This window comes from Dyella humi (assembly GCF_044904605.1).
Taxonomy (GTDB): domain Bacteria; phylum Pseudomonadota; class Gammaproteobacteria; order Xanthomonadales; family Rhodanobacteraceae; genus Dyella_B; species Dyella_B humi.
In genome coordinates this window covers 227,824-282,918 of the sequence record NZ_JADIKI010000023.1, presented here as the reverse complement: position 1 = coordinate 282,918, position 55,095 = coordinate 227,824, and the positions used below count along the sequence as shown (strand labels likewise).

The window sequence follows — 55,095 nt, the reverse complement described above, 5'->3', positions numbered from 1 at the left end:
TGCGATGCACGATCGTGCACAGTTCCTTATTTCACTAGACGCGGGCGCCGATTCCGGAATCGAATCGAGTGGTAATTTTTGTCATTCGATATGCAGGAATCACACGTGATTCTTGGCAATCTTCGGAAAATTCATGGGCTGAAATTTGTCGCGTTGCGATACCGATCTCATGCGCAGACGTTGAGCTGCAACGGCCCTGTTCACACGCCTGACCGATCCGACTTTTCGACTAGATTGTTCTATTGGGCCCTCGCCGGGCGCTGCGCATCCCTCGCAGAAGGCAGAAGAATACGGTCAAATTACGGTGGTAGAGAAAGCGAATACACCTCGCCTAATATTTGAAAGGGGGGTTGACCTTGAAATATTCCGCAGCTGTCATACGAAATGACGGCATATCCTTCGTTGCCCCAGAGTAATCCAAAACTGTTCTTGATGATCCATCCATCGGCGTTAAAACCAATTAAGCAGACAGAGTGTTTAAAGAAGTCGCCTACCTGCGATGGCTCATACGCTGATGGTTCTCCCCGATAAGTGTAGAAGTCCTGCCATGCATATATCTCGGCAACGACAGGGGCAATCATTAAGGCGTTCTTCACAGCATTGGGGCCGCCCAGCTGCTTATATGAAGTTATTGGCGCCATGGCTTTAGCGTTACATAGATTGGATGGATAGGGGTAAGGGGAGTCGGGGGCGGCAACGGCATAGCCCTGGGAACAGACGCAATCCAGCGCAGGCTGAAGATCAGCTTTAGTCTTGCAGTCTGGATTTTGCATTCCACCAAGCACTGTGCAGGCGTGCATGAACCCAGCATCTATCTCCGTCTTGTCTGTGGGATTGCGTATTCGAAGTAATGATTCTATGACTGCACTAATGGCGAAAGATGCGCACGAGTTACAGCTACCTTGGTCCTTGATGGATGTAACAACGCCCGCGTCTCGCCAATCCTTGGCGAGGCATTGCGGAGGGTTCGGATCGTCTAGGATGATGTCAAATAGGTTCGTATGTCTGCGCAGCAAACGCGAGGGTGAAATGGGTCTATTTGCCTCGGTGGCGCGTAGGCGTGCAACCATGGCAATAAATGCGCGATCATCTTGTGGCGTGTTCATGGTGGCTTTCAATCCTCCGCGCCCATGGCTTGCCTCGCAGCGACCAATGCTTTCGCCGCTGCAAGTTGTGCGGTCTGAGCCTGTGCGAGATTCGTTTCTGCCTGTATAGGAGCCAATTGCGCAGCATCAGCGTCGGTGGCTTTGGCAGTGATGAGTGTGTTTTGGGCGGTAATTTGTGCGGCTTGTGCTTGCAAAAGCAGCGTATCGGCTTGATTCGACGCAAGTTGAGAGACGGTTGTGGCGTTAGCTTCGTTGGTTGCAAGTAAGTTCTTTTCGTTAACGATGTTTGCCTCGGCTGTGACCTTGGCCAGTTTGGCGCTATTGATGGCTGAGGGGATTCCAGCTAGTTGCGTCGCGGCGGTGCTTGCAGATGTTGCGGCTGATGCGGCGACAGAAGTTTGATTGGCGACCTCGACAGATGTGGGGATCCCATTTTGGTCAAGCTGCAATGCGAAAGTCGTTGACGCAAATATGCCGCCTTTTGCGGGAACTTCGTAGATGAGTCCGAACTGTAAGACGGGTGCCGGAAACTTTGCTATCTCATTCGAGTAAGTGGAGTTGCATGCGCTAACCCTGCAAACATGCAAGATGGCTTGGACTGGAAAACGAACCGGTATGCCATCTTTGGTATCTACCTGGGCCAATAGGTCGCCAGGCTTTGCGGCTTGTCCGGTTGATCCTTGACGTTCTAGTTTCAAGTAAATCTGAAACAGATTTTCATCGTTCGGGTCGTATTTGCCGTTCGCTCCATCTGTCCAGCGCTTCCATGTTGTTTCAGAGAGTTTGAGTGTTTGATCGTCGCCGCTCTCCCAGTGTTGTCCATCAGCCGGCCACTGGACTGTTTGCGTGTCGGTGATGACCGCTAGATACTTATTCAAGTCGCTCTGTTCAGCACTTAATTGATCCTGATATTTTTTTTGATCCTCTAGAAGATCTACTAGGCGCTTTCTGAGAGAGGGTGTGGCATCTTTACCAAGGGTCGATATTTCCGTTGAGAGAAGCGTAATGTCGGCGTTCGTATTATTGAGAATGGTGGTGTCTGCGGCGACTTTGTCTTTCAGTTTTCCCGGGTTTGCTTCGTGAGTGGCGTCGCCATCGTTTCCAATTTTATCGAGCGCCGTGATGACTGGTTTCGAGCATACGGTTGATGGGGCAGGTGATGGAGCGCCTTTGCCAGATCCTTCGGGATTCGAGCTGCCTCCTATCGCGATCGGAAGGATGGAGGCAACAGTTGTTGCTGCTTGGGTGATCAACGGTCCCGTTTGATCGGCAGTGGATGTGTTTATTGCTGATGTGGTGCCACTGCTGTTATATGCGACTTTGATGTCACTCGTGTCGAAAAAACCATCCGAAGTGAGTGTGAATCGCGCTGCCGGGTCCGGAACGGTTTGCGATGTAATTGCAACTTGGATGTCGGGAGTCAATCCACCCTTCTTCGGATTACAATCCACTACTCGGCGTGTAATCGTTAGTGTGAAGGATGTCATGGGTAAAACATATGGAACTCCTTTGACATCTGCTTTGCCCTGGCTGTATGGCGATACCTCTATCCCTGCGCATCCAGAGCATGTCACTGTCAGCGCGGCAGCAATCAAGTGCTTACACTTCATGCGGATTCCCCTTATTTTGCGCGTGCGGTTTTTTCGACGAGCAAGCATTGCTCATCGATTTACTTAGGTCATGCCAATGACCTTGAACCAACAGTTGATTTCCCCCTATCTTCTACGATGGCTCCAAAACTAAAGGCTCACCGTTTTGCAGTGCGGTGTGACGCAATGCGCTGTAGAAATTATATGGAGAGAGAGGATTAAGCCTTTGCGAAGATTCGGTTTAGCGGAATAAAGTATCAGGTCGGGGGCGTGGCGCGGCCATGCTCTTAGGCAGTGGCGAATGTTTCTGTTGGGGGTGTTTGCCAAAAACTGTAGGTAGTTCCGAGTCTTTAGCCCGCACAGTCGGTCCGGGGGCGCTGATGGAATTATTTAATGTGCCAACCAAAAGGCGGCACGCTGGCCGATAACCGTGTCTTTGCAATCCAGTTCACGAGGATGTCACTGGGTGAGGTCTTGGGCTTTCCTGCGACGTAATCCCAAGCAAAGTCCACGTGCTGCAATCGGCCGGCTTTGCTGGGAGCTCTGAGGGCGCCAAACCAATGCATGTCCCAGCCGCCAGAGGGACCGAATGGAAGCCCGACCAGGAGTTGGCTGGCATGATTGCCCGGTGAATAGTCGAGCCGGGCATCGGGGCCAAGAGTCAAAACGTCCGCCAGGGTAAGTTGACCCAACGTCATGGGCTGATCCCTTGTTTCGATGTCGAACCGCCAAGTTTCCCCGTCCACAAGCAGAACGATCACTTCTGCGACGGTCTCATTTTCAAACCCGATCTCCACTTGTGTGTCCTTGTAGCGATAGAAAACACGGTCGTAGTTCATTGTGGGCACGTGTTGAACGCGATCGGGTGTGCCCAAAGTTTCCAGAATTTTTGCTTTCGGCGTCTCTAAATCAAGGAACTTGATGAGGTTGCGTGGCGTCTTCTTCGTGGGGACGATCAGCACATCGTCGCTGTCCCCCGACGCAGTGTCAGTGATCGGTGGAGGGGCGAAATAAAGATCGGCACCTTGAAGGTCGTCAACTTCTAGCAGCGCATCACCACGGTGATGGCCGGTGATGCACGGCCAAACTTTCCCAGTGACATAGACATCACCGTTGAGCTTGCCCCTGTGCGTTGCATATTGGTCGGGCGTCAAGATCAAATGGAGCACTCGCACGTCGGGCTTGACGATGGATTCCGCTTGCGTCGGCTCAGCAGACCGGTAGGTGAACCGGAACGGCTGGGGCAAGGTGAGGAGCCAATAAGTTTCGAGCCTGTCGGTTCGGAAATCTTCGTAGTTCGGCGCCCCTGCGAAGGTTTGACTGGACAAGTAGCCTTTGAACTGCAAACTCTGCCCGTCGTAAATTTCATCGGGAAGGGCCGGTGTTTGATCCTGCGGTGCGTGCCTTAACCGCTCCGCACCGGCCACGGCCAGGAACGACCTATCCCGATGCTGGCGGAGTTCACCAGGTCGGTATTTGGTTCCTTTGGGATGCCTGTCGTTGTAATGGCCCACGTCGGCATGGCAGTCGAAGCAAAGAGGGATGCAATTCTCCAATGTCGAGGCGCCGCCATCGGCTTCGGGCTCGATGTGGTGCAGTTCGATGTTGGTCCCGCAGAACCGATGGCAGATACAGCAGCATCGACCGCAGGCGGATAACGCTTGTTCTTTGACGTCCGCTGGCCACATCGCGTTTTCCTTCCTGCGTGGTTTCTGGGGGGCGCTTGCCCCGATCCAGCTTAGGCGATCTTGCAAAGCCACGGACGATGCCTTCGGCACCGCGGGGATAGCCGGATGGATCGCCCGTGGACAACGCAAGCGTTGCCCACCGCCGCCCCACACGCCTCTCCCCACTTCGTCCCCTCAGGGCGAGATCAAAGGCCCCACCACCACAGCCACGACAGTTGGAGCTGTCCTGGCTTGAACCCCAAGCCAGATCAAAAGCAGCACGTCGGGCTTCTTCTTCGGTCAAGGGCCGTTCGGGCCCGTGTCCTCGCAAAAAGCGCTGCGGGCCGCGCCAGCCCTCTCTGTTCGCCGCACGCAGCGAACCCTCCTTGACCGCGCCTCCCGTCGTGCGACGGCGGCTGCCATCGGCAGCGAGCGAACCGCTCGCTGCCCATCACGAGATGGGCCAGCAACCAAGAAGGAAGCAACCCCATGAGCAACAAATACCCTGAGTTGTTTGGCGACCTGATTTATTCGTATACCCGTGCCGATGCTTTGCGGGATGGGGTGTTGGTGGAACTGCCCTATGCCGTGGCCATGGGCTTTCGGGTGCCGGTGGCGATCACGAGTGCGGCTTACGCTGATTGCATCGCATGGCCAGACCCCGACCCGAAGTTGCCGGACATCCTCCGCTTGCGTGAAGAAGTCGTGCTTCTGTCTGCCCTTGCGGCTGCCAAGGCTCTGCGTCGTCGGCAACAGTTGGGTTCCGAGGAAAGGGCGGACCGGATCAACTTCGTGGTGGATGCGGTCAAGTTGGAGGAGCGCCGCGCCGAGGTGGTGAAGGTGCCGGTTTACATGGTGATCGGCCCTGGGGACAACGGAGAACCGGTGGGGACGATCATGCTGATCGGGGAAGACTGAGGACACCGGGGTGGACGGTTAGCCGCTCACCCCCATCATCTTCCGAGGCTCGTTACTGTGGAGCGCCGATGTAGTGGTTGACGATCCAGATGAACCAACTGCACGCGTGCGTCCGATCACAATAAGCCGCAACCGGTTGGCTCAACCAAATGAAGCACAGGTAGCCATAGCCGAGCAAAGCCGGCACGGTGCCCGCCCAAAACTTCCAGCGCTTCGACCAAGGACGATGATCCGGGGTGCCGCCACGACTTTCCGGAAGAAAATGCTTGGGGACCTGGTGTCGCCCTCGGGCCCACAGTGCCGTGATCACAAGGATGGCCAAGAAAGCGTTGACCGACGGTGTTTTGGTTGTCAGGCAACCGATCCCGAACGGGAAGCCAAGGACACCCCAGTTGTTGTTGAGAAAATCTTGCCAGCGATGCTCCGACTGTTCCTGGCGCTGCTCTTCGGTGTGGTCCACGGCGTTGGCGTGACCATGCGCGGTGTGGTTTTTTGACATGGGTTGGGTCCAGGTGTGGGGAAGTCGCCCCGCCCATCCGGCAGCGAGGCCGGTGATGAATATTGACCGTTAGGGGGACGGACTTGATGGGTTGCCAGGATCACTTTGGTCCCATGTCAGAATCAACTCATGACCGCGAAGCCTTCCCGAGCGATCCGCCCTGACTTTGCCGAACCATGGCATCGTGATGACCTCCGCGCCCGCTATGACTACCACACGGAAATCACCGGGCCTGAGGCGGCAGTCATCTTGGGTTGGTCCACCGACCAACTCAAAACGCATCACAAGAACCATCCCAACCGACCACCCCGCAAGCTGGCCAAGGAAAACGCGAAGGGGTGGAATCATTACTTTCTGGGTGAGGTGCTCGACGCGCTCGAAGAGCGGACCCTCTGGTTACTAAAACAGCGGGGCGATCAGCGCCCGTTGACCGAGGTGCAAAAGGCGAACCGGGAGGCCACCCGAGAGCGTCGCCGGCAACTGGATCGGGCTAAGGCAGCCGCCGATGCTTGGTTCAAGACCTCGACGTTCTCGAAATGGTTGGCGCACGGGAGGGGCGACGATGAATGGCCGGTGGTCGTCCGTTCCGACGGGAAGATCGAGGACTTGATGGCGGTGCTGGGCACTACTGGTCCGGACGACGAGGTGCGCTGGCTCAGTTTGAGCGATTACGTCGAACACCTGGCGCGTCGGGTTGAACAGGTGAGCCAGGAAGGCGCAAACAAGTAACCGTTGGGCCTGGTGTGCTCAGCCTCCGTTTAAAAATCCACCCATCTCGCGCCTTCTCCCGCCACCTCGGTAACCCGAAGAATCTCGCCGCCCACCACCTCGGTTGAAGGACGGGCGGGTGAGATCGTTCTCACCATCACTCCGCGACCCTCTGCATTCCGCAGATGGCGTGCGGGTGGCGGAGAACAATCGTGAAACAGACAAAGAAAGTTGCAACGACGCAGCCGCTCGACCTCAACCAACAGCTTGTTGATGCTGTCAACCACGGCGACATGCGCGAAGTTTGTCGGTGCTTGGACGCAGGCGCTGACCCCAACACGCGTGGGAGGCATAACGAACCCCTGCTTTTCGAACTGGGGCCCTGGCCGCATGAATCGTGGCCGATCTGGCGCGAGCTCATCAAAGCCGGCGCGGATGTCAGTGTCCGCGACAAACACGGGAGCACCATCCTTCATTGGGCGGCGGGGGCCGATCAGGTGGCTTTCATGGCGCTCATCCTGGATCACGGCATGGACATCGAGGCGCTTGATCAGTTTGGTAATACCGCGTTGCAAGAAGCCGTCCTTTCTGGGGCATACGACGCCGTGAAAGAACTGATCGAACGTGAGGCCAATCTCTTGGCGAAGAACCTTAAAGGTGAAACACCCATGGACTTGGTCAGCTACGCCCATTCCTATGGCTTTCACATCGAATTCGCGCTTGAAGAAGCAATTGCCGAAAGGGAAGACGACGAAGGACAGGACGACGAAGAGGAAGAGGTGACCGAATGAGCACCTCCGCAGTGGATAGACTGATCAACCGTGGAAGGAACGAAGCCATTGAGCGATTGCGTCAGCTGCTCCCGGTAGGGACTACGGTGTTCACCATCCTTCGTTCGATCAGCCGGTCAGGGATGACGCGAGAGATCGACGTGTTGTTCTGGGACGACACATCGAAGGCGCCCGTGATTTTTAGCTGGCTCGCCGGGAAGGCGCTCGACCGTGATCTGGGTAAGCATAATGCCGTCGTCGTTCGTGGCGCAGGCATGGACATAGAGTTTTACCTTGTCTCCCAAATCGCGGCCCTGTTGCATGGGGACGACCATGCATTCGCGCACGGCTCGCTTTGATCTATCGGTTCTGTCGCGACCGCTGCCTCACAAGGTCGGCAACTGTTGGAAACATCATGGTCCAATCGGACGCAGAATCCGGTTGGGCTTCTCCGGTGGATGACGACGCGGCCCCAAGATCAGCGTGGCGCACCAAGCCGTTCTGTCCGATCACATCCCACAACGCGTCCACTGCACCGTCGCGGGTGGGAAACCAAAAGATCGCGGAGGTGTTGTTGCGCCGGTTCGTGCGCTTCAACGATTGCCTCAGCCGCCAGCCATCGTGTTCGAAGACCAAGCGCAGTTGGATCGCCGATGGCACTTGGGTCACATCGCGCCAGCCGATGAAGCCACCCATCGGCAGCAGTGCGCCATGACAATGGAAGCGGGGGTGCCGCCAACGCTCGGTGACCACTTCGGTCGCTTTCATGGGTGTCCGCATGGCAGCCGGATCACGTGACAGGTGGTTCCACGAGTCGAGTGCCAAGGTCGCTCGCATGGCTCGCAGCTTGGCGGACGCATCGGGTTTCCAAAGCAACACATCCCGGCGGCGCCGTTCCTGCTTGCACGCCTTGCAACACAACACGGCAGCATCCGGGCGTTGCGGTCCACCCGCGATCACAGGAATCACCGCATCCACGTCGGGGGTGCTTCCGGTATCTCTGCCGCAGTAGGCACAGAGCCCGTCAAACTTCTTGATCGCGGAGACCAACCACCATGCAGGTGGTCTTGGCGATGGATAGCGTGCGTTCTCGATGAGCTTGACAAAAGTGGAAAGCGCCTCAGTTGGGGGCTGGGTGGGGGCGGCGTCCGATGACTCGGCCGCCATCGCTTCGTCGATGCCGGAGGCCTCCATGGCGTGCAACGGCACAACGTGCTCCGTCGCATCACTGTCCCGCATGGCCTCCGCGCGCGCTGCCGGCTCGTCGTCATTGATCTCCTGTGCTTGCTCTTCCATCGCCGCCCCCTGTGTCGCTTCGATCCGCGTTCCTATGACCCGCGAAGCGCTCATCGGCATCTAAGCACAGGTGGCCGCGCTGGCAAGGGCGTTACCGCGTGACGTCTGCGCTTCGACCGGACATGGCAGTAAGCGGGTCGTTCGTCGTTCTGGGAAAGGTCAAGTATTGGCGATACACGTCACGCACCGTGGTGTATGACAAAAATCAACGCAACAGCAGCAAAACCCCCAAGAAATCCTGGCGTTTTCGGGTCATACCGATTTGTCATACAGCCAGTGATGTTTTTGCGTGCAAGGCCTGATGACATCAGGGGATGTGCGGTGTGATTTCTTAGATGGACGTCACGTTAAGGGGGCTTCTGGCCACCCCGCATCGCTGCTTCATTGAAGTCATGAAACGACGCACCTACCACTTGCCACCCAACATCGACGAAGCCCTCGCTCGGCGCGCGAACACGTTGGGCACGACGCCATCGGTGATCGTCCGTGATGCGTTGGCCACATACCTGGCTATGGATGACGAACAACAGCGCATGAAGATCGGACTTGATGTCCTTCACCAAGAGCAACACGCCTGCCTTCTTCTGTTGAAGGAGTTGTTGGCGCGTGTTACGCCGCCGAGTGCACGAGTAGGAGTCATCCCCACCAGCGACCGTGTGCGTGCGCGGTTCGACCAAATCATGAACAAGGAGGAGCAGTATGGAAATGGAAACCGTTGACCGCATTGAGCATCTGGCGCGCGGGTTTGCTGTCGTGCTCGTGGCACTCGTCGGCCTGCAAACATTGAGTGGCGAGATCGAAGGGCAGATGGGCCCCTTTGCAACCTTTGCCGCGCTCGCGTGCATCGGCCTGTCTTGGCATGCGCGCCTCATTCGCGGATGCCTGGGCCACCAGCCCAAGCTCTTTGTCATCGTGGTGGCCACCTGCGTGGCAGCCATGACCGCGGCCTTCCTGGCGGCGATGCCCGGTCACGCGCAGGCGACTGTTGCCCCGTTCGGTTGAGGTCGCCCAGCAATCAAATTTCACCCAGCACGTGCAGCGCGCAGGTGCTTCATCCACCACCCATACCTTCACGGAGGAAGGACATGCAGATCATTCAAAGTTTTGGCGCCCCAGTGGTGCCTCCCTCACCCTCGCAATCGGTTCGCCGTTTAGACCATGGCGTCTTGGCATCCTTGACAGGATTTGCCATCGGCACGGCTTCGGTGGCTTACGCTCTGTGGCGACCGCTGCCGTGGTCGCCCTTGCCTGATGGTGGCCTATGGCATCACTTGGCCACGTATCCATCGTTGCTCGCCAATACCCTTTCGTTTGGGCGCGTTTGCCCAGACGCCTGGGTTGATGATCCCGCGGCTGATCAAGTCGGGTCTGTGGCGGTGCACCTTCGTTTGTTGCCCGCGTGCCTCACGGGTGCATGGATCGCCTTTCGGTGGGGCAAGCGTGCGCTTCATCCGCAACCGGTGTTGAAACATCTGTCGGGGCCACGGCTGCTGGAAGGGCGGGAAGCCCAAGCAGCGGCCGAGCGGTATTCGGTCACGGAGCGGGGTGGGTCGAACGTCCACGGTTTCGCACGATTGCATCCGTCACTGCCGCTCAGCAAACGAACCTGGTGCCGCCATGTTCTGATCTCAGGAAGTGTCGGCTCCGGCAAAACGCAGATCCTTTACCCCATCGTCCGGTCTGTCATTCGGCGCAAGAAGAAGTTGTTTGTGCTGGACATCAAGGGGGATTACACCTCGGCGCTTCGGCGCGCGCTAATCCTCAGCCCGTTCGATGCCCGCAGCGTCTACTGGGACATCGCAGCCGATTTGCGCGATTTGGCGGCGGCCTCGACGTTTGCCTCGGCGATGATTCCCACGGAGCAAGGCAGCAACAGTTTTTTCGCCACCGCAGCGGACCTGCTGTTGACGGGGTGCATTCGAACGTTGCAACAGCGCGCGGGCGTTCGGTGGACCTGGGCGGACTTGGACTTCTTGTTGAATCTGTCGGTCGTTGAGCTCGCGCCCTTGCTGGAAGAGCACTATGCGAAAGCTCATCCGCTTCTGACCGCTGGCGACAGCACCGCCGCCAACATCCTGGCCACGTTGTCGGCTTATACCCGGACGATCGCGCAACTCGCCGAAAGCTTTGGAGCCGGCGTAGACGCCCAGGGTCGTCCGCGCAAACGGCTGTCCTTAGTCGCATGGGCGCAAGACACCTACGAAGGGTGTCCCACCATCGTGGCCCAGGCGGGAACCGATCCCGGTTTGACCCAACGGTTCCTGGCAGCCGTGCTCGACACGCTGGTGCCGCAAATCATGGCGCTCCCGGACGATGTGTCCGAAGACGGCCGAGCGATTGTGGTGGCGCTCGATGAGATCAGTGCGGTGGGACGCCTTAAAAATCTGGTGCCACTGGTGGACAAAGGGCGCAGCAAGGCGTGCTCGGTGATCCTGGGGGTGCAGGACTTGGCGATGCTCGCGGCCAGCCAAGGTGAGGCGTTTGCCAAGGCGCTGCCCGGGATGGTGGGCACGCATATCTACACGCAAACGCAAATTGGCCCCACCCGAGATCAGTGGGCCAAGATGTTGGGCGAGCGCCGGGTCACGTGGACGACTCGCGGCGCAGGACCGGGACACCCACCGGTCGTGCACGAAGAAATGCGTGCGGTCGTGGCCCCCACGGATCTCACGACGAAGCTGGGCTACCGCAAAGACAAGAAAGCGCCCCACGGCTTTTCGATCCGCGCGATGGCGTGTCTCGGTGAAGACTATTGGGTGCTGGATTGGCCCGGTGTGGTGATGCCCAAGAAGCGACGGTCCCATGTGCCGGTGGTGCGGATCGAAGCGCCTTCCTCGGTGACGGCACTCGGCCGCGAAGCGTTTGCGTTCGCAGGCACCGGCAACGGAAAAACGCTGGCGGCCCATGAACAAGGACGACCGCCACACGATGACGGGGATGAAGAAAGCGAAAGCGGTCAGCCGACGATCGCAACCCCCGACCTACTCAACCTCATGAGCCCCTTTGTCGCAGATGTGACTCGTCACGTGAAAAGCGGGCTGACCAACATGGAGATCGCCGCATGATGCGCCCCACTCGAATTGATGCCCGCGGACAATCCCGCGATGGAACAGCCGTGCTCGCTTATCTGAAAGAGACGGAGTTTCAATTGACGGCCGCGCCCGCGGTGGATTACTACGCCACCGATCCGAAGGCCGCCACGGTGATCCGACAAACGTCCCGATGGCTGGGGAAGGGCGCCGCGATCTTGGATTTGAAGGGCGCCGTTGACACTGAGTCGATGGACCGGCTCGCGCATGGTTTCGATCCCAACACTTTTGACCCGCTTTCTCAAACTGCCGGTCGTGCGGCGCAGTGGGTTCCGAAGCTTGATGCATCAGGGCAACCCATGCTCACCAAGCAAGGGCTGCCCAAAGGAACATGGCGGGGCGGGCACCGGGTAGGGTTTGATTGCACTTTTTCAATCGCCCCGAAATCCGTTTCGCTCGCCTTTGCGGCGGCCACACCAGAGGAGCGTGTGGCCATCCTGGACGCCATGCGAGATGCGATCACCCAGACGTTCGCCATCATGGAGGGCGAGGTCGAGACGGGACGTGATCACGGCGGTGTTAGGAAGATTGGTGTGCGTGGTTTGGTCGCTTCGGGCTTTACCCATTTTTCGAGCCGTGAACTGGAACCGCAGTTGCACGAACACATACTGGTGTATGCGGTCGGGCAAGGTGAGGACGGTCAGTGGGGCGGCTATGAAGCGTTGAGTTTCTTCGAGCACCAGGCCATGTATGGCGCATTGGCCCGAGCAGCGTTTGCGAAAAATTTGGAAGCGTTGGGCTACGGCATTGTCAAGAAAACGGAACTGGACCTGTTTGGGCGGCCCACCGGTGAAACGTCTTTCGAATTGGCTGGGGTGAGTGAATCCACATGTGAACGGTTCTCCACACGCCGCCGCCAAATCCTGGAACACGTGGAGAAGCACGGGACGACCAAGCAACAGGCCGCCTTGGCAACCCGCAAACAGAAAGAGGAGCCCTCTTTCGAGGAAGTGGACCAGCTATGGCAACAGACGTTGAACCGTGCCCGTGCTGATGATCCCACCATGTTCAAGCTGGCGGCTGATCTGAAAGGGCTGGACAGCCAACTTGCGCCCGTCTCGGATCATGAGGTGTTGGATCGACTGCAAGCCAAGGACACGGTGTGGACGAAGCAACAATTGATCGCACAACTGGCGCGCGAACAGGTCGGCTTGATGGATGTATCGGAAATCGTCAAGGAGGCCGACGCTTTCCTCGATCGAATGGAGGCTCACTTGGTGCGCATCAATCCGGAGCGTCCACCCGAAACGCTGCACAGCGGTCGGCGCACCGTAAGGAAGTTTGAAGCACCGCGGTATTGTTCCCGCGCCTGGTTCGTGGATGTTGAGACCAAGATGGTGGCCCGTGCACAGCAGCGTGCTTACGAGCCTCACCAAGCTGTGTCCAAGACGGCACTGGCCCATGCCATCGAACAGTTCCAAACCGAACGTGGCTTTACCCTGAGTGCAGAGCAGCGACAGGCGGTGGAACACGTGACAAGTGGTGCGGGCGTGGTCGTCATGACAGGACGCGCCGGCACCGGTAAAACCACCGTCGCCGATGTTTACACGCGCGCGTTTCGAGCCGAGGGAAGGGAAGTGATCGGCGTGTCCCTAAGTTGGAACGCGGCGTTAAAGTTGGGCGAGGAAACGGGTCTGGATCGTGTGTATTCGGCGGCCAAGCTGCTGTCCGAACTTGACCACGGCAAGTTGGTGTTATCGGAACGGCATGTGGTGATCCTGGATGAAGCGGCGATGGCGGATACCTTGACTGTGTCACGGATCCTGACGCATGCGGATAAAGGCGCCAAGGTTGTGCTGCAAGGGGATGCCCAACAGCTTTCCCCCGTAACCGCCGGTCAGGCTTTCCGCCTGCTTCGAGATGCATTGGGAGACGTGGAACTCACGGAGATCCGGCGACAGAAGCACACACAAGATGTCGAAACGTCCGAAGCCTTTTATACCCATGCCGGAAAAGAGAGGGGCACCGTTTCTCCGGAGGCACAACAGATTTTGGGGGCCGACATCCTGATGCGCCTGATATCTCAGGACCAGCTTGAACTCTTCGACACGAAAGCGGAAGCGATCAATCAGCTCGTGGAGGACTATTTCGATTGCCCTCTCCATGCCGAAAAGAAGCTGATCATGGCCTCAACGAACCGTGATGTTTCCGCGCTGAACTTGGCCGTGCGTGATCGGATAATTTTTCCCAGGGGCCCCGATCAAGAAGAACATTGGGTCCGTCTGAAACAAGGGAAGAAACGTGTGGACCGGCAATTGTCTCGGTGCGAGCGCATTCGATTCGGACGGTTCGATGAGGAAATGGGGGTGACGAATGGAACCATCGGAACCATCATTAAAATCCGAAAGACGGTCAAAGGATCCTGTGTTTTGACTGTTGATTTGGGCGATGGCTCTTTCATCACGTTCGACACGGCCACGTATGGTGACCTTGACTATGCCTATGCGTGCACCGTGGACAAAGCGCAGGGTGCGACCGTCACCGCATCGTTCTTTCTGGCTTCGGCACAACGCATGGATGTGCATCTGGGTTTGGTTGCGGCAACCCGGCATCGAGAAAACTTCAAGCTTTACGCCACCGAGGGCGACTTGGAGATGATCGAGGAGCGCCTGGGTATGGAACGCTTGCGCGTGAACGCGATGGAGGAGGGGCGTTATGTGGAACCGCCCGCACCGCAGATCACCCTGACACCGTGATTGAAAAGAAACGTGCCGCCTCGCGGCGGCACGGTCGGGCGTCGGCTTCCATGCTGCAAGGGGCCCCTTGCGGACGCCAGGACTTCCCGGCCCTCACATGATCGCTGATCCACCCGGAACGGGGACCGTTCGCAAGTAAAAGCGTCTCACGTCTCTTTCACGGGATGGGTGGTTGTATCGTTCGCTATTTTAGGGGGCGTGTGGGTCGCCGTTGGGGATTTGCCGACAGTCAGTGGGGGGCAGGGATGGGAACAGGACCGTGGCGCGAAGCATTCCGTGCGCACGCCGTGTTGCGACAGATCGCCGTGTTGCTGGGCTATGCGGCTGGCTATACGGCGCTGCACGCCATCTCGTTTTCCCATTGGTCGATCTTTGCAGGGTTTGAACTGGCGGCGCTGATCCTGCTGCCTTACCGCTACTGGTTCGCGTTGGCCGTCGGCGAAATGATCCCCTCCGCCTCGGTGGCCATTGATTGCGTAAATTCCTTCGGTTTGACGTGGGCACTGCTCAAAGCGTTCCCGTCCATCTGTTTCGTGATGCCGTTCGTGTTCGGGTGCCGTGAGCGGCTTGGTTTGCTGGGGCGCCGGGGTGAGTTTGCCAATCCGACGGTGCTGGTGCTGTGCGCAGGGCTCGCCGCCTTGGTGGTGTCGGGCTACAACACCTTCATGCTGTCGTTTGCCCCGCGTCCGCTGGGCTTTGAACCGCTGCATGAGTGGATGCTACGTTATGTGCTCGGTCACTTCCTGGGCATTCTGACGCTGACCCCGTTGATCCTCGCTGCCCGTGATGCGATGCGCGGGAAATCGCTGCGCCAACTTGTGGCCGAAATCCAAGACAGTCGTTTGCTGTTGGAGAGCGCCGGCATCTTGATCCCGACGTTGGGCATGTTGATCTGGATTGGGTCACGGTCGGCCATGGGGTCGGACGTGCGCTACATTGCCCAGGTAGCCATGTTCCTGCCGGTGGTGATGTTGGCCTTGCGTCACGGTTGGCTCGGCGCTGCGATCAGTGGGTCGGCCGCGAGCATCGCCATCGTGGTGCTGATGCCGGCCCGCTATGACCATGCCACAGTGCAAGCGCAGACATTGATGGCGTTCGTGCTCCCGACCATGTTGATCATCGGAACCAAGATCACCGCATGGCATCGCCAAGAGCAGCAAGAAAAGCTGGACATGCGCAAAGCCCTTGCTTTGGCTCAGCGCAACTACTTTGAAGGCGAACAGCAGCTGCGCCGCGCGGCCACCATGTTGCGTGAAATGCAGACCATGGGGACCACTTGGCTGCGTCACACCACACGGATCGAGGGCTACCAGCGGGCGCAGCCCTTGATGGCGGCCGCGTCGCAATTCATCGAGTTCTGCGATCCATTGGAAGGCACAGGAAGAAGCCTGCCCCATGCCGTGCAGAAGGGTAGCCTGGCGCAGGTGCTGGCCCTGCACCATGTGCCGTTCCGGGCGACCTACTATGGGGGTGTGAGCACACTGCCCACCACGTTGCACCTGGCCATCTATCGGATGATTTGCGCAAGCGTCGCTCAATTGGCCGAACAGGACTATTTGGGCGAGGTGGTCATCAGCGTGCGTTGTCGCCAATACCGCTCACAGCGGTGGGTGGTGCTCCGTGTGCTGGGGAAAGAAGCGCGAGGGGCATCGCTTTCCCATACGGGAACGGCAGCCTTGCAGCAACTGTCCCGGCACAACAGCTTCCAGTCACTGCGTGACAGCGCGGCGACGTTTGGCGGCGCCGCGCGTCAACGCACACGGGGCCGATGGCGTCACCTCACCATCGCCCTGTCAGACGCCTAACCCCTCATTGAGGTTTGGCGACGACGTTGCTGCACTCACCGGGGTTGGAGCACGTGTCGGCGGCCGCCTTTGGGGTGGCCAGGACTTGGACCGAGCCATCGCTTTGTGGTGTGGCCGACACGCTCACAGTCGCGTCCTGATACACGGTCTCTGCGATGCTGGAAGCGGTGGCGGAGGTGCCCGCTACGGCCGATTTCGCCTTGGCCGCATCCACACCAATCGGTAGAACGAGAACGGTGCCATTGGCCGCCGCGATCGCGGCATGCACGGTTCCCCCAAGATCGTTGACCTGGATGTATTGGATGCCATCCAGCACAAATCGGTAGACGTGGTAATGCGGACTCACACTGACGTCGGCCGCATTGGGCCATGCTTGTCCCAGTCCTGTGGAAGGCGCAGCCGACCATGCGGCGCTGGAAAAACCGACAACCACGGCGACGGCGAGCACTGCACGCTTGCTGATGTTCATAAGAAATCCCCTTTGCTCATTGGTGGTGCCCGCCCTGTGCGAACGGGCAATCTAGCATTTCGGCCCGCCAAAATTTGGTGAGTCCGATGCCGAGATTCAGGACCGCAAGGGATGCGTGATGGAAATGTGAAGACGTGTGCGCGATAAAAATAGACGGGGATGACCATGAAATCGCCGCATGGCTTGGGTAACATCAATGGGGACAGCACCACTCACGCAGGGATAGGGGCCAGAGACGGCCCACAGGGGGATGGAGATGTTGCAGGTCAGGAAACTGGCGCAAATCATTTGCGCGTTCGTGCCCATCGGATTTGCCGTGCCGTTGCTGGCGCAAACGGCCAACACGAAAACTACTTACACCTACGATGCTTTGGATCGCATCACTCAGGTGACCGATCCAAGTGGGTTCAACACCACGTATCAATACGATGGCTTGTCGGATCCCACCAGCTCGACCAGCCCGGATTCGGGAACCAAGGCGAGCACCTATGATACGGCGGGCAACGTCTTGACCGCGGTTGATGCGAAGGGAAACACCGTCACTTACACCTATGACGCGAGCAATCGAAGGCTCACCGGCACCTACGCCGATCCCACGCAGAACGTCACCTATGTCTACGACCAGCCCAATGGCGTCACGGGGTGTTCGGTCTCTTATCCCATCGGCCATTTGACGCAAGTGGTGGAGAACTCGGTCACCACGACGCTTTGCTACAACGCCCAAGGTTTTGTGATCCAAAAATCCCAGGCCATCAACGGGCAGACGCAGGTGACCAGTTACACGCGCAGTCCCGCAGGCAGGTTGCTGGCCATCACGCATCCAAGCGGCGATCAGGTCAACTATGCGCGGGATGCAAACGGTCGCATCAGCGGTGTTTCGGTGACGACGAACAACGGCACCGCCACCGTGGTCAGCAATGTGACCTATGCACCGTTCGGGCCCGTGACGGGATACACCTTGGGCAACGGTCAATCGGTGACGCGCACGTATGACGCCAACTACCGATTGACCGATTTGGTGAGCCCCGCCTTTGCGCTGCATGTGGCGCGCGATGCGATGGGCAATGTGACGGCCATGGGCACGGCGCCCGGTGCCAATCCGGCCACGGAGAGCTACGGCTACGATCCACTCAACCGCCTCACGACGGTGACGGAAGCCGACGGCAGCATCTTTGAGAGTGAGACCTATAACCAAGCTGGTGATCGCCTGACCAAGGCGGGGAATGGCCTGGCCACCGGCACCTACGCTTACAACCCCGGCACACATCAGCTCATCTCGACGGGCAATGCTGCACGGACGGTGGACGCCAATGGCAACACCACAGCGATCTCCGGGGCCGGCAGCACGTATGGCTTTGGTTTCAATCAGCGCAATCGCATGTCCGTGGTGCAACTCAATCAAAGCACCATCGCCAACTACCTTTACGATGCGGCAGGCGAGCGCGTCGAGAAGACAGTGGGAGGTGCCACCACCACGTTCAACTACGATGTGGGCAGTCATCTCGTGGGCGAATACGGTGCCACAAACAGGGAATACGTCTATATGGACGACATTCCCGTGGCGAACATCGACATCAATGGGTCCACCACCTCGATCGCTTATGTGACGGCGGACCACACGGGAACGCCGCGCGCCATCACCGACGGCAGCGGAAACGTGTTGTGGGCGTGGACGTATGAAGGCAATCCATGGGGCGAGCTCGCCCCCATCACCACCGGTTACACCTACAACCTGCGCTTCCCCGGTCAATACTTCGACGTCGAGAGCGGGTTGACCCACAACTTCCAGCGCGATTTCGACAGCAGCACGGGCCGCTTCACGCAGACCGATCCCAGCGGGCAAGCAGGCGGCCTCCCCTTGTATGTCTACGGTGCGAACAACCCGCTCAGAAACGTCGATCCGTATGGGCTTTGGGTTTGCAATGGCACCACCTCGCAGTGCGGGTCTTTTCAAGGGGGACTCCAAGCGCTTGCGGCAGCGTCAACCAGCAGCAACTTGGATCCCGCACAGCAGGCCACGTTGGCGAACATTCTTGCCGCATACGGTCAACAGGGCGACCCGAGCGTGCAGATCTACTTCCAGGGTGACAAGACCAGCTCAGTGGGCGGTTGGACCGGGAAAGATAAGAAATATTGTGAGTCGGTCACGTTCAACGACGACAATCTGAATTTGGGCATGTCCGACAATCAGAAACTTCAACAGTGGGCTAAAACTGTCACCCACGAAGGGCAGCATGTGGCCGATGACTTCGAAGGCGCTGCCGATGGGTATCCGCTTGCCCTCATGGACACGGAAGTCAACGCCTACACCGCCGAGGCCTATTACCAACAAGCCGCGCAGTATTCCGAGGGATCCACTGATATTTGGACGATGTCCGGAGGCATCAACTGGAACGCCATCCAGACCTCTGCCGCCAATTCTGTCCGTGTTGAAACGGGTCATTGATCGCCATGAAAGCGAAACACGCTGTCTTCATTTTGTTCTCTGCTTTGGTGTGTGTGCATGTTCATGCCACCACCCTTGATTTCAAGAATGTCTATTTCAAAGCAGGGCAACCGATCGCTGGTGGCAATCTGAGCGATTCTGCCGTGAAGTTCAACGATTACGCGGTTCCGGCATTAAATGCGAATGCATCAACGTTTCTGAGCCTCAAATCGAATGCGAAGGTCAAGATCGTTGGGTTCACCGACGACAAGGAATGTCAGGGTGATGGATGCAATGCTCTTTCTTTGCGCCGTGCCCAACTTGTCAACGCTTGGTTGCTCTCGCACGGTTTTCCAGCCGAAAGGCTACTTGCACCTGAGGGGCACGGCAGCAGTGACCCGATCGATACCAATGCCACAGCGGATGGCCAACAGCGAAACCGGCGGGCCGAGTTTCAAATCATTGAGCCATCGGAGCAGCCTTGATTAGACGGATGGAACTCATTGTGGTCGGCGTGGTGCTGCTGCTGGCATCGGTGGCGTTGCACGCACAGGGTCAGCCATCGAGATGCGTGGTGGCGCAACTCATCGTCGACGGCGCCTATCTCGGCGCCCAAGCCAAGCAACATGGGCAGTCTTACGACCAACAAGTCGAGGCCACCCATGCGATGGCGGGAAAGCTGGCGGGAACCTACGGCAGCAAGGTGGGTGGCACCTATCAAGATGTGGAGGTGAAGCTCTTGCAGAGCCTCTACACGAATTCCGCCTATGCGCAGATGTCCCCAGAACAGTTCAGGGATGCCATGCAGTCCTCCTTTTATGGCTCGGCGAACTGCCCACACGCGATATGACTCTCAGGGCGGCGATGAAGAACGTTCTGGTCACCGTGGGCTTGTTATCCCTAACCGCATGCTCGTTGCCGTTTGGCGGTGGACCGAGGGATATTCGGGTGACGTCTGTGACGGACGTGGACTACAAAAATCAGAACCAAATCGATTTCGTGGAGCGGCCTCCACACCCATCGAAGATCATTTCGCGCGTGGATTTCACAACCAGCACGGATCTTTTGGCTCTTGCTATTAACAAGGACTACAACGTGGTCTTTGCTCTCGGTTTGTGCAGCAAGGATGGCGTCATCGATAACGTCGGGCACCACGTCGGTCAGCTCTATTGGAACAAGCTGTTGATCGAACCCAGCTCGAAGGCAACTCCCGAATACGCAGCCGCAATCACAAAGGGGCCGCCGTTCACCTATCAGGTCTACGTGGACAGGCTGGTGCCGAATCAGGCCGACGGCTCGCTGTGTTTTGCCCTGGCCGGTGGCAACATGTTGGGGTTCAGGTTGCGGTCGAATGTTGCGGTCGTTCCGCAGGCGCCATCGAACTGATAGCAGAGGTCACTCTCCGCCCATGAGCAAGATCGTCGAGCTGATTGTCGGGGCAGTGGTGCTGGCGCCATTGCTCTACATCACCTCGTGCTCGGTCATTTCCCGCGTCCACGAACGCGACTTCGCCCAAGTGAAGGGGGGTGACGTCGAGGTCCAGGTCATCACCGCGATGGGCCAGCCTTCCGATGAGGAACGGGCAGGGGGCCGAAGTGTGCCTCGATACGGGGCACCTCAGTGCGTAGCGCCGTGCGTGCGGCGGCTCTGGTGGTTCAATCGGCTCAGTCTGGTGGGTGAGGCCTGGATGATCGAGCTGAATGGACAGGGGCGGGTGGTGCGGACTGCCTACATCGTTTCGCCCTGATACCAAAAGCTGCCACAGCGGAAGCCCCCAATTCAGAGGTGGATGCAAATTGACCGCAACTGTCGTGTTGAGCAGGGCGACCTGGAGGATTTGACAATCGAGCGCATTAGTTCAAGATAGAAATCAGAATGACTCCCAGTGGTGGCCACTATGGCGCACAACGCTCGCCCTTCACCAAATGATGATCTCCGCGCCTTCTTCAAGCCAGGCAAGGGGACAAACATCGATAAGTATGACGATGCTTATTTTGAAGCGGCCATACGAGAGTGCGAGTTGGGTGGCGAACGGAAAGCTCCCCGGAGTTCCGAGGAATCTGCGGAGCGCATGTCGGTATCGCACAAGCCCAACAAGCCCAACAATCGATGACAAACGAACCAGATTGGTTCGATCAAGACTTTAAAGACTGGCTCGCACATTATCGTGAACGAGGTAGAAAGCATGCCGCCTTTGGTAAGAAGGTGAAGGCATGCATACGCCATATCAAAAGGAACCCTGAACATTTTGCACTCGCAAGCGAGGAGGCAGAAGGTCTGGATGATCTGCGGTCGGCAAAGTTCTATGCCCCCGATGGTCGGCAGTTTCGGATTTTCTTTACTTTCAACTTTGGCATAGTTGAAATTCTGCGTTTAGTCCTTGCCTCCTCGGGTTACGTCGCAAAGCTCAAAGTTGCAGTAAAAAAATCATAGTAAATTAGAGAATAGGTATTTTTACGGGAATTGGATTGGCGATGGTTGCGCTACGGAGCTTTGGAATTAAAAGAACCATCCAGTCGACGTATGTTCTCCCCGTATTCCTGCGTGGCCATCATTGCGTTTTGCGCCAGCAAGAGCGTTCTTCGATTGGTCATCTGAACGATGTCGTTGTCATTTCGTTTTGGTAGCGATTGAGGTGCTCTTTTAGAAGACGCAGATACTCGGTTAATGACATCTGCGCACATGCGGCCTCGGCTACTTGGTCCGCGGATATATCGAGCGTCGAAATCAGATCCACGGGGCGATGACCGCCCTGCGCGACGGGCACCATCAAGAACACCCATTCGTCATCGGCGGCTCCAAGAGCGACGAACTCCGCGAACGAATTGTGGCGAACTCCTTTGCGTCGGCGGCCGGTCAAGATGGGGTCATCCAATCCATAGTCGTCCACAGCTTGCTGATCCACAGCTTTGGCAATCTCTTCGGCAGCGGTGGTTGGCGCTGGGGGAGGAGAGGGGGCGGGCGGTGTTGGTGTGAGCGCCAGCCGTTCGAGCTGCTCGCGGGCATAGCGGCGAACTTCACCGAGGGGGTAGCGAATGCCGGCGTCGTCAATCCAACCCGGCGGACGTTTCCCCGAAGCGCGCCATTCGGCCAACGTGGTGATGGAGCGGGCAAGGAAGCCAGCGGTCTGTTCAACCGTCAGGAGTTGGGCATCGTCTCGCCCTTCCAAGGTGCGTAAAAACGGATCCACCGTGAGCTCGGCCAGCGACTTTTTCCCCATGCATTGAGGATAGGGGGCCACCCTAAACGTCGCAATTTCGAGGAGGGGATAAGCGTTGGTCATGGTCACCGCAGAGGGGGCCATTGGGAGACCAGAATGAAAAAGGCCACCGCGTGGGGTGGCCTAAGTCGATGAGCGAGAATCGCTTTTTGCGTTTGCCTTCAAGACCGAGGGGAGTCTTTTCAATCCCCTGCTCTACCAACTGAGCTACCCGGCCAAAAGACTGCCATGCGTTGCATGGAGCCGATTATTAAATCGGATGGCAGGGATTACGTCAAGACTCTGCTTCGGGTGGCTTGTAGCCTTCAGGCTTTTTCACCTCACCGCCGAACAGGAATTTTTCCATTTCGCCGCCCAGAAACTGGCGCGATTTAGGATCCAGCGGGTTGATGCGGTATTCGTTGATCAGCATGGTCTGGTGGGCTAGCCATTGCTGCCATGCGGGCTTGGAGATCTCCGCGAAAATGCGCTGGCCCAGCGGGCCGGGCCAGGGGGCGAAATCCAGGCCTTCGGCTTCGATGCCGAGCTTGGCGCAGTGAATCATACGGCTCATCGGGTTATCTCTTGTTCGTCTATAACGCGGTGGGTTCGGGCAGCGCCATCAGCAGCGAGCGCACCGGCGCGGGCAGGCCCAAGGCGGGCAGATCGGCTATGGCGCACCATCGCAGGTTGGCATTATCGGCGATTGTGTGCGCGGCTGCTGCGCCGTCGAACAGTAGTGGCTGGATCTGCAGTCGGTAGTGGCTGAAGACATGCATGAAGGGCGTTAGCGATTGCGCGTCGTCGATGCGCGCATGACGCTGCGCTTCGCGCCATGCGCCGTCGCTGTCATCGGCTTCGGGCAAGCTCCACAAGCCCGACCACACACCTTGCGCGCCGCGCCGCTGTAGCAGCACGCGGCCTTCGCCATCGCGCAGGATGAGCATGATGGTGCTGCGCGTGGGAATCGCCTTGCCGGGCTTGGGGGTGGGCAGTTGTGCGGTGAGGTTGTCGCGATGCGCGACGCAATCGCCTTGCATCGGGCACATCGCGCACAAGGGACGCGTGCGTACGCATACGGTCGCGCCCAGATCCATGATGGCTTGCGTGTAGTCGTCAGCGCGTTCGGCCGGCGTATGCGCATCCGCATGCAGCCAGAGTTGTTTCTCGACCTCGCGCTCGCTCGGATGTCCTGCGATACCGTGATAGCGCGTCAGCACGCGCTTCACGTTGCCATCGAGAATGGGAAAACGCAGCCCATAAGCTTGCGCCAGAATCGCGCCCGCGGTGGAGCGGCCGATGCCGGGCAACGCCGCCAGTGCATCGAATTCGCGCGGCATTTCGCCGTTGTGCTTTTCCACGCACACTTGTGCGGCGCGATGCAGAAAGCGCGCGCGTCGGTAGTAGCCCAGGCCCGACCACAGCGCGAGCACGGTGTCCTCGTCGGCCGCGGCCAACTCGGGCAGCGTGGGCAATTTCGCCACGAAGCGCTGAAAATAGGGAATGACCGTGGCCACCTGCGTCTGCTGCAGCATGATCTCGGATAGCCATACGCGGTAGGCGTCGCGCGGATGTTTCCACGGCAGATCGTGGCGGCCGTGGCGATCGAACCACGCGAGCAGGGCGGAGGCGAATGGCGTCACTGCGGTTTCGGTGCGAGAGAGGTGACAGGAGGTGCGGCGCTTTCAGCGGCTGCAGGCACGGCATCACCGGTCTGTACGCTCAGCCCTTCTATATGGACTTTGCCGACGTCGAGCTTGGCCATGTCGATCTGCCCATTGCCGGGCGGCGCGGCCAGCCCGGGGGCCTGTGGATTGGCCAACTGATTCCACCACTGTGCCAGCGCGAGCGGCGGCAGTTCCAGATCGATGTGGTTGTCGGCGCCGAGCAGTTTCAGGTGCAGCAGTAGCGGTTTGTTCTGTGCGGCAGGCGTGAGCATGACGGCGGCGTCGTAATCGCCTTCGTCCACCAGATGGAACGTGCCTTGTAGTTGCATGGATGCGTTGGCCGCGCCCATCCAACGCGCATGGCCGTTCAAATGCAGCGAGGTGGCGCTGCTGTCGGAGACATTGATGTTGATGGCATCCAGTCGCAACACGCCGGCGGCAATGCTCGGCACGCTGGAGACCTGCCATTGCAGCGGTGTACCGTCGGTTTCCTTGGCGGAGAGGTTCACCCAGAAGGCCTGGCCCGGCGCGAGGCGTCCGGTGTCGAGCGAAACGTTGCTCAGCCACTCGCTGTTGTTCTGTACCACGCTGCCATTGCGGATGCGCACGCCGGTAGCGATGCGCGGGATCTCTTCCGGCACAGTGGCCAATTGCGGCGGCAGATTCATCAGCCACGCTTGCAGCGCATCCAGATCGACGCGTGGCGAATTGATCTGCATGCGCGAAATCACCACCTGGCGGCCGAGCAGCGTACGCCACGGCAGCACCAGCCGTCCGTTTGCGGCCAGCAGGATCGGCATCGCGCTCGGGCCGGCGTCACTCGCCACCAGCGTGATGCCTTCTAATTGCAGGGCAGGGCGCGGAAACAGCGTGGGGCTGGCCGGACTGGACAGCGTGAGCCGCAGGCCGGCCTGGTTTGCCTGTTCTTTCAGCATCGCGGTGAAGCGATCGGGTTGCAGCAGCAGATACAGTGCCACCAGCACGACCAGCACGATGCCGCCAAGCACGCTGGAGCAGGCAATCAGTAGCAGTCGCAGTGGACGAGGTATCGTCATTTATGCTCGTGCGAAGTCAGCGGGGAGCAAACCGTCGACGTAGGCTTCCGCGTCGAACACGCGCAAGTCCGTGGCGGTTTCGCCCAGGCCGACGAAGCGGATCGGTAAGCCGAACTCGCGCGCCAGCGCGAACACCACGCCACCCTTGGCGGTGCCGTCGAGCTTGGTCACCACCAGCCCGGTCACGCCAACGATCTGACGGAACTGGCGCACCTGGTTCACTGCGTTCTGGCCGGTGGTGCCGTCGATCACCATCAGCACCTCATGCGGCGCGTCCGGGTCGAGTTTCTTGAGCACGCGTGCGATCTTGCCCAGTTCGTCCATCAATCCGCCTTGCGTGTGCAGGCGGCCGGCAGTGTCGGCGATCAGCACGTCGGCGTTGCGCGAGCGCGCGGCTTGCAGCGCGTCGAAGATCACGCTGGCGGAGTCGGCGTCCTGGCCTTGGGAAATCACCGGCACCTGATTGCGCTCGCCCCAGGTCTTGAGCTGTTCTACGGCGGCGGCGCGGAAGGTATCGCCCGCGGCCAGCAGCACTTGGTGGTGTTCGTCACGCCATTTGCGTGCGAGTTTTCCAATCGTCGTGGTCTTGCCTGCGCCGTTGATGCCGACGGTGAGCACGACGAAGGGTTTGTGGCCGCCGATGTCCAGCGGCTTCTGCACCGGTTTGAGCAGCGCGGTCAATTCTTGCCGCAGGGCTTGCAGTAGCTCGGTGGCATCGGCGAACTCGCGCTTGTGCATGCGTCGACGCAGGTTTTCCACCAGCGAGGTGCTGGCTTCGATGCCGACGTCGGCGGTGATCAGTGTGGTTTCCAGGTCGTCCAGCAGGCTGTCGTCGAGCTTGGGGTTGCGTGCGAACAGCGAGGTGAGGCCGCGCGCGAAGGTGCTGCCGGAAAGGCGCTCGCGCCAGCTGCGCTTGGATGGTGCTTCGGCGGCGGGTTCGGCCGGCAGGATGTTTTCCGGCATCGCGGTCGGTGCAGGTGCCGCTGGTTCCGGCGCCTTCGCCTCGGTGGGCGCCTGGGTAGCCGCTTCCTCGTTGTCGCCTGTGCCCTGATCGGTGGGCTTCTTTTTCCAGAACTTGAGCATGAGGGGGTTGCTTCGAAGACAATGCTAAACATGCTAACACCCCCACCCGTACTGTCCGCTGAGGGCGCCGTCGCATGAAGGCCATGCCCGGACGAATCCGCATTATCGGCGGCGATCTGCGTAATTCGCGTTTGAACGTGCCTGATCTTCCAGGCCTGCGGCCCACATCGGAGCGCGTACGCGAAACCCTGTTCAACTGGCTGGCGCCGACCATCGCTGGCGTGCGGGCGCTGGACCTGTGCGCGGGCACTGGCGCACTCGGCATCGAGGCACTGTCGCGCGGCGCGGCGGCTGTGCAGTTCGTCGAGCCCGAGCGCGCGCCGGTGCAAGCCCTGCGCGATAATCTCGCCCGCTTGAAAGCAGCCGGTGGCGAGGTGGCGGCGATGGATGCCTCGCACTTTTTGCAGGGCACGCCGCAGCCGTTCGGCCTGGTGTTTCTCGACCCGCCCTTCGCCTTGCAGCTTTGGGCGCCCTTGGCGCAACGGCTGGAGCAGGGCGGCTGGCTTGCGGAGGCGGCGCAGATCTACGTCGAATCGCCGCAAGGCGTGTCCTTTGCGTTGCCGTCGAACTGGATGCTGCATCGCGAGGGCCATGCGGGTGAGGTGCGCTATGCGCTCTATCGCCGCTCGCAGAGCGTTCCGTTAAGCTAATGCTTTCCCTGCCTGCTTTTTCCTTCGTGAACCAGCCGCCGGTCAATCAACGCCTCGCCATCTATCCGGGCACCTTCGACCCGATCACCAATGGCCATGCGGATCTCGTCGCACGTGCAGCGCCATTGTTCGAACGGATCATCGTCGCCGTGGCCGAAAGCCAGAACAAGGGCAAGGGGCCGGGCTTCTCCATGCAGGAGCGCATCACGCTGGCGCGCTTAGCGTTGGCGGATCTGCCCAACGTGGAAGTGCGAGGTTTCGATTGCCTGCTGGCTCAGCTGGTCAGCGAGCTTGGGGCCGGCGTGATCATCCGCGGTTTGCGCGCTGTGTCGGATTTCGAATACGAATTCCAGCTGGCGAGCATGAATCGCCATCTCATTCCGCAAGCCGAAACGCTATTCTTGACGCCGGCAGAGCAGTACAGCTTCATTTCGTCGTCGCTGGTTCGCGAGATCGGTCGCCTTGGCGGTGACATTTCCGGTTTCGTGCATCCCGCGGTCCAACAAGCCATGCGGCAGCGCTGGCAAAAAAAGCAACCCGAAACCGAAGGGGACAACTATGCGTAAACTCACTCTTATCGCCACGGCCCTTGCGTTTGCCGGCTGCCTGACCCTGTCTGCATGCAACAACCAGCAGCAGGACGGCCAGCAGCAGGCAGCGCAGCCGCAGCAGGTCAGCAAGCCCACCGATCCGAACGACAACAAGGCCTGGGGCGCCTACCTCGGCCAGATCGTGCAGAAGAACATGCAGGGCATGTCCGCACCGCAGCCGTATGCCTACATGATCCCGGCCGGCGAGAGCGATGACGCCAAGGACTCCCGTGATCGCCAGCTCAGCAATGTGCAGGACATCGTGGCCCGCGGCGTGCTGCCGGGTAACCTGCTGGCGTTCGGCGGCCCGGATTCGGGCAAGACGGCCGACCTGGTTACCACCGCCTTCAAGGATGCCAAGCCCGCGTCCCTCAAGGGCGTGATCATCGTGGTGATCGGCGACAAGGCTGACGAGCAGCGCGTGAGCGACGTGCTGAAGCCGACGGATGCGACGGTTCGCTACGTGCAGTTCTAAGTCTCTAAGTCGTCAATCCATTCATAAGTTGAAGGTCGCCGGATTCGGCTCCCTCCCCTGCTTGCAGGGGAGGGTTGGGGTGGGGTGAGCACTAGCCTCAAACTTTCCCGCAAGGGTTCACCCCCTCCCAACCTCCCCCTGCAAGCAGGGGGAGGGGCTTGCACGGCACTTCGTTTCACCGCTTATCGAGGTTGTGCATGGGACAAGGAAGTCGTTGTTCCTTTGCTGCTTCGCACAACCCTCAACCGGCCCATGTAAACTACCCGGGCATGTCCCTCAAGATCCTCGACACCTGCGTCAACTGCGACGTCTGCGAACCCGTCTGCCCCAACAAGGCGATTTCGCTCGGCGAGGAGTACTACGTCATCGATCCCGCCCTGTGCACTGAATGCGTCGGTCATCACGATGAGCCGCAGTGCGTGGTCGTGTGTCCGGTGGAATGCATCATCGTCGATCCCGCGCACACCGAAACGCACGGGCAGCTCGAAGACAAATACAAACATCTGATGGAGGCCAAGGGATGAAGCTTGCGTTGCGTTGGCATGTGCTCTTGATGGGTTTCCTGCTTGGTACCAGTGGCGCATTCGCCGCCGACAAGCCCACCTCCACCGCACAGGCCACGCAGCTTGCGCAGCGTCCCGGCCATGCCGGTATCGCCAGTGCCAACGCTCTGGCCACCGAAGCGGGCTTTGAAGTGCTGGCCAAGGGCGGCAATGCGTTCGACGCGGCAATTGCGGTGGCATCCACGCTGTCGGTGGTGGAGCCGGAAAGCTCCGGCATTGGCGGCGGCTTCATGGCCACCATGTACATCGCTTCGAGCAAGCACAGCGTGTTTGTCGATGCGCGCGAAACTGCGCCGGCTGCGGTCAATGCCAAGGATTATCTCAACCCCGACGGCACGCCCAATCGCGATACCGCGTTGAAGGGGCCGCTGTCGGCTGGCATTCCCGGCGAGCCGGCGGGCCTAGCGTGGCTCGCCAAGCATTACGGCAAGCTGCCGCTCTCCGCTTCATTGGCGCCGGCGATCCGCACTGCGCGCGATGGCTTCAAGCCGGATGATCGGCTGCTCGGCTCCATCAAGGAGGAGCAGAAGAACATCGAGCGTTGGCCTGCTGCCGCAGAGAAATTCTTGCCCGGCGGCAAGGCGCCGGCTGCCGGCGAAATCTGGCGCGATCCAGATCAGGCGCACACGTTGGAGATGCTGGCCAAATACGGCGAAGCCGGGTTTTACAGTGGTGAAACCGCGCAGAAGTTGGTCGACGCGGTACGCGCCGGAGGCGGCAACTGGACACTGAAGGATCTGGCTTCCTACCGCGTGAAGGAACGCGCGCCGCTCACGGTCGACTATCGCGGCTACACGATCATCACCGCGCCGCCGCCGTCGTCCGGTGGCGTGGCTATCGCCGAAATTCTCAACATTCTTTCCGGCTTCGATCTCACCAAGCTGGATCAGGCGCATCGTGTGCACCTGGTGATCGAGGCCATGCGCCGCGCATTCCGCGATCACAACGATTACCTGGGCGATCCGGATTTCGTGAAGATGCCGCTGAACATGCTGCTGTCGCCGTACTACGCCGATGGCTTGCGCCAGACCATCCTGCCGGACAAAGCCACGCCCTCTTCGATGCTGGCACCGTCGAACGGTCAGGATCCGGGCATGCACACCACGCATTTCTCGATCATCGATGCGGACGGCAACATGGTGGCGATTACCTCCACTGTGAACTACGTGCTCGGCTCCACCTTCGTTGCGAAAGGCACCGGCGTGCTGCTCAACGACGAGATGGACGATTTCGCGCTGGTGCCGAACAAGCCGAATGTATACGGCCTGCTAGGCAGCAAAGCCAACGCGCCGGAGCCGGGTAAGCGCATGCTGTCGTCGATGTCGCCGAGCATCGTGATCGGCGCCGACCGCACCGCGGTGATCGGTTCGCCCGGCGGTTCTACCATCATCACGCAGGTGCTGGAAGGCATTCTTGCTTTCATCGACGGCGGCGATGCGCATGAGGTGGCGGCGCACAAGCGCTTCCATCATCAATACATGCCGGATGTCGTGTCGGTTGAGCCTGGCGCCTTCGACGACGCCACCAGTAGCGCATTGACGCAGATGGGCCATACGCTGAAGGAACGTGGGCCGTGGGGCTTCATGAACGTGGTGATCTGGGATCGCCGCACCAACAAGCTCGATGCGGCGAGCGATCCGCGCAGGGATGATGGGTTGGGCAAGGTGCAGTAAGCGCCCCTTTCCTTACGTTACACGCTGGTCAAAGACGGCAAGGCAAGCTCAAGCGTTTCGGAAAAATCGTCATGCAACTGTGGTCCCTAAACGGCAACACCCAAAAACTCGACGGCGGCGCTATGTTTGGCAACGCACCGAAGGCGATGTGGTCGCGCTGGATCGAGCCGGACGAGTTCAACCGTATTCCGCTTGCCTGCCGTTGTCTGTTGGCGAAAGATCTTGAAGGCCGCAACGTGCTGTTTGAAACCGGCATCGGTGCGTTCTTCGAGCCTTCGCTGCGCGAACGCTACGGCGTGGTGGAAAGCCATCATGTGTTGCTGGATTCGCTCGCCGCGTTAGGCCTCTCGCACGAAGACATCGACGTGGTGGTGCTCTCGCATCTGCACTTCGATCACGCCGGCGGCCTGCTTGCGCCGTGGGAGGAAGGCAAGACGCCGCGACTATTGTTTCCGTATGCGCAGTTCCTGGTGGGTGCTCAGCATTGGCAACGCGCCTTGAAACCGCATCCGCGCGATCGCGCTTCGTTCGTTCCAGAGTTGCAGCAGCTGCTGCAGGACAGTGGGCGGTTGGAACTGGTGGCAGGCGAGCACTCCCAGGCGCTGGGCCGGGCCGTGCGCTTCCATTTTTCCGACGGCCATACACCGGGACTGATGCTGGCTGAAGTGGCCGGTGTCGTGTTTTGTGCTGACTTGATTCCCGGGCGTGCCTGGGTGCACTTGCCGATCACCATGGGCTACGACCGCTTTCCGGAAGCGTTGATCGACGAAAAGCGTACCTTTCTGGACGACAAGCTCGCGCGCAACGTGCGACTGTTTTTCACTCACGATCATGCTTGCGCCATGGCGCGCGTGACACGCGACGAGCGTGGGCGTTATGGTACGGCAGACGAACGGCCCGAATTGCGCGGCATCGTTTGATCTAACCCGTCTCCGGAGGCTCGATGAGCAGTGAGCGCAAGCCACTCTCCATCCGTGAATTGTTGATGCCCGCGCTGGGCGCCGTGCTTCTGCTGATCGGTGTCGGCGTGGGTTCGGTTGTCGAAAAAGGGCAGCTCGATTACAGCGCGCAGATGAAACGGCACGGCGGGGACGTGCTGGATCTAGGCAGCAACGGCCGTCCTGATGCGGGCGAACAGGGTTTCATGGTGCGCGTGGTGGGTGCGCTGCAAGTGGTGGAGGCGCCGCTCGACAAGCAGTTCAATCAGCAGACCGATCAGCCGGTGCTAATCCGCCACGTGCAGATGTTCCAGTGGCGCGAACTTCAGTATGGCGGCGCGCCGACCTACGAAATGGATTGGCAGGACCACCCCATCGACTCCAGCCATTTTCAGCGGCCCGAAGGTCATACCAATCCGGACAAGTTTCCATTGGAAAGCGCGCAGTTCGATGCGGGCCTGGTGCGCTTGAATGGTTTCGTGCTCGCGCCGGCGCTGGTGCATGCGCTGACGGGCAGCGCACCGGTCACGCCGAATTTGCGCAATTTGCCGAGCAATCTCGCCGCGAGTTTCAGCCTTTACGACAACAGCCTGGTGACCAGTGTGGTGCCGTCGCGCCCGCAACTGGGCGATTTGCGTGTGGCGTGGGAGGCGGTGCCGGTGCAAGCCGTCACCATCGTGGCGAAGGTGGATGGCAACAAGCTCGTGCCGTCGGGTGACGCTACGGATGGCGTTGGCTTCGCGGTGCAATCCGGTGAGATGCCGCTATCGGAAATTTTTTCCGATTCGCCATTGCCCCCCGAATATTCCTGGTTGAAACGCGTTCTCGCGCTGCTGTTGGCCGCGCTTGGTGCCACGATGCTGGTGCGCTGGCATTACCAGCGTGTCGACCTGATTCTTGCACCTGGCATTGCCATGCTGGTGATCGGCGCCGTTGATGCGGTGCTATGGCTGGGTAATGACAACTCGTTTGCGGCCGCCTGGGCCGCCCTTGCGGTGCTTGGAGCGGCACTCACGATTTGGCGCGTGCGTGCGCTGATGGTCGTTACATAAATCGCGTCTTCCATTTTTTCTTTGAATACAAGTGGTTGCGTTATTTTTTGCACGCGATCCAGGCGTTCTTCCTGAAAAAGCCATCAAACCGCTTGCGTCGGAGCGTACTTTGGACTAAAACATCCATGAACACGCATTTCGCTAATGAACACATAGCGGCGATGGCGCAGGGAGCGGAAACGGCATCGCGTGGAGATGAAAGGGGCACTCACAGACAGTGCACGGAAACTGCCAAGCCCATCGAAGGCGGCTTGGACCCTCAACCGAGGACGACGTAGAACTGGGTGATAGAGCGAGGCCTTTTGACTTCCCCCTGTTTCTCAGTCGGTGCTCGAACGAGCCTGTCATCGACAATGCATAGCGGGGGCGCCTCAGTATGCGCAACGCAAAGTGTTTCAAGCTGGTACGGAATTGGAGAGTGTCGCTCAAGCGCACTCGAGCGGCGGAGGATGGAGGCGCTCCAGGTCATCGGTCCAGGAATGCCGCTTTTCAAACCCATGCCGCTTCCTCGCACGAGGAGCCGGATGCAGCGAGAAAGTACGCCTGCATCAGAGGCAGTAAATCGGCCGCATTGGCCGGAGCTCCGTTCTATAGAGGAAGAAGCATCGGGCATGAGCTGCTCGACAACGCGCGGGTCTTCAGCGAGCTGTCACATGATGTGGTGAGGTTTATTGACGAGGTGGAAAACACTTCGTCGAAACTTGTCTCGCCGCTCGCGGCGGATCATCAGGAAGCCCAGCATTTTTCCATGCTGGCCAGCCAGGTTCTGAAAAACGCCCAGCGTGGTTCGGCCTCGTGCAAGCATATCGACGCGGTCATCGCCGATAGCGTGGATCGCATCCGTCAGGGCATCATCGTGATGGAGCAGGCGGGTTTTCAGATGCTCCACGTCATCGACTCTGTGATCCAAAGTGCCGAGATGACTGCCTTCATGGGGAATTCGCATCAGACCGCTGCCATGCACGTTTCATCTACGCCGCATGTGGAAGATGACGACAGCGACTTGCTGCAGCAAGAGGCCGCGTTGGCCGTGCAGGATCTCAAGTCGTGGGCGCTTGTGCTGAAAAGAAATCTGCAGCAGCTGCGTCTATCCGAACAAGACGAGAGTGCCGGCGCGGTGTGGCAGGTTGGCGACGGCACCAGAGGTTAACCGGCAGTTTGCAGTGATATTGCCGGTGTTCGAATGTGAGGCTGCCTCCCCTGCAAGCAGGGGAGGAGGAGGCTCAGCCGAACACCTCGGCATGCTCGATGAACCACAATCCCGCAAACAGCTTCGGATCGATCGAATACCCGTCCTTCGCACGCGCCACCAACCACGCGCCGGCTTCGCTGCGCGGTATTTCGTGCACCACGATGTTCTCGGTCACGTCGCCGCCGCCATCGCTCACCTTCACCAGATCGTGCGCGCGCACGAAGGCAATGATCTCGTTGCTCATGCCGGATGATGAAGGCCCTTCGTGCACGAAGCTGACGCGGCTGCAGCGATAGCCGGTTTCTTCTTCTAGTTCGCGCTGAGCGGCGATGAGCGCGCTTTCGTGTTGCTGGTCCGCCAGATCACCGACTAGGCCGGCCGGCATTTCGATGGTGAATCGCTGAACTGCGACGCGGTACTGCTCCACAAACAGCACGTTGTCTTCCGGCGTTACCGCCAGAATGATCACCGCACCGCCGGGATTGTTGCGCTCGGCATATTCCCAGCGGCCGCGGCGGCGCAGGCGCAGCCAGCGGCCCTGGTAGAGCGTTTCCTCGGGAGCGCTGGCGTCTTCGGGTTTACGGTTGATGTCGTTCATGGGGAATGTCTGCTTGAAGTCAGATGCTGGTCAGCGCGCGCAGCCGATTGCGTGTGAGCGGGCCGAAGCGAAGCTGTTCGCACAAGGCCTCGAGCGTTTCTACGCCGCGCTTGCGAACCAGCACGTCAAAGCCGCTATCGATGGGCGCATCCAGCGCAATACGAGTCAGGCGGCGGTACAACCTGGCTGCATCGGCATGTTGGCGCAGCTTTGCGGCGCAACTGGCCGCGCCACGCAGGCGCAGGAACGCCACTTCATCCACGCGATCGAGCAATGCGTCCAAGGTGCCGAAATGCGCCAGCAAGGCGGCGGCGGTTTTCGCGCCGATGCCGGGCACGCCAGGAATGTTGTCGACGGCGTCACCGCACAGTGCGAGGTAATCCGCCACTTGGACCGGATGCACGCCCAATCGCTCGAACACACCAGCCGGTCCCCAGCGCAGGTTGCGCGCGAAATCCCATTGCTCATCGTGTTCGCCAAGCAGCTGGCCGAAGTCCTTATCCGCCGACACGATCACGCTACGAAAGCCGTGCGCGCGCAAGCTCCACAAGGTGCTGCCGATCAAGTCGTCCGCTTCGAAGCTGTGATCGATCAGCACGCGGATGCCGAGTGCTTCGGTGACGGCGCGGCACAGCACGAACTGCCGTTCCAGATCCGGCGGCGGCAATTCGCGATTCGCTTTGTAGGCGGGATAGATCGCATTGCGGAACGATGTGGTGAGCGAAGCATCGAATGCCACCGCCAGATGCGAAGGATCTTCGCGCTCCAGCACTTCGCACAAGAAGCGCGTGTATCCGTGCACCGCGTTGACCGGATGGCCGTCGACGTCGTGAAACTCGTCCGGCATCGAATGCCAGGCGCGAAACACGTACAAGCTGCCGTCGATCAGGTGTGCGGTGGGCAACGCAGACACGTGCTCAGCCCTTCCATTCGGTGAGCAGATCGTCCAGCGCGGGACGATCGCGATCGGGAATTTCGGCTTGCGGCGTGCCGATATGCACGAAGCTGACCACGCATTCGTTCGCTGCCAAGCCGAGCAGGCCGGCCACTTCCGCATCGTACGCCGCCCAGCCGGTGAGCCATTGCGCGCCGAATCCCAACGCATAGGCACCCAGCAGAATGTTGTAGGCCACGTTGCCGGCGCACAGCTTCTGTTCGATTTCCGGAATGCCGGCGTCGTGATCGATGCGGGCCACCACAGCAATCACCAGTGGCGCGAAGGTGTAACGATGCCGTTCCTTCTCGCGCTTGGATTCGGGCAGATCCGGATCGCGCCGGATCGCACGCTCGGCGAGCAGGGTGCCGAACTTCAGCTTGGATTCGCCGCGCAGAGCGATCAGCCGGAAGGGAACCAGCTTGCCGTGATCAGGCACGCGAATGGCGGCTTCCAGCAGGCTGCGCAAGCTGGTTGCATCGGGCGCGGGTTCGCCAAGCTGGCGCGAAGGTGCGGAATGGCGTTGCTGCAGCAGGGAAAGCGCATCGTCCATGGGGAGTCGTACCTGGGAAAACGCTTATCCTACAACCGTCTGCGTCCAGTCACGATGCCTTTCAGTCACGCAGACGCGCGCAGGCCATGAGCCTACGATCCGCGCATCCTGTCGAGGAGTGCGCAGTATGAAGATGCTAAGAGGCCTGATTGCCATCTTCCTGATCGCCTTGATCCCGGCCACGCGTGCGAGTGAAGCCGCCGCGTCGATCAGCGACGGCTATGTCACCACCGACGATGGCGCGCGCATCCATTACCTGCAAGCAGGGCAACGCCACGATGCGCCGGCCCTGGTGTTGATCCCCGGCTGGACCTTGACGGCGTCATTGTGGCGCGAGCAATTGCAACGGTTTTCGTCGCAACGGCGCGTGATTGCCGTGGACTCGCGCTCGCAAGGCGCCTCGTCGATCATGCTGACCGGTAACACGCCGGAGCGTCGCGCGCGGGATCTGCACGAACTGCTGGCATCGCTGCATATCGATCGCTGCGTACTGGTGGGATGGTCGCAGGGCGCGCAGGATGTCGCCGCCTATGTGCAGCAGTTCGGCACCGGCTCGCTCGCCGGTGTCGTGTTCGTGGATTCGCCTGTTTCCGCAGGCACGAACGAAGTGGATATCCGCAAGGAGTTCAGCAAAGCGATTCTTTCGGGGCTGTCGCGCTACATGGCGCAGCCGGCCGATTACAGCGCGGGCATGGTGCGTTCCATTTTCCGGCATCCGCCGGCCGATATCGACGCGGTGATCGCGCAGGCGCAGCGCACGCCTGTGGCCGTCGGAGCGGCGATGTTGGTATCGGATATCTTTGGCGCCGATCGGCGGCCGGCGTTGCAGAAGATCGATCGTCCCGCGCTGGTGATCGCCTCGGCGGATTCACCGCTGCTCGATGCGCAAAAGGACATGGCTGCAGCCATCCCCGGCGCGCATTTCGTTGCGGTGCCGAATACGCGTCATGCCGTGTTCGTGGATGATCCGCAGGCCTTCGATGCAGCATTGAGCCAACTGCTCAAGGCTGCTGATTCAATGCGTGGTGAGTAGGCTGCAGGCTCAGCGTGTTGGGACAAGCCGGAATCCATCGGGCAGTAATGCTTCCACCGTCGTCTGCCGCACGGCGCCGGCAACATTGGCCAGCAGTACCGGCATATCGCTGGTGCATAGTTCGGCCAGTACCTGGCGGCAGGAGCCGCACGGCGTAACCGGTTCGGGCGTGTCGGCGATTATGGCGATGGCGCTGAAATCCCCAGGCTTGCAGCCGGCGGCGATGGCGCTGAACAAAGCGGTGCGCTCAGCGCAGTTGCACAAGCCGTACGCGGCGTTCTCCACGTTGCAGCCGGGGAACACGCGGCCGTCCTTCGTCTGCAGCGCGGCGCCAACCTGGAAACGGGAATAGGGCGCATACGCCAGTTCGCGGGCACGGCGTGCAAGCTCTAACAGGGCGGTGCCGACGATCTGCTCGGGCATCGGGTTTCCTCGTTACCCCGATTCGGGCTGGCCAGTCTAACCCGCGCTTAGGCTAGGATGGTAAGCCTCATCCGCAGGAGATGGCCGATGTCGATCACCGTGTCCGCATTGCGTGAAACCGCCGCCGGCGAGCGGCGCGTCGCGATCACGCCGGAAGTGGCGAAGAAGTTGCGCGGCAAAGGGTTGCGCGTGCTGCTCGAACACGGTGCGGGCGCCGCGGCCGGTTTTCCGGATACGGCTTATGCGGACGTCGAATTTGCCGATGCGGCACACGTGCTGGCACAAGCCGATCTGCTGGCCTGCGTCTTATCGCCGGACGACGACGCGCTGGGCCGTCTACGCGAAGGCGCCGTCGTGGTGGGCCAACTACGACCGCATGGCGCGGCAGCGCGTATCGCGGCGCTTGCACAAAAGAAGCTGATCGCCTTCGCACTGGAACTGCTGCCGCGAACTACGCGCGCACAAGCCATGGACGTATTGAGTTCGCAGGCCGCCGTGGCAGGTTATCGCGCCATGCTGATCGCCGCCGAGAACGCGCCGAAATTCTTCCCGATGCTCACCACTGCGGCGGGCACCATCCGCCCTTCGCGCGTGCTGGTCATTGGCGCGGGTGTGGCGGGTTTGCAGGCGATCGCCACCGCACGGCGCCTGGGCGCGCAGATCGAAGGCTATGACGTGCGCCCTGAAACGCGCGAGCAGGTGGAATCGTTGGGCGCGAAGTTTTTGGATCTGGGCGTGAGCGCCGCTGGCAGCGGCGGCTATGCGCGCGAACTCAACGCCGAGGAGCGCGCGGCGCAGCAGCAAGCGCTGGCCGAACATCTGAAAGTATTCGACGTGGTGGTGACTACTGCCGCGGTGCCGGGGCGTGCGGCCCCGAAGATCCTCACGACCGCGATGGTCGATGGCATGAAACCGGGTGCGCTGATCGTAGACCTTGCCGCCGAGAGCGGTGGTAATTGCGAGCTTACTCGCCCGGGAGAACGTGTGGAGCACGGCGGCGTGGTGATTCTCGGGCCGCTCAATCTCGCTGCAGGCGCGCCGTTGCACGCGTCGGAGATGTATGCGCGCAACATCTACAACTTTGTCGAGTTGTTGATACGTGATGGCGCGTTGCAGCCGGACTTCGAGGATGAGTTGGTGGCTAAGAGCTGCGTGACGCGCAATGGCGAGGCGTTGTTGAACGCCTAACGACGCGCCGGATCAGTGCTTTCCACGCGGCGGCATGCCGAACGCACGTCCCGCGGGCAAGGTGGAACGCGGGCCCAGATGATCCAGCCATTGACGCTTCTCCTCGGGCGACTGTTCCAGCCAGCGACGGCGTAAGGCTTCGCGCTGGTCAGGAGGAAGCTGTTGGAAGCGCTTGAAGGCTTCGTGCAGTTCCTGCTGTTTTTCCGCCGGTAGGGTGTCGTAGAGATGCTGGTTCTGGCGCGCCTGTTCGCGCTGCTCAGGCGTCATCTTCTGCCAGCGATCGATGCGTTCGCGGATTTCTTGCTGCTTATCCGGTGGCAGCTTCATCCAATCTTGGGTGCGCTGGAGCATGTGCTCCTGCCGGGCCTGCGGCAGCGTATCCCACTGTGATTGCAGCGGCGTAAGCAGGTATTGCTGCTCGGGGCTCAGGCTGTTCCACGGGTGAATGTTTTGCGCATGCGACGGCGCCGCGATCATCAGACCGAGCAGGAAGGTCAACAGCGATGGCAGGCGAAATCTTCGTAGCAGCATGGATTAGTGTTTGGTCTGGCTACCGTCGTTGGAGGCAAGCCAGCTGTAGAAGTCGAGATTCTGGTAAAGGCCAGGATCCGCTTTATCGGCACCCGGCGGCAGATATTCATTGTCCTGCTCAACCACGGCGGCCGTTTGCGGCTTGACTTCGCTCTGCAGTCGGGGCGCCGGCTGCCAGATCATCAGCGCTGCCAGCGCGACAGCGGCCAATGCGCCGACCGGCAGCAGCACGCGTGCGCGGTGATGCGGCGAGGCATGCGCGGTGGCGGTTTCAAGGGCCGTGCGGCGCGCGGCGCGCAGGCGCCCGGCGGTGACCGGGTCGATGCTTTGAGTCGCCTCCTGATAAAGCGCGCGGACGCGCTGTTCGAATTGTTTGTCGGACGAGTTCATCGCCACTCCTCCAGTTGTTCCCGCAAATGCTGCATGGCTCGCGAGAGATGTGTTTTTACGCTTCCTTCCGAACAGCCCATTACCGCGGCGGTTTCCGCCACATCCAGCCCTTCCAGCACCCGCAGCATGAAGGCTTCGCGCTGACGCTGCGGGAGCTTCTTCACGGCAGCGGCCATGTCTGCGTAGGACTGTTCTCCGTGCAGTTTTTCCAGCGGATCCGGTCCGTTGTCGGCCGGCTCCCACGCTGGCAGTTCGTCGCCGTCATCGTCGTGACCGCCGCCCAGCCAACCGACGACGATGGAGCGCACCTTGCGTCGGCGCTGCAGATCCACGATGCGTCGGCGCAGGATGCCCCAGAACAGCGGCGTCCATTCCTCTGCAGGCTTGTTGCGGTAATGCTTGACCAGACGAAGCATGGCGTCCTGCACGGCGTCCAGCGCGTCCTCGCGATTGCCCAGGTGGAGCTCAGCCATGCGGAAGGCGCGCCGCTCCATGCCGGCCAGGAAGGCATCCAACGTGGCCGGTACTGCTTTGCCTTCCTGCGCAAGAAGTTCCGCTTCGAAAACGGCCGACACACTGTTCATGGCGGCGTTCTCCGAATCGTCAGGGCGAGCATCCTGGGGCTCCATCTGTTCGACTCTCGCCATCAACGCGCGGGGAACGCACGGGTTGACGTTACGACGCCTTTACTGCGTATACATACGCGGCCGCACGGCACGGCGGCATAGCTCGCAGCACACCGGCCACCGTATGATGCGGCGAATGTGACCGATTGGCGGGAGAAGGACATGCTGGACGGGTTCCTGGCGCTCTATATCTTCATGCTGGCCGCGTTTACGGGCTACGAAATCATCGCGCGGGTACCGGTGATCCTGCACACGCCGTTGATGTCCGGCTCCAATTTCATCCACGGCATTGTGCTGGTTGGGGCCATGATTGCGCTAGGTCATGCGCATACGCCGTTCGAACTTGCGATAGGTTTCATCGGTGTACTGCTAGGTGCCGGCAACGCCGCCGGCGGTTACGTGGTGACGGAGCGGATGCTGGAGATGTTCAAGTCCAGCAAGCCCGGGCAGGGCCGTGGGGAGGCCAAGTGATGGCCTGGCCGCAGACTCTGATAGACGCCTGCTATTTCATCGCCGCCCTGCTGTTCATCCTTGGTCTCAAACGCATGAGCTCGCCGCGTACCGCTCGCGGCGGCATCGTGTGGGCCGGCTTCGGCATGTTGCTGGCGGTGGTGGCCACTCTGCTGCTGCCGGACATGCAACACCGTGGGCTGATCATCGCGGCCGTGCTGATCGGCGTGTCGGCAGCCTGGTGGTCCGGCCGACGCGTGGCAATGACGGCCATGCCGCAGATGGTGGCGCTCTACAACGGCATGGGCGGCGGCGCGGCTGCGGCGATTGGCGCTTCGGAACTGGTCAGCCATGCGCAGGATGTTGCGATTGCCGCGCCCAATACGTTCCCACTGATGCCGGAAAGCTGGTCGCCATTGCACGGTGCAGTCGTCGTATTGCCGCTCAGCCCAGTGGCGCTGGCACTGGGCGTGCTCGGTGCGCTGATTGGCTCGGTGAGCTTTTCCGGTTCGTTGATCGCTTTCGCCAAGCTGCAGGGCTGGCTTGATCGTCGTTTCGTCTTCCCTGGCCAGCAAGTAGTGAACCTGTTGGTGCTGGCGGCCGCGGTGGCGATCGGCGTTCTGCTGGGCAGCGGGCACGTCACTCTCGCGTTGATCTGCGCGTTCTTCGTGCTGGCTCTGCTGTTCGGCCTCCTGATGACGCTACCGATCGGCGGCGCCGACATGCCGGTAGTGATTTCGCTCTACAACGCCTTTACCGGCTTGGCGGTGGCGTTCGAAGGCTACGTGCTGCAGAACGAGGCGATGATCATCGCCGGCATGGTGGTGGGCGCGGCCGGTACGCTGCTGACGCAACTGATGGCGAAGGCGATGAACCGCTCGATCGGCAACGTGCTGTTCGGAAGCTTCGGCGCAGCAGCGGGCGCATCGGCGCAGGCTATTGGCGGCAGCCAGAAACCGATCGAAGCGGCCGACGCTGCGGTGATGATGGCTTATGCCGAGCGTGTGGTGATCGTGCCCGGTTACGGCATGGCGGTGGCGCAGGCGCAGCATAAGGTGTGGGAATTCGCGCAGGCATTGATCGCGCGGGGCGTGAAGGTGAAGTTCGCCATTCATCCGGTGGCCGGCCGCATGCCCGGTCACATGAACGTACTGCTGGCCGAGGCGGGCGTGCCGTACGACTTGATCGTGGACATGGAAGACATCAATCCCGAATTTCCCGTCACTGACGTGGCGCTGGTGATCGGCGCCAACGACGTGGTCAATCCGGTTGCCAAGACCGATCCTGCTTCACCGATCTACGGCATGCCGATCCTCGACGTTGCCAACGCCAAGCAGGTGATCGTGGTGAAGCGCGGCAAAGGCACCGGCTTTGCCGGCATCGAGAACGCGCTGTTCTATGCCGACAACGCGCGCATGCTCTACGGCGATGGCCAGGCCGCGGCAGGCCAACTGGTGACGGAACTGAAGACGCTGGACGCCTAGCCGACCCTGCGCGGCGTTGCGACGGACGAGCGCAGCGAGGTCACCACTGCGACCACGATGCCGACCAGAGCCCATCCGATATCGAGCCTGCTCAACGAGATGCGCGCGAAATCCAGCAACATCGACGGCCCGGCGGTGCGCATCGCATCGACCAGGCCGTAGCCCATCATCGCGGCGATGTTCACGGTGGCGATCAGCACGTGGATATAGACGCTTGCCACCACCGTGGCCAGCGCCGCCAGCAGAGCCGCATTCCAGCGCTTGCCATGCACCCACTGCCGTATGGCGATAGCGAGCAGCCAGCCCGCGGGTACCGCCAGCCAAGGCAGGGGGCGATGAAAGAACACGGAGGGCAACAGCCATAAAGCGCCAGCTGCCAGACCCAACATCACCGCGCAAAGCAGCGCGAAGCATTCGCCGACGATCTTCCGCGCGATCATGGATGCTCACTTGGACTGGCTGGAAAGATGGTCACGCGATGTCCTGACAGGCATAACAAAGCGGAGCATCTTAACGTGATCCAGACGGATTCTCTGCCGGGCGTCCCTTGAGTTTCAGCCGATTCAGCCTGATGTGGGGGACAGGCCCTACGAGTGGGCGGCATAATAGTGGGCCGGAACGCCGCCGGCCGGCTTTCCTCAACGATTCTCAAGAGATGGCATGAGCGGTTTCAGTCTTAGCAGCGAGCCTTTCACCCTGGAGCGCGATTGCAGCGCGGTCATGGTGCCGCAGGGCGAAAACGTGGTGCTGCCGGCCGGTCAGGTGGGCTACATCACGCAGGCGCTCGGTGGCAGTTTTACCGTGTACGTGGAAGGCAATCTGTTCCGCATCGCCGGCAACGATGCCGACGCGCTGGGCAAGGAGCCGCCGCGGCCGCTGGAATTGCCGGCAGACGCCACCGACTCCGACGTGGAAAATCTGGTGTGGCAGCAATTGCGCACCGTGTTCGATCCGGAGATCCCGATCAACGTGGTGGAACTGGGCCTGGTCTACGACGTAAGCCTGGAAACCGTCGCGCCAGACGAGCGCAAGGTGTACATCAAGATGACGCTCACCGCGCCGGGCTGCGGCATGGGTGACGTGCTGATCGACGATGCACGCACCAAGCTGGAGCTGATTCCCACAGTGAAAGAGGCAGACGTCGACCTGGTGTTCGATCCGCCGTGGAATCACTCGATGATGTCGGACGCGGCGAAGCTCGAGACGGGGATGCTTTAAAGCTCGTCATTCCGACCTTCGCCGGAATGACAGCAACGCAAGATCAGGCAGCTTGGAAGGTCAGCCGTTCACTTCCTCAAACCGGTTCGCATCGCGATTCTTGCGCACCTTGGCTGGATCCCACACGCGACCGTTCATCGCGATATACACGCCGTCCGGCAGCGTCTGCACCGCGGCTACCGCGCAGCCGACGTTGAATACCGCGTCCGAACCCTGGAAGCGCGCGGGATTCAGCGCACCGGTGAGCACGATCACCTTGTTCTTGAGTGAAGCAAGTTCCCGCGCGGTTTCCACCATGGTATCGGTGCCGTGCGTCACCAGCACGTGGCGGCCCGGTTGCGCTTCGATGGTGGAGCGGATCAATGCGCGGTCTTCCGCGGTGATGTGCAGGCTGTCCTTGCGCAGGATCGGAATCACGTCGAACTGGAACGCCACGCCGAGTTGGCTGAGGATTTCTCCGATCTGCGGCGCACCGATCTTGTAGTCCGACTTGTCGTCGAAGTAGATCTTGTCGATGGTGCCGCCAGTGGTGACGATGGTCAGATGCTGCATGGTCGGGGTGGCTCAAGAGGGAACGTGCAGTTTACCTGTAGGCGATCATTCCAGCAGCAAGCGGCTGTCTTCCCCGTTGGTGTCGGACAGACGCAGCAGGCCGTGGCCCAGGAAACGGCGCAGTGCCGCCGCCGGACGGGCATCGCCGCGCGACGACGACCAGGCCGCTTGCCTCGCCAGCAGCGCCGCGGCAGCGCAGCGCGCCAGGGTGAGGGCAATGCCGCGCGCGCCCGCTTCGAGCATTGAGCGTTCGACCTTTTTCCCGTCCAAGTGCATGGCCGCGGCATCCAGTGCTGCGTGCACGGTAAACGAAGCCTGCGTGTCGTGCGCGGTACCCAGCCAATGGCCGATGAGCTTGCGCAGCGCGGCGAAACTATCGTTGCTTGCCAGCACGCGTAGGCTGTCCAGCGACAGCACGTTAGTGGTGCCTTCCCAGATGGCATAAACCTGCGCATCGCGCAGCAACTGCGGCAGGCCGGTATCTTCGATGTAGCCGGCGCCACCGAAGCATTCCAGCGCTTCCGAACATAGGTTCACCGCCATCTTGCCAGTCCACAGTTTCACCAGTGGTGTGAGTAGGCGCAGCGCAACGGTTTCGTGCGGCGTGGCGAGGCCTTGTTCGACGCGCCCCAGCAGGTGTGTCACTTCGAACGTGAGCGCAAACGCACCTTCGAACTCGGCTTGCATGTCGGCGAGCGTTTGCGCGTGCAGGGGATGTTCGAGTAATGGACGTCCAAACGCCTTGCGACGCCGTGCGTAATCGCGCGCAAGGCTGATCGCGCGCACCATGCTCGCAACGGCGCCGATCGCATTCCACGTACGCGTAATGTTGAGCATCGGCGCCACCTGCCGCACACCATGCGCAAGTTCTCCCACTGGCCATGCCGGCAGGCCTTCCAGATGGACTTCCGCCGTGGGCAATTCGTGCGTGCCGAGCTTGTCTTTCAGGCGATCGATGATCAGTTCCGGCTTGCGCGCTTGCCCGTCCATCGTTTCTACGTAGAACAAGGCAAGTGACGCGGCGCCGTCGCCCATGCCTTCCGGGCGCGCCAATGCCAGCGCGGCTTCGCCGACCACGGCGGAGCTGAACCACTTGCGTCCGTACAAGCGCCACTGGCCATCGGCATGCTGTCGGGCGATGGTTTCGGTGTTGCCTACGTCCGAACCGCCGGCGTTTTCGGTCATCCATTGTCCAGATAACCAGAACTGGTTTGCGTCACGGCTGAGGAAGTGCGGCAGGGCACGGTCGATCAAAGCCTGATTACCGGAAGCCTTCAGGGCGGTGGCTGCTCCGTCGGTCATCGCCAACGGACAGGTATAGAACTCGCTGGCTACGTGATAGAGGTAGGCGCGCGCGAATTCTTCCAGTCGTGCGTGTTCGTGAGGTTCGTGTCCGGATGCGAGGATCGCGTGGCGCGTGGTGAGTTCCGGGCCTTCGAGCCACGCGGTGGTCAATTCGACGCGATCGACGCGGCGGCCCCACGCGTCCCATTGCGTTAGCACCGGTTTGCGGCGCGTGCTGCGGCTGCTGCGTTCGAAGACCATCAACGCGTAATCGCTCAGTGCGTCGAGATCGACATCCAGCGCAGCACGGCGTGCGGGTGGAAGCGCGCGATCAAGCAAGGCGATCAGTAAACGGTCGCTGCGATACGGATGTGCGAGCTGTGGAGCGTCTTGCAGGAATCCCATGGTGCTCACCTCGGGGCCGCTGCCAGCTAAGTTGGGGTGAGCGTATGCGAACCCCAACATGGATGTACACATGACGATGTTAGGCCGCTTGCGTTCACCCCAGCTCAGCGCAGGCGCAATTTCACGCGAGATTGGCCCCTCACTCCAGCCCTTTCCCCGGAGAGGAGAGGGAGTTGGATCTGCGTTTCACACCAGCTCCCAGTGCGCCAATCAGCAGCAATGTAAGCAACACCTCCAGCAAAGCCGGCACACGCTCCTGCGGCGAACTCCAGCTCTCGGCCACGCCATGGCAGAAATAGAACAAGCTGAGCATTCCCACCCATAACAAGGCGCGTCGCATGCTGTGGATGGCCAGCAACGGCAGCAACAGCGGTACTACCGCAAGCCCTAAGGCCAGCCACATCGGCACGCGTTGTGGTGGGAACAGCCATGCATACCACACGCATTGCAGCAGGATCAGTGCGATCCACGCCGTCATGCCAATGCGGTGAGTCACGCTCATGTGCCAGCCGCCAGCTTGCGCGCGGTATCTGCCAGCCGCCGGCCAAGCGCGCGAGCCAGTTCGCGCTCATGCTCGCTGATGATGTTCTCACCCTTGGTGCCGGCCACGTGGCTGGCGCCGTACGGCGTACCGCCGCTCGACGTGTGGCTGAGCGCCGGTTCGGTGTATGGAATGCCCAGCAGCAGCATGCCGTGATGGAGCAGGGGCAGGGCCATGCTCAGCAGCGTCGATTCCTGACCGCCGTGCATGGTGCTGGTGACGGTGAAAACGGCGGCCGGCTTGCCCACCAGCGCGCCGCTTGCCCATTCGGCGCCGGTGCTGTCCAGAAAGTGCTTCAAGGGTGCAGCCATGTTGCCGAAGCGCGTGGGGCTGCCCAGCGCCAGCCCTACGCATTCACTCAGATCCTGCCGGGTGACGTACGGCGCGCCTTCCTCGGGCTCCGGCGGCTGCGCCAGTTCAGTAACCGGGGCTACCGGCGGAACCTGGCGCAGGCGCGCGCGTATGCCGGGGATTTCCTCCACGCCGCGGGCGATCAGGCGCGCCAGCTGTGCGGTATGGCCGGTGCGGCTGTAGTACAGGATCAAAATGTCGCTCATTGGCTTGGGCGGTCTGGACAGGATGGGGTAGTGTACGGGTGAGATCAGGGATGTTGAGCAGATAGACGTATGAACCTGCGTATCGACCGCGACCGCACCATGACCTTGGGCCGTTTCTTATGGCGGCGCTTTCTCGACGACAAATGCTTCGAGACGGCCGGTGCCCTTTCCTACACCACGCTGGTCTCGCTGGTGCCTCTTACCGTAGCCGTGCTGGCCATGTTCGCGGCGTTTCCGATGTTCGAGGAAGCGCGCGACATGTTGATCAACTTCGTCTTCAGTAATTTCGTGCCGGCAGCGGGGGAGACGGTGCAGAAGACGCTGCTCGACTTCGCTTCCAATGCGCGCAAGCTCACCGGCATCAGCATCCTGGTGATGCTCTTCAGCGCGGTGTCGATGATGATCAGCATCGAAGACCGCCTCAACCGCATCTGGCAGGTGCGCCAGCATCGGCCGTGGGGACCGCGGTTGCTGCTGTATTGGGCCGCGCTTACGCTGGGCCCGGTGCTGGTGGTCGGCGGTATTGCGGTGACTTCCTACGTGGCGGCCGTGCCGATGCTGCGCAATGCCGGGGAGCAACTGGGCATCGGGCAGGAGTTGTTGAAAGCGTTGCCGCTGGTGGTGACATTCCTCACGTTGTGGTTGATGTACACCACCATCCCAAATCGGCGCGTCAATAAAAAGCACACCGCGATCGGTGCCGCACTGGGCGCGATCCTGTTCGAAATTGCCCGCTGGGTTTTCACGAACTACGTGCAAAGCGCGCACAACTACCAGCAGATCTACGGCGCACTGGCGATCATTCCACTACTGCTGCTGTGGATCTACCTGTCGTGGGTGATCGTGATTTTGTGCGCGTCGTTGGCGGCATCCTTGTCCGCATTCGAATACCAAAAGCCGTGCGATGCGATGGCGGAAGGTTCGGAATTCCTCGGTTTGCTAGTGGTGTTGCGTCATTTTGTAGATGCCCAGCGCGCTGGGCGTTGCGTGGATTCGCTTTCTATCCGCGAGGCGGAGCCTTACCTACGCAGCGAGGCAATCGCTACCTACTTCGATGACTTGATACGTGCGGGCCTCATCCATCGCAACGAGACCGGTGGTTGGTCGCTGGTGCGTAGCCTGGACAGCACCGATCTGCTGCACGTCTACCAGCACAGCGGTTATCGACTGCCGTTGAATCCGGCCGAGCAGATGGCCGCATCCGGCATCGAGCTGCCGTCGGAACTGTTGTCGCTGCTTACTCGTCTGGCGCATACGCTGGATGCCACCCTGGGTACCCGACTGGACAAGGTTTATCCTGTCCGCATCTCTCCGGCGCCTTCGCGTCCGGTGTCACACACGCAGGAATCGGAAACATGAAGTTGTTCGCATCGTCCCTGTTGCTGGCTGCATGCTTGCTGGCAGCACCTGTTTATGCCGCCATGCCTACGCAGCCCTCACTGAAAGTGACGACACTGGACGGCAAGCCTTACGACCTGGCCGCGCAGCGAGGACATTGGGTGATCGTGAATTTCTGGGCCACTTGGTGCGTGCCATGCATCAAGGAAATGCCGGATATCTCGCAATTCGTGAAAACGCACCCCGACGTGCGTGCCATCGGCATTGCCTATGACGACACCGAGGCAGCCGACATCCGCGCATTCCTCGACAAGCATCCGGTGAGCTTTCCTGTCGCGCAGGTCACCATGGACAAGCCGCTAACCGATTTCGACGAACCACGTGGCTTGCCGACCACCTATCTGATTGCGCCGGACGGCAAGGTGGCGAAACATTTCATGGGCCCGATCACGCCGGCTTCCTTGAGCGCAGCGATCGGCAAGTGATGGCATGAGCAGCGCCCGTTTCCTCGTCAGCGGCAAAGTGCAGGGCGTGTTCTTTCGCGCCAGCGCACGCAACGAGGCGCTGCGGCTCGGGTTGCACGGCCATGCGCGCAATCTTGCCGATGGCAGCGTGGAGGTGATCGCCAGCGGCAGCGACGACGCCATGTATCAACTTGAGCAATGGCTGCGGCAAGGGCCGCCGGCGGCGCGTGTGGATGAAGTGATTCGCGGCCGGTACGAAGGCGATGTGCAGAAAGGGTTCTTTGTTTTCTAGCCGCGTAGCCGAGTAGGGACTTACAGGTTCACATCGCTTGGCGGCCGCCCGATGCGATATCGCGCGCTGATCGTCCGCACCGCGCGGCGAAAATCCGCCGCAAAACCTTGCACGTCGAACAAAGGACTTTCATTGCGCTGCTGCATGAGATGCTGCCGCAGCGTCGCCAGCGCTTCCGGGTTATTGCCCAGCTCGGTCGCCATGCCGATGAACGAGGTGTTGTCGCCCATGATCAATTCCGGCAGTCCAAGGTGATGCAGCAAGCTGGTGACCGTGCGAGACGCCATGGTTTCGCCGGTGCGTGTGAGCACTGGGCATCCGGCCCATAGGGCGTCCGATGCGGTGGCGCGTGAGTTGATGGGTAGCGTATCCAGAAGAAGATCCACATGGGCGTAGCACGCCAGGTATTCCTGGTAGGACCGGCGCGGCATGAAGACGAGGCGTTTCGGATCGACGTCGAGCGCGCTTGCCGCATGCCGTAGCCGTTCATCCGTATTCGCCGGTCCTGCGAGCAGCCACAGTACGCTGTCGGGAACCTGCTGCAGGATCAGCATGCAACGCGCGAACACCGCCGGGTTGATCGCTTGTGTTTCATGCAGGCAAGCGAACACGACGCCTTTTTCCGGCAGACCGCAATCCGCGCGCGATGGTGCTTGCGTCTGCACACGGTTCGGATCGTTTGGCTGCTGGCAGCGCGGCAGGCGGATCACTCTTTCGCTGACGTGCTCGCGCAGTTCGCGTGGCAGCACGACGGCGTCGGTGAGCAGGTAATCCATCCACGGCGCGCCGGAACTGCCGGTATAGCCCAGCCAGCCGACCTGAATGGGCGCGGGGCACAAGGCCATCAGTTCCGCGTTGCCGCGGCTGCGATAACCATTGAGATCGAACAGCACTTCGATCCCCGCGCCATGGATCAGTGAGGCAACTTGCACGCGATTCAAAGCGGATATGTCATGTAGCGTCGCTGCCGCGGAGAGGCGACGCCGCACGGCACTGCCGTCGTCGGGCGTGGTAGCGAACAGATGGACGTCCAGATCGCTATCGGCCAGCGCTTCGATCAAGCCAACGATGTGATGGCCGACGGCGGTTTCATAGAACCCTTCTGCCAGCATGCCGACACGGATCGGTGCATCCGGCAACGGCAGCGCGTGGCGCAGGTTGAGCTGCGGGCGGAAAGCGGCGGCCTGGTTTTCGATCAGTGCGGCATAGGTTTTCGCGCAGCGCAATTGCAGCGCCGCATCGACATCTTCGGCGAGGAAGGAGAGCGGATGAATGCCCGCTTCGCCTTCGGAGACGGCATAGATCACGCGCTCGCTGAGCGCATCGATATCCTGCCAGCGGCAAAGCCGGCGGCGAGTGAACAGCAGTTGCCCCATGACCGGCACCGAATCGGGTGCTCGCGCTAGCGATTCGGTGAAAGCATCGTGCGCGCCGGTAAGATCGCCAGCTTCGTCCAATATCAACGCAGCCTGGAACATGTGTTGCACATTGTTCGGCGCCAGCTTGCCGGCCTGCAGTAGCGAGGCGGCGGCTTCGCTCGGACGGCGCCGCATATGCAGCAGATGACCAAGCATCGCGTGGGCAAGGTCGGATTGCGGCGCCTGCTGCAGGGCCTGGCGTACCAGCGGTTCGGCTTGCTCCAGATGCCCCAGTTCCATTTCTGCCGCCGCAAGGTTGAGGCAGATGGTCGGGTGCTGCGGCAGGCTTTTCAACGCCTGCGCGAACGCATCGCGCCCCTGCACATGCTGGCCGGTGGACATGTAGGCTGCGCCCAACGCTTGCAGCAAGGCAGGATGGCCCGGCGTGCGCGCCAGCGCTTTCTGCAACCGTTCGATGGCGGCGCTGGTTTTGCCGTCGGCCATGGCGAGGCTGGCCAGATTGCATTGCAGTTCGACGTTGTCCGGTGCCAGCTCCGCGGCGCGATTCATCGCCACTTGCGCCTCGCGTCGACGACCAAGGCGCAGCAGGGCCACGCCATGTAGACGGATTAAATCAGCCGACACCGGAAATTGGCGCCGCGCCGTTGCGGCGAACTGGGCAGCTTCTTCGTCGGCGTTCCGCTGTAGCAGTTCGCTGAGCTTTTGCAAGGTGGAGGCGATGTTGGTGGATGCGGCGTCGGTCATCGGGGAAAAACGAATCGGATTAGCAAAAGCGGGCAAGCACCGTCATGCCGGCGCAATGAGTAGGTTGGGGTGAGCGCACGCGGACCCCAACGCGAAGATGCATGCATGACGACGTCGGGGTTCGGCTGCACCTCACCCCAACCTACGCGGCTTCTTCGCAAGACGGCCCCCTCAAGCCCATTCCCCCTGGTGCAAGCGTAGCGCGAATCGCAGTGCTCAATGCCCTGCCAGCGACTTCAACTCATCCGCCTGATGCTCCCGCGTCAACGCGCCGAACAGGTCATCCAGGTGGCCTTGCATGACATCCGGGAGGTTGTGCAGATCCAGGCCGATGCGATGGTCGGTGATCAGGTTGTCCTTGTAGCGATAGGTGCGGATGCGCTGGCTGCGGTCGCCCGTACCCACTTGAAGGCGGCGCGATTGCGCCTGTTCGGCGGTCTGCTTGGATTGCGCCTCGTCGAGCAGGCGCGCCTTGAGCAGGCTCATCGCGCGCGCGCGGTTCTTGTGCTGACTGCGCTCGTCCTGGCATTCCACCACGATGCCGCTGGGCAAATGCGTGATGCGGATCGCCGAATCGGTCTTGTTGACGTGCTGGCCGCCAGCGCCAGAGGCGCGGAAGGTGTCGACCTTGAGGTCTGCGGGGGATATCTCGATCGCTTCGATTTCATCCAGCTCGGGAAGCACGGCCACGGTGGCGGTGGAGGTGTGCACGCGTCCTTGCGATTCGGTCAATGGCACGCGTTTCACGCAATGCACGCCCGATTCGAATTTCAGCCGCGAGTACGCGCCCTTGCCTTCGATACGCGCGATGATTTCCTTGTAGCCACCGTGTTCGCCCGGGTTTTCGCTCAGCACTTCCACTTGCCAGCGCTGGCGTTCGGCATAGCGGGTGTACATGCGGAACAGGTCGCCGGCGAAGATGGCGGCCTCGTCGCCGCCCGAACCGGCGCGCACTTCGAGGAACAGGTTGGCTTCGTCGCGCGGATCCTTGGGAATCAGCAGCAGTTGCAGTTCGCTGTCGAGCTTGGCCGTGTGCGCATCCAGGCGCGCAACATCCTCGGCAGCCATGTCGCGCAGCTCCGGATCGTCCAGCATGGCGCGTGCATCGGTGAGTTCGCGCTCCGCATTAGCCAGTTCGCGCATGGCGTCGGCGACCGGTTGCAACTGCGCGTATTCGCGCGACAGTTCGCGAAAGCGTGTGTTGTCGGCCAGCACGTCGGCCTGGCCAAGCAGCAGGGCGAGTTCTTCGTGGCGTTCGACGGTGGCTTCGAGTTTACGGCGAATGGATGGGGTCATGAAAAGGACGAGGGCTAAGGAGGGATGAGCAAAGCGATGGAACGTGCGTAACGCGGCAGCCAGCCGCTCTCGCTATTCGTCGCTCGTCCCTGCTTTTTCGTCCTCGTCCAGGCCGTACAGACGTCCTGCGGCATGCAGGAGATCATGATCGCCGTTGAGCGTGGCTTCGCGCAGCCGCGCGCTCGGATGATGCAGCAGTTTGTTCGTCAGCGTGTTGGCCAGGAACGCCAGCGCTTCGTCCGGCGACTTGCCGCGCGCGAGCATGGCGCGCGCCTTTTCCAGCACCTGGTCGCGATAGGTTTCGGCATGCACGCGCAGGTCGACGGCTGGGTTGCGTACGGTGAGTGCACGACGCCAGGCCATGTAGCGCTCGACCTGCAGATCGATGATTGCGTCCGCCTCGCGAGCGGCGGTTTCGCGCGAGCGGCGGTTGTCATCGATGACCTGCCGCAGATCGTCGATACCGTAGAGATAGACGTCTCCCAGTTCGCCGACTGCAGGTTCGATGTCGCGAGGCACGGCGATGTCGACCATGAACATCGGCTTGCGGCGGCGCGCGGCGATGGCTTTTTCCACCATCGCGCGCGTCAGCACCGGTTGCCGTGCGGCGGTGGAGGCGATGACGATGTCCGCTTCCGCGAGATGTTGCGGAAGATCGTGCAGCGAAATCGCGTAGCCGCCGTGGCGGCTGGCCAGCTCCTGCGCGTTTTCCAGCGTGCGGTTGGCCACGATCAGCCGGCGCACCTGTTTTTCGGCAAGGTGGCGCACCGCCAGTTCGATGGTGTCACCTGCGCCGATCAAGAGCACACAGGCCTGGCGCAAGTCAGTGAACACCCGCTCGGCCAGCCGTACGGCGGTGAAGGCCACCGACACGGTGTGTGCGCCGATGCGCGTATCGGTGCGCACGCGCTTGGCCACGGCGAAGGTGTGCTGCAGCAAGCGATCCATCGAGGTCTTCAGCGCGTTGGCTTCGCGCGCCTGCTGATAGGCGTCCTTCACCTGACCGAGAATTTGCGGCTCACCCAGCACCATCGAATCGAGGCCCGTGGCGACCCGAAACATATGTCTCACGGCCGCCTCGTCATCATGGCGATACAGGAACTCGTCAAGCTTGCCGGGAGTCAGACGGTGATGACGACTGAGCCATTCTTGCGGAATGTTTTCCGCGCCCGCCGTTACGCTGACGTAAAGTTCGGTACGGTTGCAGGTGGAAAGGATCAGCGCTTCCTCAACGCCGGGTTCGTGCGCAAGCTCACGCAGGGCGGCGGCGGTCTCATCATCGTCGAACGCAACCTGTTCGCGCAGGCTGACCGGCGCGGTGAGGTGGTTGAGCCCGAGGGCGATCAGCTTCATTGACGTGATGCGAGTGAGGGCGACGGGCGTTGGCCGGCGTAGACTAGAGTATCCCTAGCGGGCCAAAACGGCGATGAGGTTGGAGGAATAGTGTGCTGAGCAGGACGGTCGAGTTCAAGCAAGTGCGACGGTTTGTTGCGTATGGGTGGTTCGTGCTTGTCCTGACCGGGTGCGCGGCGGTGCCTCATCGGACAGCCACTCCATCGACGGCGTCGCCGCAGCCGCTGGCGCGGATAGTCGTGGCCACACCCGACCCGGACCACGACCTGCTGGCCCAGTTGCTGGCCGGTGAATTGGCGTTGTCCGGCGCCGATCTCAAGGCCGCGTCGCAGTCCTATGACAAGGCGATGATGATCTCCCGCGACCCGGAAGTGGCCGGCAAGGCCGCCGCGCTGGCCATCGCCATCCACAATCCGGACGCCGCACAGCGCGCCATCGACCGCTGGCAGGTGCTAGGCGCGACCCCGGCGCAACTGGCGCAGGCGCGCGCCCAGCTTGCGGTGGAGCAGGGGAAGACCGAAGAAGCCCGCCGGCAGCTCTCGGCACTGATCACCAGCGGCGACAAGGATGCCTGGCGCATGTTCGGCCGCGTGCTGATCGGCAGTCGCGATCAGGCGCTCGCCGCCAATTTGCTGGAGTCCCTGGCCACACCCGACCGTCTGCCGGCCGATCCCAAGGCGTGGCTGGCGATGAGCGAGTTGGGTGAGCAATTGGGCCGCCATGCCTACGCTCAACAAATCGCCGACGGCGCCTTGAAGCGTTTTGGCACAGCCGAGACATACGCCTGGGCCGCGCAGCTGAAACTCAACAATGGGGACCGCAGCGGCGGCCTCAGCCTGCTGCGCCAGGCGCAGGTGAAGGACCCCGACAACATCGGCCTGCGCCTGACCTATGCTTCCTTGTTGGGCCAAAGCGGCCAGTACGCGCAGGCGTCGCACCTGCTGGAAAAGGGCCCGCAGAACGCCCAGACCTACGCGCTGCGCGCCGCCCTGGCCGCCAACGCCAAGGACAACAAGACGCTGGAGCAGGTCTACAAGCAGCTCTCGCAGTCACCCGACGACGTGCGCAATGCCAGTGCCTATCTGCTTGGTCAGTTGGCCGAAGTGCTCGGCCGCAAGGACGAGGCGCTGAAGTGGTACGACCAAGTGCCCGACGACGACGACCATGCCTTCGACGCCGATTTGCGCAGCGCGATCTTGCTGCAGGATCTGGGGCGCAGCGCGGAAGCGCACCAGCAATTGGCCGAAATGCAGACGGATTATCTGGACCAGCCGGCGCAACTGCGCCGCGCGTATGAGGTGGATGCCGATCTCTACCTGCGCGAGAAGCGCTACACCGAGGCTATCGATTCATTTAGCCACGCCCTGCAGGTGGCGCCGGACGATCCGGACCTCTTGTACGGCCGCGGGCTAGCGTACGCGGAGATCGGCAAGATCGACCCGGCCGTGGCCGATTTCCGCCGCCTGCTGCAGGTCAAGCCCGACGATATCGACGCCAGTAATGCGCTGGGCTTCACGCTTGCCGATTCAGGACGTGATCTGTCTGAGGCGGAACGGCTGATTGCCGCGGCGCGGGCGGCGAAACCGAACGATCCTTCCATCGCCGATTCCTGGGGCTGGCTGCAATACCGGCTCGGTCATCTGGACCAGGCTGTCGAGGTGCTGCGCAACGCATGGCAGACGGGCAAGGATGCCGACGTTGGCGTGCATCTGGGCGAAGTGCTGTGGAAGCAAGGGCGTCGCGAACAGGCGCAGCAAGTGTTCGATGAAGTGCGCCGCGTGGATCCGCACAACGTCACCTTGCAACAAACCTTGAAGCGGCTGCAGCCATGAAAAAACTTTTTCGCGCTTTCGCGGCGCTTGCGCCGCTGTTGCTGGTCGCGTGCGCGACAACACCGCAACTCGTACGCAACAAGGGCGATGTCGCCGCGCTGGCGCAGCAGGAGGCACGCGAACGGCAATTGGCGAACGCCGACCACTGGGTGCTGCAGGGCAAGCTCGGTGTATCCAACGGCCAGGATGCCGGCAGCGGCGGCTTCACCTGGACACAGGAAGGCGATCACTACGAGTTCGTGTTTCGTACGCCGATTACGGGCAAAAGCTACCGACTGACGGGTGGCCCCGACGGTGCCGAACTGGATGGCGCCGACGGCGGGCCGCAGCGCGGGCCGGATGCCGAGGCGCTGATGCGCCGCGCGCTGAATTGGGAAGTTCCGCTAGACGAACTACGCGCATGGGTGCTCGGTGTGCGGGCGCAGGGCGCGCAGGCCGAGCTGAGTTTCGGCGACA

General features: G+C 60.9%; 59 protein-coding genes (1 of these 59 only partly in view). 33 read left to right on the top strand and 26 right to left on the bottom strand.

What is annotated here, in order from left to right:
• Window positions 1-299: 299 nt before the first annotated feature.
• From ISP18_RS12500 to ISP18_RS12490, 3 genes are all read right to left on the bottom strand, one after another.
• Window positions 300-1,106, bottom strand: coding sequence for a C1 family peptidase (locus tag ISP18_RS12500; RefSeq protein ID WP_380012167.1), 807 nt, complete (start codon window positions 1,104-1,106; stop codon window positions 300-302).
• A gap of 8 nt (window positions 1,107-1,114) precedes the next feature.
• Window positions 1,115-2,716, bottom strand: coding sequence for a hypothetical protein (locus tag ISP18_RS12495; RefSeq protein ID WP_380012164.1), 1,602 nt, complete (start codon window positions 2,714-2,716; stop codon window positions 1,115-1,117).
• Window positions 2,717-3,081: 365 nt separating this feature from the next.
• The gene (locus ISP18_RS12490; protein ID WP_380012161.1) at window positions 3,082-4,383 is read right to left on the bottom strand and encodes an HNH endonuclease; all 1,302 of its coding nucleotides are present in this window, start codon (window positions 4,381-4,383) and stop codon (window positions 3,082-3,084) included.
• Window positions 4,384-4,851: 468 nt separating this feature from the next.
• Here ISP18_RS12490 and ISP18_RS12485 point away from each other — a divergent pair, with 468 nt between their 5' ends.
• Window positions 4,852-5,280 carry a DUF6573 family protein gene (locus tag ISP18_RS12485; RefSeq protein WP_380012158.1) on the top strand — a complete coding sequence of 143 codons (429 nt, stop codon included), beginning with the start codon at window positions 4,852-4,854 and terminating at the stop codon, window positions 5,278-5,280.
• Between the two features lie 52 nt (window positions 5,281-5,332).
• Here the strand turns inward: ISP18_RS12485 and ISP18_RS12480 are convergent, their stop codons facing one another.
• Window positions 5,333-5,779 (bottom strand): hypothetical protein, encoded by a 447-nt coding sequence (locus ISP18_RS12480; RefSeq protein WP_380012155.1) that lies wholly within the window; start codon window positions 5,777-5,779, stop codon window positions 5,333-5,335.
• Window positions 5,780-5,908: 129 nt separating this feature from the next.
• On the opposite strand from ISP18_RS12480, the gene ISP18_RS12475 reads away from it, so the two are divergent.
• From ISP18_RS12475 to ISP18_RS12465, 3 genes are all read left to right on the top strand, one after another.
• The gene (locus ISP18_RS12475; protein WP_380012152.1) at window positions 5,909-6,508 is read left to right on the top strand and encodes a hypothetical protein; all 600 of its coding nucleotides are present in this window, start codon (window positions 5,909-5,911) and stop codon (window positions 6,506-6,508) included.
• 191 nt (window positions 6,509-6,699) lie between these two features.
• Window positions 6,700-7,278: an ankyrin repeat domain-containing protein gene (locus tag ISP18_RS12470; protein ID WP_380012149.1), complete on the top strand. Its 579-nt coding sequence runs from the start codon at window positions 6,700-6,702 to the stop codon at window positions 7,276-7,278.
• The gene (locus ISP18_RS12465) at window positions 7,275-7,616 is read left to right on the top strand and encodes a hypothetical protein (RefSeq protein WP_380012146.1); all 342 of its coding nucleotides are present in this window, start codon (window positions 7,275-7,277) and stop codon (window positions 7,614-7,616) included. Before ISP18_RS12470 ends, ISP18_RS12465 begins: the two co-directional genes overlap by 4 nt.
• A 1-nt stretch (window position 7,617) precedes the next feature.
• Here the strand turns inward: ISP18_RS12465 and ISP18_RS12460 are convergent, their stop codons facing one another.
• Window positions 7,618-8,613 carry an HNH endonuclease gene (locus tag ISP18_RS12460; protein WP_380012143.1) on the bottom strand — a complete coding sequence of 332 codons (996 nt, stop codon included), beginning with the start codon at window positions 8,611-8,613 and terminating at the stop codon, window positions 7,618-7,620.
• Window positions 8,614-8,888: 275 nt separating this feature from the next.
• On the opposite strand from ISP18_RS12460, the gene ISP18_RS12455 reads away from it, so the two are divergent.
• The 5 genes from ISP18_RS12455 to ISP18_RS12435 all read left to right on the top strand — a co-directional run bounded on the left by ISP18_RS12455 (window position 8,889) and on the right by ISP18_RS12435 (window position 16,143).
• Window positions 8,889-9,272 carry a ribbon-helix-helix domain-containing protein gene (locus tag ISP18_RS12455; protein ID WP_380012140.1) on the top strand — a complete coding sequence of 128 codons (384 nt, stop codon included), beginning with the start codon at window positions 8,889-8,891 and terminating at the stop codon, window positions 9,270-9,272.
• The gene (locus tag ISP18_RS12450) at window positions 9,253-9,555 is read left to right on the top strand and encodes a hypothetical protein (protein ID WP_380012137.1); all 303 of its coding nucleotides are present in this window, start codon (window positions 9,253-9,255) and stop codon (window positions 9,553-9,555) included. Before ISP18_RS12455 ends, ISP18_RS12450 begins: the two co-directional genes overlap by 20 nt.
• Before the next feature lie 83 nt (window positions 9,556-9,638).
• Window positions 9,639-11,618 carry a type IV secretion system DNA-binding domain-containing protein gene (locus ISP18_RS12445; protein ID WP_380012134.1) on the top strand — a complete coding sequence of 660 codons (1,980 nt, stop codon included), beginning with the start codon at window positions 9,639-9,641 and terminating at the stop codon, window positions 11,616-11,618.
• Window positions 11,615-14,338 (top strand): MobF family relaxase, encoded by a 2,724-nt coding sequence (gene mobF / locus ISP18_RS12440; protein ID WP_380012131.1) that lies wholly within the window; start codon window positions 11,615-11,617, stop codon window positions 14,336-14,338. Before ISP18_RS12445 ends, mobF begins: the two co-directional genes overlap by 4 nt.
• Before the next feature lie 287 nt (window positions 14,339-14,625).
• Window positions 14,626-16,143, top strand: coding sequence for an MASE1 domain-containing protein (locus tag ISP18_RS12435; RefSeq protein WP_380012128.1), 1,518 nt, complete (start codon window positions 14,626-14,628; stop codon window positions 16,141-16,143).
• A 4-nt stretch (window positions 16,144-16,147) separates the two neighbouring features.
• On the opposite strand, the gene ISP18_RS12430 is transcribed toward ISP18_RS12435, so the two are convergent.
• A complete protein-coding gene (locus tag ISP18_RS12430) occupies window positions 16,148-16,612 on the bottom strand; it encodes a hypothetical protein (protein ID WP_380012125.1) in 465 nt (154 codons plus the stop codon).
• Between the two features lie 256 nt (window positions 16,613-16,868).
• Between ISP18_RS12430 and ISP18_RS12425 the strand changes: the two genes are divergently transcribed.
• The 6 genes from ISP18_RS12425 to ISP18_RS12400 all read left to right on the top strand — a co-directional run bounded on the left by ISP18_RS12425 (window position 16,869) and on the right by ISP18_RS12400 (window position 21,470).
• Window positions 16,869-19,058: an RHS repeat-associated core domain-containing protein gene (locus ISP18_RS12425; RefSeq protein ID WP_380012122.1), complete on the top strand. Its 2,190-nt coding sequence runs from the start codon at window positions 16,869-16,871 to the stop codon at window positions 19,056-19,058.
• 5 nt (window positions 19,059-19,063) lie between these two features.
• Window positions 19,064-19,522 (top strand): OmpA family protein, encoded by a 459-nt coding sequence (locus ISP18_RS12420; protein ID WP_380012119.1) that lies wholly within the window; start codon window positions 19,064-19,066, stop codon window positions 19,520-19,522.
• Between the two features lie 8 nt (window positions 19,523-19,530).
• Window positions 19,531-19,887, top strand: coding sequence for a hypothetical protein (locus tag ISP18_RS12415; protein WP_380012116.1), 357 nt, complete (start codon window positions 19,531-19,533; stop codon window positions 19,885-19,887).
• A gap of 14 nt (window positions 19,888-19,901) precedes the next feature.
• Window positions 19,902-20,423, top strand: coding sequence for a hypothetical protein (locus ISP18_RS12410; RefSeq protein WP_380012113.1), 522 nt, complete (start codon window positions 19,902-19,904; stop codon window positions 20,421-20,423).
• A 22-nt stretch (window positions 20,424-20,445) separates the two neighbouring features.
• Complete coding sequence (locus ISP18_RS12405; RefSeq protein WP_380012110.1) at window positions 20,446-20,784, top strand: hypothetical protein; 339 nt, start codon at window positions 20,446-20,448, stop codon at window positions 20,782-20,784.
• 362 nt (window positions 20,785-21,146) lie between these two features.
• Window positions 21,147-21,470, top strand: coding sequence for a hypothetical protein (locus ISP18_RS12400; protein WP_380012107.1), 324 nt, complete (start codon window positions 21,147-21,149; stop codon window positions 21,468-21,470).
• Window positions 21,471-21,627: 157 nt separating this feature from the next.
• On the opposite strand, the gene ISP18_RS12395 is transcribed toward ISP18_RS12400, so the two are convergent.
• The 5 genes from ISP18_RS12395 to ftsY all read right to left on the bottom strand — a co-directional run bounded on the left by ISP18_RS12395 (window position 21,628) and on the right by ftsY (window position 26,041).
• Window positions 21,628-22,320 (bottom strand): hypothetical protein, encoded by a 693-nt coding sequence (locus ISP18_RS12395; RefSeq protein ID WP_380012104.1) that lies wholly within the window; start codon window positions 22,318-22,320, stop codon window positions 21,628-21,630.
• A gap of 211 nt (window positions 22,321-22,531) precedes the next feature.
• On the bottom strand, window positions 22,532-22,810 hold the full coding sequence (locus tag ISP18_RS12390) for an oxidative damage protection protein (RefSeq protein WP_380012101.1): 279 nt from the start codon (window positions 22,808-22,810) through the stop codon (window positions 22,532-22,534).
• Window positions 22,811-22,829: 19 nt separating this feature from the next.
• On the bottom strand, window positions 22,830-23,879 hold the full coding sequence (mutY, locus tag ISP18_RS12385) for an A/G-specific adenine glycosylase (protein WP_380012098.1): 1,050 nt from the start codon (window positions 23,877-23,879) through the stop codon (window positions 22,830-22,832).
• Window positions 23,876-24,958, bottom strand: a complete 1,083-nt coding sequence (locus tag ISP18_RS12380; RefSeq protein ID WP_380012095.1) for an AsmA family protein — start codon at window positions 24,956-24,958, stop codon at window positions 23,876-23,878. The genes mutY and ISP18_RS12380 overlap by 4 nt, the downstream gene beginning before the upstream one ends.
• The gene (gene ftsY, locus ISP18_RS12375) at window positions 24,959-26,041 is read right to left on the bottom strand and encodes a signal recognition particle-docking protein FtsY (protein ID WP_380012092.1); all 1,083 of its coding nucleotides are present in this window, start codon (window positions 26,039-26,041) and stop codon (window positions 24,959-24,961) included.
• 74 nt (window positions 26,042-26,115) lie between these two features.
• On the opposite strand from ftsY, the gene rsmD reads away from it, so the two are divergent.
• The 8 genes from rsmD (at window position 26,116) to ISP18_RS12335 (ending at window position 33,132) form a co-directional block, all read left to right on the top strand.
• Window positions 26,116-26,691: a 16S rRNA (guanine(966)-N(2))-methyltransferase RsmD gene (gene rsmD, locus ISP18_RS12370; protein ID WP_380012089.1), complete on the top strand. Its 576-nt coding sequence runs from the start codon at window positions 26,116-26,118 to the stop codon at window positions 26,689-26,691.
• Window positions 26,691-27,257: a pantetheine-phosphate adenylyltransferase gene (gene coaD / locus ISP18_RS12365; RefSeq protein ID WP_380012086.1), complete on the top strand. Its 567-nt coding sequence runs from the start codon at window positions 26,691-26,693 to the stop codon at window positions 27,255-27,257. Before rsmD ends, coaD begins: the two co-directional genes overlap by 1 nt.
• Entirely contained in the window at window positions 27,250-27,756 is a 507-nt protein-coding gene (locus ISP18_RS12360; protein WP_380012083.1) for a hypothetical protein, read from the top strand. The genes coaD and ISP18_RS12360 overlap by 8 nt, the downstream gene beginning before the upstream one ends.
• A 269-nt stretch (window positions 27,757-28,025) precedes the next feature.
• The gene (locus tag ISP18_RS12355; RefSeq protein ID WP_380012080.1) at window positions 28,026-28,280 is read left to right on the top strand and encodes a YfhL family 4Fe-4S dicluster ferredoxin; all 255 of its coding nucleotides are present in this window, start codon (window positions 28,026-28,028) and stop codon (window positions 28,278-28,280) included.
• Window positions 28,277-29,992, top strand: a complete 1,716-nt coding sequence (gene ggt / locus ISP18_RS12350; protein ID WP_380012077.1) for a gamma-glutamyltransferase — start codon at window positions 28,277-28,279, stop codon at window positions 29,990-29,992. The genes ISP18_RS12355 and ggt overlap by 4 nt, the downstream gene beginning before the upstream one ends.
• A 71-nt stretch (window positions 29,993-30,063) precedes the next feature.
• Window positions 30,064-30,912 carry an MBL fold metallo-hydrolase gene (locus ISP18_RS12345; protein ID WP_380012074.1) on the top strand — a complete coding sequence of 283 codons (849 nt, stop codon included), beginning with the start codon at window positions 30,064-30,066 and terminating at the stop codon, window positions 30,910-30,912.
• A 23-nt stretch (window positions 30,913-30,935) separates the two neighbouring features.
• The gene (locus ISP18_RS12340; protein WP_380012071.1) at window positions 30,936-31,982 is read left to right on the top strand and encodes a TMEM43 family protein; all 1,047 of its coding nucleotides are present in this window, start codon (window positions 30,936-30,938) and stop codon (window positions 31,980-31,982) included.
• A gap of 418 nt (window positions 31,983-32,400) precedes the next feature.
• Complete coding sequence (locus ISP18_RS12335) at window positions 32,401-33,132, top strand: hypothetical protein (RefSeq protein ID WP_380012068.1); 732 nt, start codon at window positions 32,401-32,403, stop codon at window positions 33,130-33,132.
• A 73-nt stretch (window positions 33,133-33,205) separates the two neighbouring features.
• Here ISP18_RS12335 and ISP18_RS12330 read toward each other — a convergent pair whose 3' ends face one another.
• Genes ISP18_RS12330 through ISP18_RS12320 form a run of 3 tightly spaced genes read right to left on the bottom strand, consistent with a single transcriptional unit; the run spans window position 33,206 to window position 35,259 of the window.
• Entirely contained in the window at window positions 33,206-33,772 is a 567-nt protein-coding gene (locus tag ISP18_RS12330; protein WP_380012065.1) for an NUDIX hydrolase, read from the bottom strand.
• 19 nt (window positions 33,773-33,791) lie between these two features.
• Window positions 33,792-34,685, bottom strand: a complete 894-nt coding sequence (locus ISP18_RS12325; RefSeq protein ID WP_380012063.1) for a 5'-3' exonuclease — start codon at window positions 34,683-34,685, stop codon at window positions 33,792-33,794.
• A gap of 4 nt (window positions 34,686-34,689) precedes the next feature.
• Window positions 34,690-35,259, bottom strand: coding sequence for a nitroreductase family protein (locus ISP18_RS12320; RefSeq protein ID WP_380012061.1), 570 nt, complete (start codon window positions 35,257-35,259; stop codon window positions 34,690-34,692).
• 127 nt (window positions 35,260-35,386) lie between these two features.
• Between ISP18_RS12320 and ISP18_RS12315 the strand changes: the two genes are divergently transcribed.
• Complete coding sequence (locus ISP18_RS12315) at window positions 35,387-36,292, top strand: alpha/beta fold hydrolase (protein ID WP_380012058.1); 906 nt, start codon at window positions 35,387-35,389, stop codon at window positions 36,290-36,292.
• Window positions 36,293-36,301: 9 nt separating this feature from the next.
• Here the strand turns inward: ISP18_RS12315 and cdd are convergent, their stop codons facing one another.
• Window positions 36,302-36,715, bottom strand: a complete 414-nt coding sequence (cdd, locus tag ISP18_RS12310; RefSeq protein WP_380012055.1) for a cytidine deaminase — start codon at window positions 36,713-36,715, stop codon at window positions 36,302-36,304.
• A gap of 87 nt (window positions 36,716-36,802) precedes the next feature.
• On the opposite strand from cdd, the gene ISP18_RS12305 reads away from it, so the two are divergent.
• Window positions 36,803-37,903, top strand: coding sequence for an NAD(P) transhydrogenase subunit alpha (locus ISP18_RS12305; RefSeq protein WP_380012052.1), 1,101 nt, complete (start codon window positions 36,803-36,805; stop codon window positions 37,901-37,903).
• Between the two features lie 12 nt (window positions 37,904-37,915).
• Here ISP18_RS12305 and ISP18_RS12300 read toward each other — a convergent pair whose 3' ends face one another.
• The 3 genes from ISP18_RS12300 to ISP18_RS12290 are packed head-to-tail and all read right to left on the bottom strand — an operon-like array spanning window position 37,916 to window position 39,408.
• A complete protein-coding gene (locus ISP18_RS12300) occupies window positions 37,916-38,434 on the bottom strand; it encodes a DUF3106 domain-containing protein (protein ID WP_380012049.1) in 519 nt (172 codons plus the stop codon).
• A 3-nt stretch (window positions 38,435-38,437) separates the two neighbouring features.
• Entirely contained in the window at window positions 38,438-38,824 is a 387-nt protein-coding gene (locus tag ISP18_RS12295; protein WP_380012046.1) for a DUF3619 family protein, read from the bottom strand.
• Window positions 38,821-39,408: an RNA polymerase sigma factor gene (locus ISP18_RS12290; protein ID WP_380012043.1), complete on the bottom strand. Its 588-nt coding sequence runs from the start codon at window positions 39,406-39,408 to the stop codon at window positions 38,821-38,823. Before ISP18_RS12290 ends, ISP18_RS12295 begins: the two co-directional genes overlap by 4 nt.
• A gap of 204 nt (window positions 39,409-39,612) precedes the next feature.
• Between ISP18_RS12290 and ISP18_RS12285 the strand changes: the two genes are divergently transcribed.
• The gene (locus ISP18_RS12285) at window positions 39,613-39,921 is read left to right on the top strand and encodes an NAD(P) transhydrogenase subunit alpha (protein ID WP_380012040.1); all 309 of its coding nucleotides are present in this window, start codon (window positions 39,613-39,615) and stop codon (window positions 39,919-39,921) included.
• Complete coding sequence (locus ISP18_RS12280) at window positions 39,921-41,384, top strand: NAD(P)(+) transhydrogenase (Re/Si-specific) subunit beta (RefSeq protein WP_380012037.1); 1,464 nt, start codon at window positions 39,921-39,923, stop codon at window positions 41,382-41,384. The genes ISP18_RS12285 and ISP18_RS12280 overlap by 1 nt, the downstream gene beginning before the upstream one ends.
• Here the strand turns inward: ISP18_RS12280 and ISP18_RS12275 are convergent.
• Window positions 41,381-41,824 carry a hypothetical protein gene (locus ISP18_RS12275; protein ID WP_380012034.1) on the bottom strand — a complete coding sequence of 148 codons (444 nt, stop codon included), beginning with the start codon at window positions 41,822-41,824 and terminating at the stop codon, window positions 41,381-41,383. The genes ISP18_RS12280 and ISP18_RS12275 overlap by 4 nt on opposite strands.
• A 220-nt stretch (window positions 41,825-42,044) precedes the next feature.
• On the opposite strand from ISP18_RS12275, the gene sufT reads away from it, so the two are divergent.
• Window positions 42,045-42,602, top strand: coding sequence for a putative Fe-S cluster assembly protein SufT (sufT, locus tag ISP18_RS12270; protein ID WP_380012031.1), 558 nt, complete (start codon window positions 42,045-42,047; stop codon window positions 42,600-42,602).
• Window positions 42,603-42,662: 60 nt separating this feature from the next.
• Here sufT and ISP18_RS12265 read toward each other — a convergent pair whose 3' ends face one another.
• The 4 genes from ISP18_RS12265 to wrbA all read right to left on the bottom strand — a co-directional run bounded on the left by ISP18_RS12265 (window position 42,663) and on the right by wrbA (window position 45,941).
• Window positions 42,663-43,154 (bottom strand): asparaginase domain-containing protein, encoded by a 492-nt coding sequence (locus ISP18_RS12265; protein ID WP_380012028.1) that lies wholly within the window; start codon window positions 43,152-43,154, stop codon window positions 42,663-42,665.
• Window positions 43,155-43,199: 45 nt separating this feature from the next.
• Window positions 43,200-44,843, bottom strand: coding sequence for an acyl-CoA dehydrogenase family protein (locus ISP18_RS12260; RefSeq protein ID WP_380012025.1), 1,644 nt, complete (start codon window positions 44,841-44,843; stop codon window positions 43,200-43,202).
• 139 nt (window positions 44,844-44,982) lie between these two features.
• Window positions 44,983-45,345 (bottom strand): DUF2069 domain-containing protein, encoded by a 363-nt coding sequence (locus ISP18_RS12255; RefSeq protein WP_380012022.1) that lies wholly within the window; start codon window positions 45,343-45,345, stop codon window positions 44,983-44,985.
• Complete coding sequence (wrbA, locus tag ISP18_RS12250) at window positions 45,342-45,941, bottom strand: NAD(P)H:quinone oxidoreductase (protein WP_380012019.1); 600 nt, start codon at window positions 45,939-45,941, stop codon at window positions 45,342-45,344. Before wrbA ends, ISP18_RS12255 begins: the two co-directional genes overlap by 4 nt.
• 69 nt (window positions 45,942-46,010) lie before the next feature.
• On the opposite strand from wrbA, the gene ISP18_RS12245 reads away from it, so the two are divergent.
• Genes ISP18_RS12245 through ISP18_RS12235 form a run of 3 tightly spaced genes read left to right on the top strand, consistent with a single transcriptional unit; the run spans window position 46,011 to window position 48,035 of the window.
• Window positions 46,011-47,300, top strand: a complete 1,290-nt coding sequence (locus tag ISP18_RS12245; RefSeq protein ID WP_380012016.1) for a YihY family inner membrane protein — start codon at window positions 46,011-46,013, stop codon at window positions 47,298-47,300.
• Window positions 47,297-47,764, top strand: coding sequence for a TlpA family protein disulfide reductase (locus ISP18_RS12240; RefSeq protein WP_380012013.1), 468 nt, complete (start codon window positions 47,297-47,299; stop codon window positions 47,762-47,764). Before ISP18_RS12245 ends, ISP18_RS12240 begins: the two co-directional genes overlap by 4 nt.
• Before the next feature lie 4 nt (window positions 47,765-47,768).
• Window positions 47,769-48,035 (top strand): acylphosphatase, encoded by a 267-nt coding sequence (locus ISP18_RS12235; RefSeq protein WP_380012010.1) that lies wholly within the window; start codon window positions 47,769-47,771, stop codon window positions 48,033-48,035.
• A gap of 20 nt (window positions 48,036-48,055) precedes the next feature.
• On the opposite strand, the gene ISP18_RS12230 is transcribed toward ISP18_RS12235, so the two are convergent.
• The 3 genes from ISP18_RS12230 to hemA form a co-directional block, all read right to left on the bottom strand.
• The gene (locus ISP18_RS12230) at window positions 48,056-50,158 is read right to left on the bottom strand and encodes an O-linked N-acetylglucosamine transferase, SPINDLY family protein (RefSeq protein ID WP_380012007.1); all 2,103 of its coding nucleotides are present in this window, start codon (window positions 50,156-50,158) and stop codon (window positions 48,056-48,058) included.
• 216 nt (window positions 50,159-50,374) lie between these two features.
• Entirely contained in the window at window positions 50,375-51,454 is a 1,080-nt protein-coding gene (prfA, locus tag ISP18_RS12225) for a peptide chain release factor 1 (RefSeq protein WP_380012004.1), read from the bottom strand.
• A gap of 72 nt (window positions 51,455-51,526) precedes the next feature.
• Window positions 51,527-52,807, bottom strand: coding sequence for a glutamyl-tRNA reductase (hemA, locus tag ISP18_RS12220; protein ID WP_380012001.1), 1,281 nt, complete (start codon window positions 52,805-52,807; stop codon window positions 51,527-51,529).
• 122 nt (window positions 52,808-52,929) lie between these two features.
• On the opposite strand from hemA, the gene ISP18_RS12215 reads away from it, so the two are divergent.
• Window positions 52,930-54,639 carry a tetratricopeptide repeat protein gene (locus ISP18_RS12215; protein WP_380015823.1) on the top strand — a complete coding sequence of 570 codons (1,710 nt, stop codon included), beginning with the start codon at window positions 52,930-52,932 and terminating at the stop codon, window positions 54,637-54,639.
• Window positions 54,636-55,095 carry the 5' portion of a lipoprotein insertase outer membrane protein LolB gene (lolB, locus tag ISP18_RS12210; protein ID WP_380011998.1) on the top strand. It continues 152 nt past the right edge of the window, so only the first 460 of its 612 coding nucleotides appear in the window; the start codon lies at window positions 54,636-54,638; the stop codon falls past the right edge of the window. The genes ISP18_RS12215 and lolB overlap by 4 nt, the downstream gene beginning before the upstream one ends.

Coding starts and splice junctions, on each gene's coding strand:
- ISP18_RS12255 (WP_380012022.1), bottom strand. CDS start 45,345: ATGAGCGTGACTCACCGCATTGGCATGACGGCGTGGATCGCACTGATC.
- ISP18_RS12460 (WP_380012143.1), bottom strand. CDS start 8,613: ATGCCGATGAGCGCTTCGCGGGTCATAGGAACGCGGATCGAAGCGACA.
- ISP18_RS12480 (WP_380012155.1), bottom strand. CDS start 5,779: ATGTCAAAAAACCACACCGCGCATGGTCACGCCAACGCCGTGGACCAC.
- ISP18_RS12490 (WP_380012161.1), bottom strand. CDS start 4,383: ATGTGGCCAGCGGACGTCAAAGAACAAGCGTTATCCGCCTGCGGTCGA.
- ggt (WP_380012077.1), top strand. CDS start 28,277: ATGAAGCTTGCGTTGCGTTGGCATGTGCTCTTGATGGGTTTCCTGCTT.
- ISP18_RS12260 (WP_380012025.1), bottom strand. CDS start 44,843: ATGGGATTCCTGCAAGACGCTCCACAGCTCGCACATCCGTATCGCAGC.
- ISP18_RS12495 (WP_380012164.1), bottom strand. CDS start 2,716: ATGAAGTGTAAGCACTTGATTGCTGCCGCGCTGACAGTGACATGCTCT.
- ISP18_RS12465 (WP_380012146.1), top strand. CDS start 7,275: ATGAGCACCTCCGCAGTGGATAGACTGATCAACCGTGGAAGGAACGAA.
- ISP18_RS12485 (WP_380012158.1), top strand. CDS start 4,852: ATGAGCAACAAATACCCTGAGTTGTTTGGCGACCTGATTTATTCGTAT.
- ISP18_RS12295 (WP_380012046.1), bottom strand. CDS start 38,824: ATGAACTCGTCCGACAAACAATTCGAACAGCGCGTCCGCGCGCTTTAT.
- ISP18_RS12500 (WP_380012167.1), bottom strand. CDS start 1,106: ATGAACACGCCACAAGATGATCGCGCATTTATTGCCATGGTTGCACGC.
- ISP18_RS12245 (WP_380012016.1), top strand. CDS start 46,011: ATGAACCTGCGTATCGACCGCGACCGCACCATGACCTTGGGCCGTTTC.
- ISP18_RS12405 (WP_380012110.1), top strand. CDS start 20,446: ATGAGCAAGATCGTCGAGCTGATTGTCGGGGCAGTGGTGCTGGCGCCA.
- ISP18_RS12455 (WP_380012140.1), top strand. CDS start 8,889: ATGGACGTCACGTTAAGGGGGCTTCTGGCCACCCCGCATCGCTGCTTC.
- cdd (WP_380012055.1), bottom strand. CDS start 36,715: ATGCCCGAGCAGATCGTCGGCACCGCCCTGTTAGAGCTTGCACGCCGT.
- mobF (WP_380012131.1), top strand. CDS start 11,615: ATGATGCGCCCCACTCGAATTGATGCCCGCGGACAATCCCGCGATGGA.
- ISP18_RS12430 (WP_380012125.1), bottom strand. CDS start 16,612: ATGAACATCAGCAAGCGTGCAGTGCTCGCCGTCGCCGTGGTTGTCGGT.
- ISP18_RS12290 (WP_380012043.1), bottom strand. CDS start 39,408: ATGAACAGTGTGTCGGCCGTTTTCGAAGCGGAACTTCTTGCGCAGGAA.
- ISP18_RS12300 (WP_380012049.1), bottom strand. CDS start 38,434: ATGCTGCTACGAAGATTTCGCCTGCCATCGCTGTTGACCTTCCTGCTC.
- ISP18_RS12420 (WP_380012119.1), top strand. CDS start 19,064: ATGAAAGCGAAACACGCTGTCTTCATTTTGTTCTCTGCTTTGGTGTGT.
- ISP18_RS12360 (WP_380012083.1), top strand. CDS start 27,250: ATGCGTAAACTCACTCTTATCGCCACGGCCCTTGCGTTTGCCGGCTGC.
- ISP18_RS12445 (WP_380012134.1), top strand. CDS start 9,639: ATGCAGATCATTCAAAGTTTTGGCGCCCCAGTGGTGCCTCCCTCACCC.
- ISP18_RS12240 (WP_380012013.1), top strand. CDS start 47,297: ATGAAGTTGTTCGCATCGTCCCTGTTGCTGGCTGCATGCTTGCTGGCA.
- ISP18_RS12330 (WP_380012065.1), bottom strand. CDS start 33,772: ATGAACGACATCAACCGTAAACCCGAAGACGCCAGCGCTCCCGAGGAA.
- hemA (WP_380012001.1), bottom strand. CDS start 52,807: ATGAAGCTGATCGCCCTCGGGCTCAACCACCTCACCGCGCCGGTCAGC.
- ISP18_RS12400 (WP_380012107.1), top strand. CDS start 21,147: ATGACAAACGAACCAGATTGGTTCGATCAAGACTTTAAAGACTGGCTC.
- ISP18_RS12280 (WP_380012037.1), top strand. CDS start 39,921: ATGGCCTGGCCGCAGACTCTGATAGACGCCTGCTATTTCATCGCCGCC.
- ISP18_RS12355 (WP_380012080.1), top strand. CDS start 28,026: ATGTCCCTCAAGATCCTCGACACCTGCGTCAACTGCGACGTCTGCGAA.
- ISP18_RS12425 (WP_380012122.1), top strand. CDS start 16,869: ATGTTGCAGGTCAGGAAACTGGCGCAAATCATTTGCGCGTTCGTGCCC.
- ISP18_RS12275 (WP_380012034.1), bottom strand. CDS start 41,824: ATGATCGCGCGGAAGATCGTCGGCGAATGCTTCGCGCTGCTTTGCGCG.
- ISP18_RS12395 (WP_380012104.1), bottom strand. CDS start 22,320: ATGACCAACGCTTATCCCCTCCTCGAAATTGCGACGTTTAGGGTGGCC.
- ISP18_RS12475 (WP_380012152.1), top strand. CDS start 5,909: ATGACCGCGAAGCCTTCCCGAGCGATCCGCCCTGACTTTGCCGAACCA.
- ISP18_RS12285 (WP_380012040.1), top strand. CDS start 39,613: ATGCTGGACGGGTTCCTGGCGCTCTATATCTTCATGCTGGCCGCGTTT.
- ISP18_RS12380 (WP_380012095.1), bottom strand. CDS start 24,958: ATGACGATACCTCGTCCACTGCGACTGCTACTGATTGCCTGCTCCAGC.
- ISP18_RS12410 (WP_380012113.1), top strand. CDS start 19,902: ATGAAGAACGTTCTGGTCACCGTGGGCTTGTTATCCCTAACCGCATGC.
- wrbA (WP_380012019.1), bottom strand. CDS start 45,941: ATGAGCGACATTTTGATCCTGTACTACAGCCGCACCGGCCATACCGCA.
- ISP18_RS12320 (WP_380012061.1), bottom strand. CDS start 35,259: ATGGACGATGCGCTTTCCCTGCTGCAGCAACGCCATTCCGCACCTTCG.
- ISP18_RS12265 (WP_380012028.1), bottom strand. CDS start 43,154: ATGCAGCATCTGACCATCGTCACCACTGGCGGCACCATCGACAAGATC.
- prfA (WP_380012004.1), bottom strand. CDS start 51,454: ATGACCCCATCCATTCGCCGTAAACTCGAAGCCACCGTCGAACGCCAC.
- ftsY (WP_380012092.1), bottom strand. CDS start 26,041: ATGCTCAAGTTCTGGAAAAAGAAGCCCACCGATCAGGGCACAGGCGAC.
- sufT (WP_380012031.1), top strand. CDS start 42,045: ATGAGCGGTTTCAGTCTTAGCAGCGAGCCTTTCACCCTGGAGCGCGAT.
- ISP18_RS12230 (WP_380012007.1), bottom strand. CDS start 50,158: ATGACCGACGCCGCATCCACCAACATCGCCTCCACCTTGCAAAAGCTC.
- ISP18_RS12345 (WP_380012074.1), top strand. CDS start 30,064: ATGCAACTGTGGTCCCTAAACGGCAACACCCAAAAACTCGACGGCGGC.
- coaD (WP_380012086.1), top strand. CDS start 26,691: ATGCTTTCCCTGCCTGCTTTTTCCTTCGTGAACCAGCCGCCGGTCAAT.
- ISP18_RS12235 (WP_380012010.1), top strand. CDS start 47,769: ATGAGCAGCGCCCGTTTCCTCGTCAGCGGCAAAGTGCAGGGCGTGTTC.
- ISP18_RS12305 (WP_380012052.1), top strand. CDS start 36,803: ATGTCGATCACCGTGTCCGCATTGCGTGAAACCGCCGCCGGCGAGCGG.
- ISP18_RS12315 (WP_380012058.1), top strand. CDS start 35,387: ATGAAGATGCTAAGAGGCCTGATTGCCATCTTCCTGATCGCCTTGATC.
- rsmD (WP_380012089.1), top strand. CDS start 26,116: ATGAAGGCCATGCCCGGACGAATCCGCATTATCGGCGGCGATCTGCGT.
- ISP18_RS12340 (WP_380012071.1), top strand. CDS start 30,936: ATGAGCAGTGAGCGCAAGCCACTCTCCATCCGTGAATTGTTGATGCCC.
- ISP18_RS12415 (WP_380012116.1), top strand. CDS start 19,531: ATGGAACTCATTGTGGTCGGCGTGGTGCTGCTGCTGGCATCGGTGGCG.
- ISP18_RS12390 (WP_380012101.1), bottom strand. CDS start 22,810: ATGAGCCGTATGATTCACTGCGCCAAGCTCGGCATCGAAGCCGAAGGC.
- ISP18_RS12450 (WP_380012137.1), top strand. CDS start 9,253: ATGGAAATGGAAACCGTTGACCGCATTGAGCATCTGGCGCGCGGGTTT.